Below are 56,723 nucleotides of genomic sequence, written 5' to 3' on the forward strand. Positions count from 1 at the left end.
CGTACCCCCGGCCGGGCACCCGTGGGGGTCGGCAATGAGTCTGTTCCGCGACGACGGCATTGTGCTGCGCACCCAGAAGCTGGGCGAAGCGGACCGCATCATGCTGCTGTCTTCCGGGGGGCGACCCCCGTACCCCCGGCCGGGCACCCGTGGGGGTCGGCAATGAGTCTGTTCCGCGACGACGGCATTGTGCTGCGCACCCAGAAGCTGGGCGAAGCGGACCGCATCATCACGCTGCTCACGCGCGGTCACGGGCGGGTACGCGCCGTGGCCCGCGGGGTGCGCCGCACCAAGTCCAAGTTCGGGGCGCGGCTCGAACCCTTCTCCCACGTCGACGTGCAGTTCTTCGCGCGGGGGAGCGAACTCGTCGGGCGCGGGCTTCCCCTGTGTACGCAGAGTGAGACGATCGCCCCGTACGGCAGCGGGATCGTCACGGACTACGCGCGCTACACGGCCGGGACGGCCATGCTGGAGACCGCCGAGCGGTTCACCGACCACGAGGGTGAGCCGGCCGTGCAGCAGTATCTGCTGCTCGTCGGCGCGCTGCGGGTCCTGGCCCGCGGCGAGCACGAGCCCCACCTCGTGCTCGACGCCTTCCTGCTCCGCTCCCTGGCCGTCAACGGCTACGCGCCGAGCTTCACCGACTGCGCGAAGTGCGGCATGCCGGGACCGAACCGCTTCTTCTCCGTCGCGGCGGGCGGATCGATTTGCGTCGACTGCCGGGTGCCCGGCAGCGTCGTGCCGTCGGCGGAGACGCTCACGCTGCTCGGCGCGCTGCTGACCGGCGACTGGGAGACGGCGGACGCGTGCGAGGCGCGGCACGCCAGGGAGGGCAGCGGGCTTGTTTCCGCCTATCTGCACTGGCACCTGGAGCGCGGACTGCGCTCCCTGCGGTACGTAGAGAAAAGTACGTGAGCACGTGAGTACGTCGCGTGCGGTGAACAGCTAGGTAGGAGAGAGCCCCCCATGGCACGACGCGGAATCCTCGGACGGTCCCGCCGTGAGTACACGCAGCCCGAGCCGCACCCCTCGGGCGCCCGGCCGCCGAAGATCCCCGGTGAGCTCGTCCCGCGGCACGTGGCGATCGTCATGGACGGCAACGGACGCTGGGCCAAGGACCGTGGCCTGCCGCGCACCGAGGGGCACAAGGTCGGCGCCGAGCGCGTCCTCGACGTGCTCCAGGGCAGCATCGAGATGGGCGTCGGGGCGATCTCGCTGTACGCCTTCTCCACGGAGAACTGGAAACGGTCCCCGGACGAGGTGAAGTTCCTGATGAACTTCAACCGCGACTTCATCCGCAAGACCCGCGACCAGCTGGACGACCTCGGCGTGCGGGTGCGCTGGGTGGGCCGGATGCCCAAGCTGTGGAAGTCGGTCGCCAGGGAGCTGGAGATCTCCCAGGAGCAGACCAAGGACAACGACAGGCTCACCCTGTACTTCTGCATGAACTACGGCGGCCGCGCCGAGATCGCGGACGCCGCCCAGGCGATGGCGGAGGACGTGAAGGCGGGGCGGCTCAACCCGTCCAAGGTCAACGAGAAGACCTTCGCCAAGTACCTGTACTACCCGGACATGCCGGACGTCGACCTCTTCCTGCGCCCGAGCGGCGAGCAGCGCACGTCCAACTACCTGCTCTGGCAGAGCGCCTACGCCGAGATGGTCTTCCAGGACGTCCTGTGGCCGGACTTCGACCGGCGCGACCTGTGGCGGGCCTGCCTCGAATACGCCGGGCGCGACCGCCGCTTCGGCGGCGCGATCCCCAACGAGGAGCAGATCGCGAACAGTTAGGGACCTAGGCGCAGGGACACGGACAGGGCCCGTACCGTCACACCGACGGTACAGGCCCTGTTCACGTCCGTACGGGACGGCTGCGCGCTACTTGTTCGCGCACTCCTGGCACGTGCCGAAGATCTCCACCGTGTGCGCCACGTTCACGAAACCGTGCTCGCCCGCGATCGACTCGGCCCACTTCTCGACCGCCGGGCCCTCGACCTCGACCGCCTTGCCGCAGACGCGGCAGACCAGGTGGTGATGGTGGTCGCCGGTCGAGCAGCGGCGGTAGACCGTCTCGCCCTCGTTGGTGCGCAGGGCGTCGACCTCGCCCGCGTCGGCGAGGGACTGGAGGGTGCGGTAGACCGTGGTCAGACCGACCGAGTCGCCCTTGTGCTTGAGCATGTCGTGCAGCTCCTGGGCGCTGCGGAATTCGTCCACGTCGTCGAGCGCCGCGGCCACCGCCGCACGCTGGCGGGTCGACCTGCCTCGAACCGGGGCTCCCACGGTTGCCTCCTCGCGTTGCGCTCTGGTCTGGGCCTGCCGGGCCATTGTGCCAGGTCGGCCCGGAGCCAGGTCAGGTCTTGGCCACCGGCTGGGCCGGGACCGAGCACTCCGCGGGTTCACCGGCCGCCTCCGCGGCGGCCACGGCCCGCGCCCTGCGCCTGGCCAGCGGCGTCGCGAGCACGGTGAGGACGATGAAGGCACCGATGGTGAGCAGCACGATCGTCGCGCCGGGCGGGACGTCCTGGTAGTACGACGTCACCGTGCCGCCGAGCGTCGTCGCGATGCCGAGCGCCACCGAGATCACGAAGGTCGCCGCGAAGCTCCGGGTCAGCTGCTGCGCCGCCGCCACCGGCACCACCATCAGCGCGGAGACCAGGAGCAGGCCGACGACGCGCATGGCGACGGTGACGGTGACCGCCGCGGTGACGGCGGTGAGCAGGTTCAGGGCGCGCACCGGGAGCCCGGTCACGCGCGCGAACTCCTCGTCCTGGCTGACCGCGAAGAGCTGGCGGCGCAGCCCGACCGTGACGAGGACCACAAAGGCGGCGAGCAGGCAGATCGCCGTGACGTCCTCCTCGGAGACGGTCGAGAGCGAGCCGAAGAGGTACGACTGGAGGTTGGCGTTCGAGCCGCCGGGGGCGAGGTTGATGAACATGACGCCGCCCGCCATGCCGCCGTAGAAGAGCATCGCCAGGGCGATGTCGCCGCGCGTCTTGCCGTACCAGCGGATCAGCTCCATGACGACGGCGCCGACGATGGCGACCGCCGTCGCCATCCACACCGGCGAGGCCGAGAGCAGGAAGCCGAGGCCGACGCCGGTCATCGCGACGTGGCCGATGCCGTCGCCCATCAGGGCCTGGCGGCGCTGGACGAGGTAGATGCCGACGGCGGGCGCGGTGATACCGACCAGGACGGCGGCGAGCAGCGCCCGCTGCATGAAGGCGTATTCGAGGATTTCCATGATTCTTCGCCCTCGGTCAGGTCAGCAGGCCGGTGCGGACCGGTTCCGCGTCGGCGGTGTGCGGGTGGACGTGGTCGTGGCCCGGCAGGGCGTGCTGCCCGACCGCGTGCGGCGGCGGGCCGTCGTGCATGACGCAGCCGTCGCGCAGGACCACGGCGCGGTCGATCAGCGGCTCGAGAGGGCCCAGTTCGTGCAGGACGAGCAGGACGGAGGCGCCCTCGGCGACCTGCTGGCGCAGGGTGGAGGCGAGCACCTCCTGGCTGGCCAGGTCGACGCCCGCCATCGGTTCGTCCATGATCAGCAGCTCCGGCCTGGAGGCCAGGGCGCGGGCGATGAGGACGCGCTGGTGCTGGCCGCCGGAGAGCGCGTTCACGGAGTCCTTGGCGCGGTCGGTGAGGCCGACGAGGTCGATGGCGCGGGCGACGGCCTCGCGGTCGGCCTTGCGGAGCACGCCGAAGCGGGCGCGGGAGAGCCGCCCGGAGGTGACGACCTCGTTGATCGTCGCGGGCACGCCGCCCGCCGCGGTGGTGCGCTGCGGTACGTACCCGACGCGGGCCCAGTCGCGGAAGCGGCGGCGCGGGGTGCCGAAGATCTCGACCTCGCCGCCGGTGACGGGGACCTGCCCTATGACGGTGCGTACGGCGGTGGACTTGCCCGAGCCGTTGGCGCCGAGCAGGGCGACGACCTCGCCGCGGCGCACGGTGAGGTCGATGCCGCGCAGGACGGGGCGCGAGCCGAGCTCGGCCGTCACCTTGCGCAGGGATATGACGGCTTCGCCGCCGTGCCTGCCGTCACCGGAACCGGCTGTCTCGCTCATGGGTCGTGCCTCCGTAGCCGCGGGAGAGGGGGTCACTTGGCGCCCAGGGCCTTCTGCAGGGCCTTGAGGTTGGACTCCATGACCTGGATGTAGTCGTCACCCTTGGACTTGCCGCGGACGATGCCCTCGATGGGGTCGAGCACGTCGGTCTTCAGGCCGGTGTCCTTGGCGAGCGTCCGCGCCGTCTTCTCGTTGACGAGCGTCTCGTAGAAGACCGTGGTGGCGCCGTCGGCCTTCGCCATCCTCTGGAGGTCCTTGACGCGCTTGGCGCTGGGCTCGGCCTCGGGGTCCAGGCCGCTGATGGCCTCCTCGGTGAGGCCGTAGCGCTCGGCGAGGTAGCCGAAGGCGGCGTGGGTGGTGATGAAGACCTTGGAGTCGGTGTCCTTCAGGCCGTTCTTGAAGGACGTGTCCAGGCCGCCGAGCTTCTTCACGAGCTTCGCGGTGTTCTTCTTGTACGTGGCCGCGTGGTCCGGGTCGGCCTTCTCCAGGGCCTTGCCGACGCCCTCGGCGACCTCGGCGTACTTCACCGGGTCGAGCCAGATGTGCGGGTCGGCGCCGTCGTGGGAGTGGCCGTGGTCCTCTTCGTCGCCGTGGTCGTGGTCGTGCTCATCGGCGTGGCCGCCGACCTCGTTGCCGTGCTTCTCCAGGCTGGTGAGCGAGGCGGCGTCGACCTTGGTCTCGATGCCCGACTGGTCGATCGCGTCGTCCACGGCGGGCTGCAGGCCCTTGAGGTAGAGGGCGACGTCGGACTCCTCCAACTGTCCGCGCTGCCTGGCGGACACGTCGAGATCGTGCGGCTCCTGGCCGGGCTCGGTGAGAGTGGTGACGGAGACGTGGTCGCCGCCGATCTGCTCCGCGAGGTACTGCATGGGATAGAACGACGCCGTCACGGCCAGCTTGCCGTCCTTGCCGGCCGCGGTGGAGGTGGTGCAGGCGGTCAGGGCCGTGAGGCCGAGGACCGTCGCGGAGGCGAGGGCGGTGGCGGGTATGAGGCGTCGTACGTTCATGACAGTCATTTTCAACAAAAGTGGAAACGATTGTCAACAAGGGGTCCTGGCCAAGGCTGTAGCGGAACCGATTTGATTAGGGGGGTGAGGCCGCCGGTAACCTGAAGCATTCGCTCCCGAAGCCGCTGCTTTGGCAGTTACCGCTTCGCCCGCCGTCGTCATGAAGAGAGCACCGTGGCCGCCGACAAGATCGACACCATCGTCAGCCTGAGCAAGCGCCGTGGCTTTGTTTTCCCCTGTAGTGAGATCTACGGCGGACAGCGTGCCGCCTGGGACTACGGTCCGCTCGGCGTCGAGCTGAAGGAGAACCTGAAGCGCCAGTGGTGGCGCTACATGGTCACCTCGCGTGAGGACGTCGTCGGCATCGACTCGTCCGTGATCCTGGCCAGCGAGGTCTGGCAGGCCTCCGGCCACATCGCCACCTTCACGGACCCCCTCACCGAGTGCACCTCCTGCCACAAGCGCTTCCGCGCGGACCACCTGGAAGAGGCGTACGAGGAGAAGAAGGGCCGCGCCCCGGAGTCCCTCGCCGACGTCAACTGCCCCAACTGCGGCAACAAGGGCCAGTTCACCGAGCCCAAGCAGTTCTCCGGCCTGCTCTCCACCCACCTCGGCCCGACCCAGGACAGCGGCTCCGTCGCCTACCTGCGCCCCGAGACCGCGCAGGGCATCTTCACCAACTTCGCCCAGGTCCAGCAGACCTCGCGCCGCAAGCCGCCGTTCGGCATCGCGCAGATGGGCAAGTCCTTCCGCAACGAGATCACGCCCGGCAACTTCATCTTCCGCACCCGCGAGTTCGAGCAGATGGAGATGGAGTTCTTCGTCAAGCCGGGCGAGGACGAGAAGTGGCAGGAGTACTGGATGGAGCAGCGCTGGAACTGGTACACCGGCCTGGGCCTGCGCGAGGAGAACATGCGGTGGTTCGAGCACCCGCAGGAGAAGCTCTCCCACTACTCCAAGCGCACCGCTGACATCGAGTACCGCTTCCAGTTCGGCGGCAGCGAGTGGGGCGAGCTGGAAGGCGTCGCCAACCGCACCGACTACGACCTGTCGGCGCACTCCAAGGCCTCCGGCCAGGACCTCTCCTACTTCGACCAGGAGGCCGGCGAGCGCTACACGCCGTACGTCATCGAGCCCGCGGCCGGTGTCGGCCGCACCATGCTCGCGTTCCTGCTCGACTCGTACTTCGAGGACGAGGCGCCCAACGCCAAGGGCAAGCTGGAGAAGCGCACGGTCATGCGCTTCGACCACCGCCTCGCTCCGGTGAAGGTCGCCGTCCTGCCGCTCTCCCGCAACCCTGAGCTGTCCCCGAAGGCCAAGGGCCTCGCGGCGGCCCTCCGGCAGAACTGGAACATCGATTTCGACGACGCGGGCGCCATCGGCCGCCGCTACCGCCGCCAGGACGAGATCGGCACGCCGTACTGCGTCACCGTCGACTTCGACACCCTCGACGACAACGCCGTGACGGTGCGCGAGCGCGACTCGATGAAGCAGGAGCGGGTCTCCCTCGACCAGATCGAGGGCTACCTCGCCACGCGCCTCGTGGGCTGCTGACGCGCGTACGCCCCCTGGGTGAGATCCACGCGAAGCCCCCGGTTCCGGGTCACGGAACCGGGGGCTTCGCGCGCACGGCGGGGCTGCGGGGAGTCTGGACGAGGACCGACGCGTCCTGCGGCTGAGGGGTGAGGAGCAGCGTCATGTGGTACGCCCGGGGCGCGCTGCCGTCCCGCGGTGTGAGCTCGATGGTCCGCGGGGCGAACTCGCCGACCGACCTGCAGGCCCACCAGTCGTCCAAGTCCGGCCGCACGGATCGCAGTTGCGCCGTGAGCCGTAGGAAGCTCGCGTCCCCGGGCCGGCGGTCGGCGTGCGTGCGCAGGTGCCGGTAGAGGTCCATGGCCACGGACTCCCAGCCGGGCAGCAGCCGCTGGTGCCGTTCGTCGCCGACGAGCAGGAGCAGCAGATTGCGCCGCTCGGCGGGGAGCTCCGCGGGGTCGGGCCACACGTCGGCGTACGCGCGGTTCCGGGCGAGGATGTCCAGGGCGGGGCCGAGGAGCAGCGCCGGGCTGTCGGGCCAGCTGTCGAGCACGGCGCGGAGTGCGGGGGCGACCGGAGCGGGCGGCTCCTCGGCGGGGGGAGCGGATCCGGCGGGAGCGAACCCGACGGGAGCGAATCCGGCGAGGGCGAGGGCGTGCCGGTGGGAGGCGTCGTCGAGGCGCAGGGCGCGGGCCACGGCGTCGAGCACCTGCCGCGAGGTGTCGACGCGGCCCTGTTCAAGCCAGGTGTACCAGGCGACGGAGACCCCCGAGAGCACGGCGACCTCCTCGCGGCGCAGCCCCGAGGTGCGTCGGCGGGCGGTAGTGGGCAGCCCCACGTCGCCGGGGGAGGTCCGCTCCCGGTGGGCCCGCAGAAACCCGCCGAGTCCGCGCCGGAGCGCGGCGGTCGCGGTCGCGGCGGCGGTCTCGTTGGTGGTTGCGGTGACGGTCTCCGTCGTGGTCGCCATGGCGCCAGCCTATGACCCGGACTCACCCCCACAGATGCCCCACTGGTTGCGGTGCCCGCCGGGCCGGAGGCTGGACCCATGACTCAAACCCCTGTGATGTGGCGCCGCCGCAACGACTCCACGGACCTGACCGAACCCCGACCCTTCATCCGCGTCTACACGGGCCCCGGCACGCTGGACGCCCTGGCCGCGTCGTACGAACGGCTGCTCGGCACCGAACGCGACATGTGGTTCACCTACCCCGAGAAGAACCTCGCCCTCGCGGCGGTCGGCGCCTTCCTCCTGATCGAGGGCACGGAGGAGACCCTGGCGCCGTTCCGCGCGACGCACGGCACACTCCTGGTCGACTCGGCGGCCACGTACCTGGACCGGCTCGCGGCGGAGGGCGCGGAGATCACCGAACCGCTGATCAAGGTCCCGACGGGCTCGGGCTTCACGGCGCGGCACCGGGACGGCACGGTGATCGAGTACGTGGAGCACCGGCCGAGGGACGACGGGCGCTAGGCGGGCCTAGTCCTCCACGTCCTCGTCCTCGTCCTCGCCCTGGGACCACGCGGCGACCGGAAGCGACAGGTAGATGCCGAAGTCGTCGCATCCGGTCGCGGCCCTGACGCCGTCGTGCAGCCGGTCCACCCGCTCCTGGCGGTTGCCGGCCCGGCTCTCGAACCACTTCGACCGGATCTCGATCACGAAGTCGAGGCCGCTGCGGTCCCACGGCCCGAGCTCACGGAAGCGCAGCTCCACGTCGCCAGGCCGCAGATCGCCGTCGTAGGGCTCCTCGGGGCACTCCACCGCCAGGGACACCAGGTGGGGGAGGACCGAACCGAGTTCGCGGAGCGTCGCTTCGGGGACGTGGGGCGCGTAAGTGATCTCGACGAGCGGCATCCGATCACTGTATCCGCGGCTCCCCGGCCCCTGTTGTGGCCCTCCCTAGGCCCGCAGGCCCCGCAGGGTCAGGTCGAGGACCGCCGTGAACGCGTCCTCGATGCCGGGGCGGGACCAGTGCGGCGCGTAGGACGGGTCGTGGAAGCGGGAGGTGGCGTCGAAGACGGCGCGGGCCGTCACCGCGGGGTCGGCGGACGCGAAGTCGCCGCTGTCCACGCCCTGTTGCACGATCGCGGTCAGCTGTCCCGTGAGTTCGGCGATGTGGTGGTCGACCACGTCGCTGTTCTCGTCGGTCAACACCAGGTACGTGGCGAAGAGTTCGGGATCGTCACCGGCCTTGTGCTGCTTGGCCTCGAAGAGCCCTGTCAGCCAGAGCCGCAGCTTCGTCGCGGGCGGCTCGGCGCCGGTGACGATCCCGGAGAGCGACTCGGACGTACGGTCCAGCCAGCGCCGTGTCACCGCGCCGCGCAGCTCCGCCTTCGTGCGGAAGTGGCGGTACACCGTGCCGTGGCTCACCCCGAGGGCGCGGGCCACGTCGACGACCGTGGCCTTGGCCGCACCGTGCCTGCGCAGCACCTCCTCGGTCGCTTCGAGGATGCGCTCGGGGGTCAGGGGAGCCGCGGTTGCCATGGCACAGACCGTACCCGTGGCCGGTTCAGCGCTCGCTGTCGAGGTGTGCCATCTGCGCCTGCGGGTAGCGCGCGCCGGCCGCCGCGTCCGCGGGCACGGCCGCCTCGATCGCCGCCAGGTCCGCGTCGTCGAGCGTCACGTCGAGGGCGCCGAGCGCCTCGTCGAGCCGGTCCCTGCGGCGCGCGCCGACCAGTGGCACGACGGCCGCGCCGTGCCGGGGGCCCTGCGCGAGGACCCAGGCGATGGCGGTCTGCGCGACGCTGACGCCCTTCTGGTCGGCGATCTTCCGCAGGGCGTCGACCAGGTCGAGGTTGCGGTCGAGGTTCTCGCCCTGGAAGCGGGGGCTCATCGAGCGGAAGTCGTTCGCGGCGAGCTGCCGGTCGCGGGTGAAGTGGCCGGAGATCAGGCCGCGCGAGAGCACGCCGTACGCCGTGACGCCGATACCCAGCCCGGCGACGGTCGGCAGGATCTCCGCCTCGATGCCGCGCGAGATGAGGGAGTACTCGATCTGCAGGTCGGAGATGGGGGCCGTGGCCGCCGCCCGGCGGATCGTGTCGGCGCCGACCTCGGAGAGGCCGATGTGCCGTACGTACCCCTTCTCGACCAGCTCCGCGATGGCGCCCACCGTCTCCTCGATCGGGACGTCGGGGTCGATGCGGGCGATGCGGTAGACGTCGATGTGGTCGACGCCGAGGCGCTGCAGCGAGTACGCGGCGAAGTTCCTGACCGCGGCCGGGCGGCCGTCGTACCCCGACCAGCCGCCGTCCGGATCGCGCAGGGCGCCGAACTTGACGCTGGTCAGCGCCTGCTCGCGGCGGGCGGCCGGGGCGGTGCGCAGGGCCTCGCCGATCAGCATTTCGTTGTGGCCCATGGCGTAGAAGTCGCCGGTGTCCAGGAGGGTGACGCCCGCTTCGAGGGCGGCGTGGATCGTCGCGATCGATTCGGTGCGGTCCGCGTCCCCGTAGAGCGCGGACATGCCCATGCAGCCGAGGCCGAGGGCGGCGGTGCGGGGGCCGGTGGTTCCGAGAGTGAGAGTGCGCATGCGTCCACGATGACATGACGGATGACAGATTTCAATATCTGTCATCTGTCAGTCGTTCCTCGCGAGCTGTCGGCTCCCGTCTGTCACCTCGCCACAGCCACCGCCTCCGGCCGCGCCTCCTTCTCCAGCCGCTCCGCCGTCCTGCGTGCCGAGTCGCGCGCCCACCGTCCGCTGGTCAGCGCCCCGAGCAGCAGTACGGCCAGACCGCAGCCCGCGATGATCCACCAGGCGGGGCGGCTCGCCTGTGTGAAGTCGTCCGCGTACGAGGAGGACGCCACGCCCGAGGCGAGGACCGCGCCGATCACCGCGACGCCCAGCGTCGTGCCGATCTGGCGGCTGGTGGACGCGACGGCCGCGGCGACGCCCGCCTGGGCACGCGGCATCCCGGAGACCGCCGTGTTGGTGATCGGCGCGTTCACGAAGCCGAAGCCGAGGCCGAAGAGGAGGTAGCCGAGGAGGCGCGTCCCGCTGGAGGCCGCCGCGTCGAACCCGGCGAAGAGGACGCCCGACGCCGTCATCGTCACCCCCGCGATCAGCAGCGGGATCCGTGGGCCGCGGCTGCCCACCAGACGGCCCGACAGCGGCCCGCAGACCAGCGCCATGGCCGCGATCGGCAGCATCCACAGCCCGGCGTGCAGGGCGTCGAGACGCAGCACGTCCTGGAGGTAGAGCGTGGAGAGGAAGAGGAAGCCGCTGAGCGACGCGAAGGCGCAGACCGCGATCACCGTCGCCCCGCTGAACGGCACCGACCGGAAGAAGCGCAGGTCGATGAGGGGCTGATCGCGGCGCGGCTCGTACCGCAGCAGCCCGGCAAGGCCGAGCACCGCCGTGCCCGCGGAGGCGAGGATCAGCGGTGAGGTCCAGCCGGCCCGCGGCGCCTCGATGATCGCGTACGTCAGCGCGCCGAGCAGCACGATCACGAGCAACTGCCCCACCGGGTCGGGGCGGCGCGGCTGCGGGGCGCGCGATTCGGGGACGTACCGCAGGGTGAGGAGGAGCGCGGCGAGGCCCACCGGCACGTTGATCAGGAAGATCGAGCGCCAGCCGACCGAGTCCACGAGGACGCCGCCGACCAGCGGGCCCGCCGCGAGCGAGATTCCGGACACGCCGCCCCAGACGCCGATGGCACGGGCCCGCTCGCGCGGCTCGGTGAACGTGTTCGTGATGATCGACATGGCGACCGGGTTGAGCATGGAGCCGCCGACCGCCTGCACCATGCGGAAGGCCACCAGGAATTCGAGGCTGGGGGCGACCGAGCAGAGCACCGAACCGAGTGTGAAGATCACGAGCCCCGCCAGGAAGATCTTGCGGCGGCCGATCCGGTCGGCGGTCGAGCCCGAGAGCATCAGGAGCGAGGCGAGGACGAGCGTGTACGCGTCCACCGTCCACTGCATCCCCGAGACGCTCGCGTCGAACTCCTTCTGCAGGGTGGGCAGCGCGACGTTCAGGACCGTGTTGTCGAGGGTGACGATGAGCAGGCTCGAACAGCAGATCGCCAGGACGAGCATCCGTCGGCGGTGAGTGAGTTCATCGGGCATCTTTCGACGGTAGTTCGGCGGAGGGCTCAGGGCGCGGGGTGGGGCCGGGCGAGAGCAACGGGTGGGGAGGGGGTGACGGGCGGGGGGAGGGGGTGACGGGGTTGAGCGCCGGGCTCAGCTCAGCGTTCGCGGCAACCGCAGGCTCAGCAGGGCCAGGCCGAGCAGGCCCGCGAGCTGCACGCCGAGCCCGCTCACGAACGCGTCCCGCATGCCGAGATCCGGCACCAGCGCCAGGAAGAGCGAGCCGATCGTCGCCACCCCCACGGCCAGGCACGACTGCTGCACGGTCGCGGCGAGCCCGCTGCCCGCGCCCGCCCGCGCGGCCGGAACGGCGGCGAGTGCGACGCGGTAGTAGAGCGCGAGCTGGACGCCCTGGCCGAGGCCGCAGAGGAGCAGCCCGGGGGCGAGGGCGAGCGGGTCGAGGGCGGACCACGGCGTCCACAGCACCGTAAGGCCGAGCACGGTGAGGCCCGCGACGTGCACGAGGGCGGCGCGGGTCATCGCACGGGTGCCCCAGCGGCGCACCAGACGCGGCACGAGCATCGACGCCGGAATCTGCGTCAGACCCATCGGGACCACCGCAAGGCCCGCCTTCAACGCCCCGTAACCCAGGCCCTGCTGAAGAATGATCGCGAACCCGAACATGAAGCCGCTGAACCCGATGAAGATCGGCACACCGAGAACCAGACTCCTGCGTACGCCCGGCTCGCGCAGCAGCGACGGAGGCAGCAGCGGACTCCCACCGGTGTGCTCGGCGCGCCGCTCCACGGCCCCGAACGCCCAGCCGAGCAGCGGCGCCGCGACCAGCAGCAGTACGGACCACAGCGGCCAGCCCGTCGCGCGGCCCTCCGTCAGGGGCAGCAGCAGCGCGGTCAGCGCGCAGGCGAACAGGACCGTGCCGAGGACATCGCTCCGCGCGGGCCGCTCGGCACGGCTGTCAGGCACCGCGCGCCCGCCGATGACCAGGGCCGCCACCGCGACCGGCACGTTGACGAGGAACACGGCGCGCCAGCCGGTACCGCCCAGGTCGGCGGCGACCAGGGCGCCGCCGAGCGCCTGCCCGAGCAGACCCGCGATACCGCTCACGGCGCCGTACAGGGCGACGGTCCGCGCCCGCCGCTCGCCGCGCGTCGTCGCGTGGATGGTCCCGAGAACCTGCGGCAGCATCAGCGCGGACGCGGCACCCTGGGCCACCCGCGCCCCCACCAGCCACCACGCGCCGGGCGCGACCCCGCAGGCCAACGAGGTCAGCCCGAAGGCGGCCACACCCCACAGGAACAGCTTCCTGCGCCCGTACGTATCGCCGAGCCGCCCCCCGAGCACGAGCAGCACGGCGTACGCCACCGCGTAGCCCGCGACGACCATCTCCAACGTGGCGGGGGAGGCGTTCAGGTCGCGCTCGATGCTGGGCAGGGCGACGTTGACGATGAAGAAGTCGATGCTGGAGAGGGAGGCGCCGAGGAGGAGGGTGAGGAGGGCGAGGGGGGTGAGGGAGGGGCTGAGGGGGGTGAGGGGCGGGGTCGGACTCGCGTGGGGCTTGTCTGAGGAGTACTTGTACGAGGAGTACTTGTCCGACGGGCTGCGGCTCAGCTTGTCGGAGGAGCTGCGGACCAGCTCGCCGGGTGAGCTGCAGTCCAGGTTGTCGGAGGAGCTGCAATCCAGGTTGTCGGAGGAGCTGCGGCCCAGCTTGTCGGAGGAGTACTTGTCGGAGCGGTTGCCGTCGGAAGCGTTGCCGGTTGTCGTCGCGGGATGAGTCACGGATCGACCCTGTTCCGGTCCTCAGAGGGGTACCAGAGTGTCTTTATCCTGGTACCAGGCGAACCTGGAAACAGGCTGCGGGATGGCGCAGCCTGGACACGTGACGACGACCACGACCACGACGACTACCAGGACCACACCCACCACACCCACCACACCCACCACACCCACCACACCCACCACATCCGCCCCCGCCTCGCCCTCCGCCCCGTCGGCAACCGGCGCCGAGATCCGCAGGCAGGAGCTCGCCGCCTTCCTCCGCAGCCGCCGTGAACGCGTCACGCCCGAGCAGGTGGGCCTGCCCCGCGGCACCCGGCGCCGTACGCCGGGCCTGCGCCGCGAGGAGGTCGCGCAGCTCGCCTGCGTGGGCGTCACCTGGTACACGTGGCTGGAGCAGGCGCGGTCCATCAAGGTGTCCGCGCAGGTCATCGACGCGATCGCCCGGGCGCTCCTGATGGACCCCAGCGAGCGCGCCCACCTCTTCGCGCTCGCCGGAGCCGTGGACCCGCACCCCGAGGCGGAGTGCACCGCGCTCTCCGCGGAGGTCCGGCGGCTGCTGCGCCGCCTCGCCCCGTATCCGGCCAACGTGCAGAACGGCCGCTACGACGTGCTCGCGTACAACCGTTCCTGGACGCACGTCTTCGGCGACTTCGACGCGATGCCGCAGCGCGACCGCAACTGCCTGTGGCTCCTGGCCACCAGTGAGCGATGGCGCGCGACCTTCATCGACCGCGACGAGATGCTGCGCGATCTGGTCGCCAAGTTCCGCGGTTCCATGGCCGAGCACGGGGCCGAACCGGCCTGGAAGGAGCTGCGCGACCGGCTGGCCGGGGTCTCCGCCGAGTTCCGCGAGCTGTGGGAGCGGCACGAGGTGGCGACCATGTCTCCGCACGTCAAGCGCTACCAGCACCCCCAGGTCGGCCTGCTCCGCCTGGAACACCGCATGCTGTGGATGGCCCCGCTGACGCAGGCGTACCGCCTCATCGCCTACGTCCCCGCCGACGACGCGACGGAGGAGCGTCTGGAGCGGCTGGCGGAGCTGTCCGAGGAGTGAGGGACAATGAAGGGTCCCGTCATACGTTCCGGAGATCATCGATGCCGTCCCAGCCGCAGCCCCTGTCGATCGGCCCGCACACCGTGCAGCCGTCGGTCGTGCTCGCCCCCATGGCGGGCATCACGAACGCGCCTTTCCGGACGCTGTGCCGGGAGTTCAGTGGAGGCAAGGGCCTCTTCGTCAGCGAGATGATCACCACACGCGCCCTGGTGGAGCGCAACGAGAAGACGATGCAGCTGATCCACTTCGACGCGACGGAGAAGCCGCGCTCGATCCAGCTGTACGGCGTCGACCCGGCGACCGTCGGCAAGGCCGTCCGCATGATCGCGGAAGAGGACCTGGCCGACCACATCGACCTGAACTTCGGCTGCCCCGTCCCCAAGGTCACCCGCAAGGGCGGCGGCTCCGCGCTCCCGTACAAGCGCCCCCTGCTCCGCGCGATCCTGCGCGAGGCGGTCAGCGGCGCGGGCGACCTGCCGGTCACCATGAAGATGCGCAAGGGCATCAACGACGAGCACATCACCTTCCTCGACGCGGGCCGCATCGCCGTCGAGGAAGGCGTGACGGCCATCGCCCTGCACGGCCGCACCGCCGCCCAGCACTACGGCGGCACCGCCGACTGGGACGCCATCGCGCGCCTCAAGGAGCACGTCCCCGAGATCCCGGTGCTCGGCAACGGCGACATCTGGTCGGCCGCCGACGCGGTCCGCATGATGAACGAGACCGGCTGTGACGGCGTCGTCGTGGGCCGTGGCTGCCTCGGCCGCCCCTGGCTCTTCGGCGACCTGGTCGCCGCCTTCGAGGGTACGGGCGCGCCCAAGGCCCCCGACCTGCGCGAGGTCGCCGCCGTCATGCTGCGGCACGCCACCCTCCTCGGCGAGTGGATCGGCGACGAGGCGCGCGGCGTCATCGACTTCCGTAAGCACGTCGCGTGGTACCTGAAGGGCTTCGCGGTCGGTTCGGAGATGCGCAAGCGCCTCGCGATCACCTCCTCGCTCGCCGAACTGGAGGACGGACTCGGCGAGTTGGACCTCGACCAGGCGTGGCCGGCGGGCGCGGACGGCCCACGCGGCCGCACCTCGGGCAACAACCGGGTCGTCCTGCCGGACGGCTGGCTGAAGGACCCCTACGACTGCGCGGGCGTGAGCGAGGACGCGGAACTGGACACGTCGGGCGGCTGAGGCCCGGCGCCGACGACCTGGCCCGCACGCAGCGATGTGCTCACTGGTCACCGGACGCCTGGAGCATCTGGACGACGGCCGCGTTCCCTGCGGCGCTCGGCCGGGCAAGGAGACGCGCCGGACCGGTCGTACGCGAGGATGTCGGGGCCTGCGCGTCGGGGCAGCATCCCCGCACAGGATGCTGCCCCTTCTTCGCGGACCGGAGCCGACGCCGTATCGGTACTGAGGGTCGGGGACACGGCGTCGGCCCCGGGGCTCTACCGGTGGTCGCTGCCCGTCGAGTGGGACGCGGCGCGGCCGGCCTCCAGGCGGGCCACCGGGATGCGGAACGGTGAGCAGGAGACGTAGTCCAGGCCCACCTCGTGGAAGAAGTGCACGGACTCCGGGTCGCCGCCGTGCTCGCCGCAGACGCCGAGCTTCAGGTCGGGACGGGTCTCGCGGCCCGCCTTGACCGCGTCGCGGACCAGCTTGCCGACGCCGTCCTTGTCGATGGTCTCGAAGGGCGAGACCCCGAAGATGCCCTTCTCCAGGTACGCGGTGAAGAACGAAGCCTCCACGTCGTCGCGCGAGAAGCCCCAGACCGTCTGCGTGAGGTCGTTCGTGCCGAAGGAGAAGAACTCGGCGGCCTCGGCGATCTGGTCGGCGGTGAGCGCGGCGCGCGGCAGCTCGATCATCGTGCCGAGCGCCAGCTTCAGGTCGACGCCGGTCGTCTCGATGACCTCCGCGATGACCTGCTCGGCCTCGTCACGGACGATCTCCAGCTCCTGGACCGTGCCGACGAGCGGAATCATGATCTCCGCGCGCGGGTCGCCCTTGGCGCTCTTGCGCTCGGCCGCCGCCTCCGCGATGGCCCGCACCTGCATGGTGAAGAGGCCAGGGATGACCAGGCCGAGGCGTACGCCGCGCAGGCCGAGCATCGGGTTCTGCTCGTGCAGCCGGTGCACGGCCTGGAGCAGGCGCAGGTCGTTCTCGTTGGCGTCCTTGCGGGACTCGGCGAGCGCGACGCGGACGGACAGCTCGGTGATGTCCGGCAGGAACTCGTGCAGCGGCGGGTCCAGGAGGCGCACGGTGACCGGCAGGCCGTCCATCGCCTCGAAGAGCTCCACGAAGTCCTGCTTCTGGAGCGGGAGGAGCTCCTTGAGCGCGTCCTCGCGCTCGTCGTCCGCGTCGGCGAGGATCAGCCGCTCGACCATCTCGCGGCGCTCGCCGAGGAACATGTGCTCGGTGCGGCACAGGCCGATGCCCTGCGCGCCGAAGCGGCGGGCGCGCAGCGCGTCCTCGGCGTTGTCCGCGTTGGCGCGCACCCGCAGGCGGCGCACCCGGTCCGCGTACGCCATGATCCGGTGCACGGCGGCGACCAACTCGTCGGCGTCGTCGGCGCCGGCGTGCATGCGGCCCTCGAAGTACTCGACGACGGGAGAGGGGACCACGGGCACCTCGCCCAGGTAGACCTTGCCCGTCGAACCGTCGATGGAGACGGTGTCGCCCTCCTCGACGACCACGCCGCCCGGCGCGGTGAGGCAGCGCCGCTTGGTGTCGACCTCCAGCTCCTCGGCGCCGCAGACACAGGTCTTGCCCATGCCGCGCGCCACGACGGCGGCGTGCGAGGTCTTGCCGCCGCGCGAGGTCAGGATGCCCTCGGCGGCGATCATGCCGTCGAGGTCGTCGGGGTTGGTCTCGCGGCGGATCAGGATGACCTTCTCGCCCGAACGCGACCACTTGATCGCGGTGTACGAGTCGAAGACCGCCTTGCCGACCGCGGCACCCGGTGACGCGGCGATGCCCCGGCCGAGCTGCTCGACCTTCGCGTTCTCGTCGAAGCGGGGGAACATCAGCTGCGCGAGCTGCGCGCCGTTGACGCGCTGGAGCGCCTCGGCCTCGTCGATCAGGCCCTGGTCCACGAGCTGCGTCGCGATGCGGAAGGCGGCACCCGCGGTGCGCTTGCCGACGCGGGTCTGGAGCATCCACAGCTGGCCGCGCTCGATGGTGAACTCGATGTCGCAGAGGTCCTTGTAGTGCGTCTCAAGGGTCTCCATGATCTGCATGAGCTGGTCGTACGACTTCTTGTCGATCTGCTCGAGATCGGCGAGCGGCACGGTGTTGCGGATGCCCGCGACGACGTCCTCGCCCTGCGCGTTCTGGAGGTAGTCGCCGTACACGCCCTGATGGCCGCTGGCCGGGTCGCGGGTGAACGCGACGCCCGTGCCGGAGTCGGGGCCGAGGTTGCCGAAGACCATCGAGCAGACGTTGACGGCCGTGCCGAGGTCGTGCGGGATGCGCTCCTGGCGGCGGTAGAGCTTGGCGCGGTCGGTGTTCCACGATTCGAAGACCGAACGGATCGCGAGGTCCATCTGCTCGCGCGGGTCCTGCGGGAAGTCCCGCCCGGCCTCCGTCTTGACGATCTTCTTGAACCTGGTGACCAGCTTCTTCAGGTCGGCGGCCTCGAGGTCGGTGTCGACCGTGACCTTCTTGGCCTCCTTGGCCTTCTCCAGCGCGTCCTCGAAGAGGTCGCCGTCGACGCCGAGTACGGTCTTGCCGAACATCTGGATGAGGCGGCGGTAGGAGTCCCACGCGAAGCGGTCGTCGCCGGACTGCTTGGCGAGGCCCGTCACGGACTTGTCGGAGAGCCCGATGTTCAGGACGGTGTCCATCATGCCGGGCATCGAGAACTTGGCGCCGGAGCGGACCGAGACGAGCAGCGGGTCGTCGGCCTGGCCGAGCTTCTTGCCCATCTTCTTCTCGAGGGCGTCGAGGTGCGCACTCACCTCGTCCCGCAGCTCGACGGGCTCCTCACCGCTGCCGAGGTAGGTCTTGCAGGCCTCGGTGGTGATGGTGAAGCCCGGCGGGACGGGCAGCCCGAGGTTGGTCATCTCGGCGAGGTTCGCGCCCTTCCCGCCGAGAAGGTCCTTGAGGTCCCTGTTGCCCTCGGTGAAGTCGTAAACGAACTTCACGTCCGCGGTCGTCTCACTCGTGTGAGCTACGTGGGAATCTTTGTTTTCCGACACGGGTCTCGACTCCTCGAGGACTCGGTGGCTGCCCTGACGGCGAGGAACATACCCAGATCGAAGGCTCATGGGTACGTCCACTTGTGCGTCATACGGCCGTAACCACCCGTCCGCCGCTAGATCGAAAGTGACTGAGCGGTAGCCAAGACCTCCTACATTTGTTCAAGTCTTGAACACACGCCGTCCTCTGTGCTCGCTAAACGCTCAGGTGAGCGGGGAAATCTCAGATGTGAGTTCATCTCGTGAATGATCGAGCAGTGGCACTGAGTGCCACTCTTTGGAGAAGTGCACCCGCTCATGAAGTGCTCATCTGAGCGCAAGGGCTATCAGGGGTGGCGAGAATCACGCCGTTTGGAGGGGCCGAATGTCAGCATCCGGACCCTCTGAAGAGGGTCCGGACTCCCTGAAGTGCGGTGGAGTACTTCGCGGACGCCGGTGAGGAAGGGAGTTCCGGACAGATCTCAGTCGTCGATCCCCGACCTCTCCACCCCCGCCACGATCCACCGTTGGAAGAACAGGAACACGACCAGGAGCGGCACGATCGACACCGCCGCCGCGACGAACAGTTCGTGCAGGCGGATGACCTGGGACGTGGTGAACGTGGCCAGGGCCACCTGGACCGTCCACGCGTCGCGGTCCTGGCCGATCACCAGGGGCCACAGGAAGGAGTTCCAGGCGCCGATGAACACGATCGTGCCGACCGCGGCGAAGACGGGACGGGAGTTGGGCACCACCACCCGCCAGTACGTGCGCCAGTAGCCGAGGCCGTCCACCCGTGCCGCGTCCTCCAGTTCCCTGGGGAAGCCCAGGAAGTACTGGCGGAAGATGAAGCAGGCGAAGGCCGAGAACAGGGTGGGGACGATCAGGCCGCGCAGGGTCGACACCCAGCCGAGCGACGAGACCAGGACGAAGCTTGGTACGAAGGTGACGGCGGCCGGGACCATCATCGTGCCGAGGATCGCGTAGAAGACCTGGTTCGCGAACCGGTAGGGGATGCGCGCCAGGCCGTACCCGGCGAGCGAGGCGAGGACGAGGGTGCCCAGCGTCGTCGCGACCGCGATCAGCGTCGAGTTGAGCAGGGCCCTCGCCATCGGCACCGTCGGGTCGTCGAACAGCTCGGAGAGGTTCGACCAGTGCAGGGTGGAGGGGAAGAACGTCCAGTCGGGGGACGTGATGTCGTCCTCGGACGCGAGGCCGTTGCGTACGAGGAGGTAGAAGGGGATCAGGAAGAGGAGCGCCAGGGCGATCAGCAGGACGAGGCGCAGGGCGCGGCCCGTGCGGACCAGGGCGTCGTCCATGGGGCGGTGCGGAGCCTTCGCCGGGTTCCCCGGCCTCTTCGGGTCGGCACGCTTCGCGGATGTGGTCATGGCGCTCAGTCCTCCTTTCCGCCGAGGCCGAACCAGCGCGCCTGGCCGATCGTCACCACCGCGATGATCAGGGCGAGGATCACCGCGCCCGCGCTGCCGAAGCCGAGGTTCTGCTCCTGGCCGAGCGCCGTGTAGTAGAGGTAGACGAGCGGCGGACGGGCGTAGGGCGGGTAGCCCTGGGAGTCCGAGAGCAGGTTGTAGAACTCGTCGAAGGCCTGGAAGGCGTTGATGACCAGGAGCAGCGTCACGGCGACCGAGGTGGTGCGCAGCTGTGGGAGCGTGATGTGGCGAAGCACCTGCCAGCCGGGCCGCGCCCCGTCCACCGCAGCCGCCTCGTAGAGGGTGGGGGAGATCCGTTGCAGGCCGGCCAGGAAGAGGATCATGTAGAAGCCGGCCTGGAGCCAGAGCCGTACGGTGACGATGACCAGCCAGTACCAGGGCGGGTCCGTCGTCGAGAGCCAGGCGGTCTGGTCGGCGCCGAACCAGCCGAGGACGGTGTTGGCGAGCCCGAACCGCACCCCGTTGAAGATCGACAGCTTCCAGATCAGCGCCGCCACGACGTAACTGCACGCGGCCGGCAGGAAGAAGACCGAACGGAAGAAGGCCTGGGCGCGGCGCATCCGGTTCACCATCAGCGCGAGCGCGAGGGACAGCACGAACGTCGTCGGCACGATGAAGGCGGAGAACACCGCGAAGGTGACGAGGCTGTCGGTGAAAGCGTCGTTCCGCAGCATCGACGTGTAGTTGTCGAATCCGATGAAGTCGGTCGGCGAGACCGTGTTGTGGGCGTCGAAGAAGCTCAGGTACACGCTCCAGGCGAGCGGTACGTACGTGAAGAGGATCAGGCCGAGCGCGAAGGGGCCGACGAAGACCCAGAACCAGAGGGTGCGGTTCTGGGTGCCGAGCAGGGCTTTCGCGGGGCGGCGGCGCGTCTTCGGCGTATCCGGCCCATCTGACGCCTTCGGCTCGGAGTTCGCGGAGTTCGCGGCGGGACCCGTGGCCAACGCCCGCCTCACGACTTCTTCTTGGCGCGGTCCAGCTCCGCCCGCACCTTGCGTACGACGGACTTCAGCTCGCTCTCCGGGTTCGCGCCGGACTTGATGATCCGGCTCAGCGCGTCCTGGTACGCGGTGCGGCTCGGCGGAGTCCACAGCAGCGGCTGGGCGTAGCCGTACTGTGTGGAGTAGCGCACGGCGTCCGCCGCAGGGCCCTCCTTCAGCTTGTCGGCCTTCTGCGCCAGGGAGAGCCTGGCCGGGATGTGGAAGCCGTACGACAGCGCGAAGTCCTCCTGGTACTCCGTCCTGTCGATCCACAGCCACTTCAGGAAGTCCTTCGCCTCTTTCTTGTGGTCGCTGCGGGCGCTCACCGCCGCGCCGTACGCCCCCACGGGCAGCGCCGGTTTCCCGCCCGGCCCGTCGGCGGGCAGCGCCAGCACGCCGAAGTCGTCGCCAAGCTCCTTGCGCACGGCGGGCAGCGCCCACAGCCCGCACCACTGCATGGCGGTCAGCTCCTGCACGAACGCCGACGGGTCCGACCAGTCGGCGGGCGCGCCGAGCAGCAGCGACTTGTCGGCGTACAGCTGGTGCAGCTTGCCCAGGATGCGGGCGGCCGCCGGGTCGTCGAAGCCGACCTCGCCGTCCTCGGTGACGGAGGAGAGACCGGCCGCGTACAGGGGTGTGATGCCCAGCGCACCGGCGCCGCCGTCATTGCCGAGGAAGAGGCCCTTCACCTTCTTCGTGGTGGTCGCCTTCGCCGCGTCGACCAGCTCGTCCATGCTCTTCGGCGGCCGCACGCCCGCGTCGTCGAGCAGGCTCTTGCGGTAGTAGAGCAGGTGCATGTCGGCGACCTGCGGAATGGCCCAGATCTTGCCGTCGTACGTTTTGGGAGCGAGCAGCACCGGGTTGAAGTCGTCCTTCACACCCTCGAACAGGTCGGTGAGGTCGACGACCTGGCCGCCCCTGATCTGGTCCAGGGACGGGCCGTTGACCTCGAAGACGTCGGGCCCCGAGTCGGTGAGCAGGGACGCGGCGGTCTGCTCGTCGTAGTTGCCCGGGCGCCACTGGACGCTGACGTCCGCCTTCTTGTACGCGGCGGCGTACCGCTTCACGGCCTGCTCGGTGCCCGCCTCGCCGTACTGGTGGTACCACTGCGCGAGCCGCGGGCCCTTGCCGCCCGAACCGCCGCCGTCGCGCCCGGTGTTGGACCCGCACGCGCTGAGCAGCCCGAGCGCCGCGCCGGCCGCGACCGTCGTGCCCGTCCCGAGCAGTGTCCTGCGGCTGATGGTCATGCTGGTCGTCCCCCTGCGTGGTGTGTCGGAACTCCGTGGCGTGGCCTTGTGTGCCCGGCTCAACGATCAACCATGCAGAGGGATTACGACAGGGGTGTTGCGGCCGAGTGTCACCCTCCGGACACCCGGGCCGCCCCGACGAGTGTCAACGGGCCGTCAAGGTGTGCCGACGGTGTGTATATGCCTCGTCAACGGGCGACGACGTGGGCACGCGGCTGTTCTACCGTGCCGCACATGGGACACGACATGGCAGGTTGGGGCGCTGTCCACGGCGGTGCCGCCCACGGCGGCAGAAGTCGTCGGGGCGGCGAAGGGGCGGCGGGGCAGACCGCGTCGGACCGCGGCTGGGCCGCCTCGGTGCGGGGCGCCGTCTTCTGCGCGTGCGCGCTCTTCGTGCTCGTCCTGCTCATCGACCGGGCGGACGACACGCTCACCCCCGCGCGGGCGTGCCTGTGGGCCGCGCTCGCCGTGCTGCTCTACCTGGTGCTGCACCCCGTACGGGTGACCGCGGGCCCCGGCTGGCTGGCCGTACAGGGGCTCGGCCGCCGCAGACACGTCTGCACCTGCCTGCTGACCGCCGTGCGGCGCAGCGAGGGCGTCGCCGCCCGCCTGGTCCTCTGCGACTCACTCGGCAACCGCGTCGAACTCGACCCGCAGATCCTCGTCGACAACCCCCTGCTCCTGCACCGCCTCGACACCGGCGCCCGCACCGCGCGGGAGAACGGGCTGCTCAGGACCGGCTGCACCGAACTGCGCCGGCTGGCCACGCGGGCCGACCGCGCGGCGGCCAAGGCCGTATTCGAGGCGTCGGACCTGCGCTGAGCGCGCGAGCGCACATGGACGCGTCGGACCTGCGCTGAGCACACCCGGAAATGCCCCGCACGCACGCCGTCCCTGATGCTGCCCCGCACACCGCCCCTGATGCCGACCCGCACACGCCCCCCCTTTCGTCCCGCGCGCCCCGGACATCCCCCGTTCACCCGACATCCCGCCGCCCGGTCGTGGCACAGTCGTATGTGTGGATATCGTCAGCCGTGCCGATCTGGACGTACTGCTCCGCCGCTTCTACGCGGCGGCCTTCGCCGACCCGCTGATCGGCCCCTTCTTCACGGAGATCGCCGGGACGGACCTCGACGCGCATCTGCCGCACATCACCGACTTCTGGGAGCGCGCGCTCTTCCGCACCGCCGAGTACCGCCGTGACGCCTTCGCCCCGCACGCCGCCCTGCACGCCGCGCGGTCGCTGACCGCCGAGCACTTCGGCCGCTGGGTGCAGCTGTGGCACGCCAGTGTCGACGGCCTGCACCGCGGACCGAACGCCGACCGCGCCAAGGCGCACGGGGAGCGGATAGCGCTCGCCCTGCTGCGGCGCCTCGGGGGCAAGGACGTGTCGACCGCCGGTGCGGGCCCCGGCTTCGTCCCGCTGGCCGCCCTGGAGCTGAGCAGAGCTGCGTGAGCCGTACGGCGCGGGGGCGTCAGGCCGCCGCGCCGCCGTCGATCACCAGGTCCGCGCCGACCACCGAGCCGGACTCGTCGGACGCCAGGTAGAGCACGGCCGCGGCGACCTCCTCGGTCGTGGAGACGCGGCCCAGTGGCGTCGACTCCTTCATCCGGGCCGCCCGGTCGGCCTCGGTCTCGCCGGGGCGGAACGACATGGTGGTGTCGGAGGAGCCGGGGCTGACGGTGTTGATGCGGACGCCGTCCCTGATGTGCTCGGCGGCCGCCGCGCGGCTCAGCGCGGAGACGGCGGCCTTGGTCGCCCCGTACGCCGCCGTGCCCGGCGTGCTGGTGTGTGCGCCGAGGGTGGAGCCGATGTTGACGATGGTGCCGCCCGCGGGCTGCGTGCGCATCCGCTTCACCTCGGCCTGGAGGGCGAGGAGTACGCCGGTGACGTTGATGTCGAGCATCAGGCGCCAGTCGGCCTCGGGCAGCTCGGCGACCGGCTGTCCGGCGCGCAGGATGCCCGCGTTGTTCACTGCCACGTCCAGGGAGCCGAAGCGGTCGACGGTGGCGGCGACGAGCGCGGCGAGGTCGGCGGAGCGGGAGACGTCGGCGGTGACGGCGAGGGCGGTGCCGCCGGCGGCCTCCACGAGGTCCGCGGTCTCCTTCAGCGGGCCCTCGGTGCGCCCGGCGACGACGACGTTCGCGCCCTCGGCCGCGAGGGCGAGCGCGATGGCCCGGCCGAGGCCGGAGCCGCCGCCGGTGACGAGGGCGGTGCGGCCGATGAAGCGGTGCCGGGCGACGGAAGCAGTCATGGCGGAGTCTCTCTTTTCTTGACCGATCGGTTCAATATCAAGGCGTGAAGAAGTCGGCCCTACGGATACGGATACGGATGCGGAAGCGGATGTGGATGCGGCTCAGTCGAGCAAGACCAGCGCCTGCTCCACCGCGTCCCGTACCCGCGCCGGGTCCGTGGAGGCCTTGCCGACCACCCGCAGGCCCTGCATCACGACGAGCAGCATGCGGGCGAGGGTCAGCGGATCGCGGTTCCCGGGCAGCTCGCCCTGGGCCTGCGCGCGGACGAGCGCGGAGTGCATCAGCGTCTCCAGGCGCTCCCAGCTCCGCTCGACGCAGCGGGCGGCGGACTCGTCGTGCGGGCCCAGCTCGGCCGCGGTGTTGGTGATGAAGCAGCCGTTGAGGCGCTCCTCGGCGGAGGTCGCCTCGGCCCCGAAGCGGCGTACGAGCGCGCGGACGGCGGGCAGTGCGGGGCCCGGCTGCGAGAGCTCGGTCAGCAGGCGCGGGTCCTGGAGCGTGGCGTACCGCTCCAGCGCCTTCAGGTACAGCTCGTGCTTGTTCCCGAAGGTCGCGTAGATGCTGGCGCGCCCGATGCCGAGCGCCTCGACGAGGTCCGCCATCGACGTCGCCTCGTAGCCGCGCCGCCAGAACAGCTCCAGGGCCGACTGCAGCGCGGTGTCCGGATCGAATTCCTTGGTCCTGGCCACGAGGGAACAGTACGCAATTCTGGAATGACCGGTCAAGAGGGATCAGGCGATGCGCACCGCGTGCACCGCCACCGCCACCTCCTCGTCGTCCAGGCACCGCCCGGTCTCCAGGTCGAACCGCTGCTTCAGCAGCGGCGAGGCGACGAACGGCCGTCCCCGCTCCGTTCCGAGCAGGCCCCGGGAGAGGACCGCGGCGCCCGTGAACGGGTCACGGTTGTCGATCGCGTACGTACGGCCCTCGCGGTCGAGGAAGAGCGCGGCCTGGCGGCCGTCGGGCAGCAGGGCGGCGAGGCCCCGGCCCGGCATCAGCTGCGTACGATCGCAGATCGCGAACCAGTCGTCGTCCAGGCGCAGTTGGACACGGGGGGCGGGCAAAGCGGTCGAGTCGCTCATCGTGCGGCTCCTTCCAGGGGGCGGGGGCTGATGGACAGCAGGGGCAGGTCGGGCTTGATCTGGTCGCGCTCGGGGACGAAGCCGACCGTGGGGTCGGGCACGCCGGGCGCGTTGACGAAGGAGACGAAGCGAGCGAGGCGCTCCGGGTCCTCGAGGGTCTCGGCCCACTCGTCGCGGTAGTGCGTGACGTGGGCGGCCATCAGCGACTCCAGCTCGTCGCAGATGCCAAGGGAGTCGTGGACGACGACGTCGCGGACGTGGTCGAGGCCGCCGTCGATCCGGTCGAGCCAGGCGGCGGTGCGCTCCAGGCGGTCGGCGGTGCGGATGTAGAACATGAGGAACCGGTCGATGAGACGGACCAGTTCGGCGTCGTCGAGGTCCTGGGCGAGCAGGTCGGCGTGGCGCGGGGTCGCGCCGCCGTTGCCGCCGACGTACAGGTTCCAGCCGCTCGCCGTGGCGATCACGCCGAAGTCCTTGGACTGCGCCTCGGCGCACTCGCGGGCGCAGCCGGAGACCGCCGACTTCAGTTTGTGCGGGGCGCGCAGGCCGCGGTAGCGCAGCTCCAGGTCGATGGCCATGCGGACGGAGTCCTGCACGCCGTAGCGGCACCAGGTCTGCCCGACGCAGGACTTCACCGTGCGCAGCGCCTTGCCGTACGCGTGGCCCGACTCGAAGCCCGCATCCACCAATCGCGCCCAGATGACCGGCAGTTGTTCGACGCGCGCGCCGAAAAGGTCGATGCGCTGACCGCCGGTGATCTTCGTGTAGAGCCCGAAGTCCCGCGCCACCTCACCGATCACGATGAGCTTCTCCGGCGTGATCTCGCCGCCGGGGATGCGCGGGACCACCGAGTAGGAGCCGTTCTTCTGGAGGTTGGCGAGGAAGTGGTCGTTGGTGTCCTGGAGCGCGGCCTGCTCGCCGTCCAGGACGTAGCCGCCGGCGCCGATGGCCGGGGCGAGGGACGCGATGATCGAGCCGACCGCCGGCTTGCACTCGTCACAGCCCTCACCGCCGCGCGCCTCCTCGCGGCCGTGCGCGTCGAGCAGTTCGCGGAAGGAGGTGACGCGCAGGGCGCGCACGATCTCGTACAGCTCCTGGCGGGTCTGCGCGAAGCAGCCGCACAGCCCGTCGTCACCGCTCTTCGGCAGCAACTGCCCGATCACCTTCAGGCAACTGCCGCATCCCGTACCGGCCTTGGTGCACTTCTTGACCTCGGGCAGCGAGGAGCAGGCGCAGATCTGGTCCTTGGTGACGTTGTGGCAGTTGCAGATCACCGCGGAGCCGGGCAGGGCCTCGGGGCCGAGCGCGACCGGGGCGCCCGCGCCCGCGGGCAGCACCAACTGCTCGGCGGGCACCGGAGGTACGGACCCGGTGAGCGGGCGCAGCACCCCGTACGCCTCGGCGTCGCCGACGAGGATCCCGCCGAGCAGTTCACCGCCCGGCGCCATCACCAGCTTCTTGTACGTGCCCGAGCGCGAGTCGGTGTAGACGACGTCGAGGCAGCCCTCGGCCGTGCCGTGCGCGTCGCCGAACGACGCCACGTCGACACCGAGGAGCTTCAGCTTGGTGGAGAGGTCGGCGCCGGTGAAGCTCGCCTCGCGGGAGGCGATGGCGGCGGCGGCCGTCTGCGCCATCTCGTAGCCGGGCGCGACCAGGCCGTACACCCGGCCGTCCGCCGCGAGGGCGCACTCGCCGATCGCGTACACGTGCGGGTCGCTGGTGCGGCACTGCTCGTCGACCGTGATGCCGCCGCGCTCGCCGACCGCCAGGCCGTGCGCGCGGGCGAGCTGGTCGCGCGGGCGGACGCCCGCCGAGAACACCACCAGGTCCGTGGCGACCTCGCTGCCGTCGGACAGCTTCATGCCGGTCACGGCGCCGTCCTCGCCGGTCACGATCTCCTGCGTGCCGGTGCCGGTGTGCACGGTCAGGCCCATGCCGGTGATGGTGCGCAGGAGCGCGGCGCCGCCGCCCTCGTCGACCTGCACCGGCATCAGGCGCGGCGCGAACTCCACGACGTGCGTGGCCAGTCCGAGCCCCTTCAGCGCGCCTGCTGCCTCCAGGCCGAGCAGCCCGCCGCCGACGACCGCGCCGGTCGTGGCGCGCCGCTTCGCGTACTCCTCGATGGCGAGCAGGTCCTCGATGGTGCGGTAGACGAAACAGCCCGTCGCGTCCTTGCCCGGCACGGGCGGCACGAACGGGTAGGAGCCGGTCGCGAGCACCAGCGTGTCGTACGCGAAGACGGCGCCCGAGCGCGCGGTGACCGTCCTGGCCTCGCGGTCGAGGCTCTCCGCCGCGTCGCCCACGTACAGCTCGATGCCGTGCTCGTCGAGGAACTCCCGGTCGGTGACGGAGAGTTCGTCCGGCGTGCGGCCCGAGAAGTACGAGGTGAGCTGCACGCGGTCGTAGGCGGGGCGCGGCTCCTCGCACAGCACCACGATCCGGTGGCTCGCCGTGAGGCCCTGCCCGGCGGCGGCTTCGAGGAAGCGCTGGCCGACCATGCCGTGTCCGACGAGCACGAGGGTGGGGCGGGGGTTCGGGGGCGGTACGGGCGTGGGCATGTCAGCGGCCTCCGTCGTGGGTGAGTCCGTCGTGGGTGAGCAGGTGGAGCAGGGGGCTGCCGTCGTCGGGCAGCGGATCGTCGGCCTCCCAGGCGCGCGCCAGCGCGCCGACCGCCGCGAGCTCGCCGAGCAGGACGCCGCCGACGAGGCGGCCCTCGCGGACGACGACCTTGCGGTACGTGCCGCGGGTGGCGTCGGCGAGCTGGACGACGTCGTCATCGAGGCGGGGCTCCGGGTCACCGAAGGCCGCGAGGTCCAGCGGGCCCGGGCCCGGCAGGGTGAGGCGGGTCAGGGTGCGGGAGCCGGTGTAGGGGCGCGCGCCGTCCCGGCCGGCCGCTTCGCGCGTCAGCGCGTCGGCGAGCGCGTCGGCCTGCTCGACGGCGGGCGTCGCGAGGCCGTACACGCGGCCCCCGTGCTCCGCGCAGTCGCCGACGGCCCGGATGTGCGGGTCGGAGGTCCGCAGCAGGTCGTCCACGACGATGCCCCGGCGCACGTCGAGCCCGGCGGCCCGCGCCAGACCGGTGCGGGGCCGCACGCCGCAGGCCAGGACGGTCAGATCGGTGTCCAGGAGGTAGCCGTCGGCGAGTTCTACGTGGCGTACGGCGCCGTCGGTGACGCCGACCCCGCGCACCCGGCACTCGGTGTGCACCTCGACGCCGAGGTCCGTGAGATGCCGGTGCACCAGCCGCGACGACATGGGGTCGAGCTGCCGTTCCATGAGCCGCTCGGCCTGCTGGGTCAGGACGACCTGGGCGCCACGCCGGGCGAGGGCGCGGGCCGCCGACACGCCGAGGAGGCCGCCGCCGATGACGACGACGCGGACGCCCGGCGCCACGGCGGCGGAGAGGGCGAGGCAGTCGTCCAGGGTCCGGAACGCGTGCACGCCACCGGGGAGTTCACCGGCGCCGGGCGCGAACAGGCCGCGCAGCGGAGGCAGTACGGGGTTCGAGCCCGTCGCGAGGACGAGCGTGCCGTACGCGACGACGCTGCCGTCGGCGCAGTGCACCCGGCGCTCGGCCCGGTCGACGCGGACCGCGCGGGTGCGCAGGACCGGGCCCGGCGGGCGCGGCAGGGCGATCACGTCGGGGCCGTACCGGCCCGCGAGGACCTCGGCGAGCAGGACGCGGTTGTACGGGGAGTGGTCCTCCTCGCCGATCAGCACGGTCCCTGCGCCGAGCCGCTGCGCCAACCGGGCACCGGCGAGACCCGCGCCGATCACGACGACACCGTCGGCCGGTGCGGGGCCGGGGCCGGTGGCGGTCGGCTGCGCTGATGAGGTCATGCACAGCAGCGTGCGGTGCCGGTGTTACCCGGCAGGATCGGACCTGTTTCCCGCGGGGAACGCTGCGCTCAGCGGGGGCGGGGGAGGGCTGTGAGGGGTGGCGGGGCCGACGGCGGGGAGCGGTGGGGCCGACGGCCGGGAGCGGTGGGGGCGGCCGTGGAGCCTCGGTGCCCCAGCCTCGCCGGGCCCCCTTGCTTAACCCCCGTTGAGCCGATCCTCAAGGGCGCCTTAAGGATCGCGGGAACGCCGTTGACCAGCGACTTCCGGCGAGTTCCGGCGCCTGGTGTGCCGCCGTGACCACCGAGGCAGCCGACCCCCGACTCGACGCGTACCCCGCCCTGGCCGCGTACCTGCGTCAGCTGGACGCCACGCCGGACCCCGGCATTCCGCCGATGCCGGAGGCGACTGCTCGCCGGGTACGGGATCCTCGTCATGCTGTTCCTGATGGCCCGCGTCCCCGCCGTCGAACACGGCGTCGACGCCGACCGCCTCGCGCGGCTGCACGCCCTCGGCGGCCGGTACGTCCTTGGCCTCTGTGCCGCCCACGCCCTCCTCGCCGTCTGCGCATACGCCGCCCACGCCGACACCGACCCACTGCGCACCGCCCTCGGCCTGCTCGGCTACCCCGGCATCGCGGCGGCCACCACGGGCACCGCCCTGCTCGCCGCGGTCGGCGCCACCTCCGCCCGCGCCCTGCGCCGCCGCGTCCCGCACGAGATCTGGCGCCACGTGACCCCGGGCGTGGCGACCTCAGAGCCGCGTGACCTCGGAGACTCCCGACCGCAGAGCTCGCGACCTCAGAAGACGCTCAACTCTCACCGATTACGTGGACGGCGTGATCATCCCTTGCCTAGGGTCGCGATCATGCCTGACATATCCCTGACCACGGTCGTCGTCCTCTGCCTGGCCGCACTCGCGGCCGGCTGGATCGACGCCGTGGTCGGCGGCGGCGGACTGCTGCTGCTCCCCGCCCTGCTGCTCGGCCTGCCGGGCGGCGCCCCCGCCGCGCACGCCCTCGGCACGAACAAGGCCGTCGCGATCGTCGGGACGACAGGCGCCGCCGTGACGTACGTCAGGAAGACCCGCGTCGACGTGCCGACCGCGGTACGGATCGGCCTCGCCGCGCTCGCCGGTTCGATGGGCGGCGCCTTCTTCGCGGCCGGGATGAGCACCGAGGTCCTCAAGCCCGTGATCATGGTGGTGCTGCTCGCCGTCGCCGCCTTCGTGATCCTCAGGCCCGCCTTCGGCACCGCGCCCGCCGCGGGACCCGCGTCCCGGCGGCGCGTCCTGGCCGCGATCGGCCTCGCGGGCCTCGGCATCGGCTTCTACGACGGCCTCATCGGCCCCGGCACCGGCACGTTCCTCGTGCTCGCCCTGACCGCCGTGCTCCACCTCGACCTCGTCTCCGCCTCCGCCACCGCGAAGATCGTCAACTGCTGCACCAACGCGGGCGCCCTCGCGATGTTCGCCTGGCAGGGCGCGGTCCTGTGGCAGCTGGCCGCTCTGATGGCCGTCTTCAACCTCGCGGGCGGCATGTTCGGCGCGCACACGGCGCTGAAGAAGGGCAGCGGCTTCGTCCGGGTCGTCCTGCTGACCACCGTCTTCGCGCTCGTGGTGAAGATGGCGTACGAGCAGTGGCTGGCCTGAGGCCTGGCGCACGCGCCGGAAAGCGGTCAGACACGCGCCGGAAGGCGGCCGGTTCTCAGCGCACGCCGGTGAGGTGCGCGAAGACCACCACGTTGCCCTGGTACCCGGTCTGCCTGGAGTACTTCCCGCCGCAGGTGATGACCCGCAGCTCCGGCCGGGACGCGGCGCCGTACACCTTCTCGTCGGGGAAGTCCTTGGCGTCGTACACCTCGTTCGCGTCGACGGTGAAGACGGCCACGCTGCCGTCCCTGCGCCGGACCTCGATCCTGCTGCCCTTCCGTACCGCACCCAGCTCGTAGAAGACGGCGGGGCCCTCCTTGTTGTCGACGTGACCGGCGACGATGGCGGTGCCGCGTTCGCCCGGCGTGGTGCCCGCCTCGTACCAGCCCGCCAGGTTCTTCCGGTTCAGGGGCGGCACGTCGAGGCTGCCCTGCCGGGTGAGGCCGAGCCCCATCAGCGGTGTGTCGACGCCGATCGCGGGGATGCGCACCCGATCGGGCGGGGACGGCGGGAGCGGCGGTGTGCCGTGGTCGTGAGGGGTGGCGGGCTCGGAGCGCCGGGTGCCTGGCCCGGCCGACGCGGCCTGGGCGGCGGAGGGCTGGGGCGGGCGCGACTCGGCGCCGCTGCTCAGCAGCCAGGCCCCGGCGCACAGCGCCACGGCCGTGACGGCTCCTATGGCGGCGTTGCCGACCTTCCTGCGGGCGCGGGGTCCCGTACCGGACTGCGTACGGGGCCGGGGTACGCGGCGGGTACGGCGCATACGGCATCCCCCTCGGGGTCGGAACGGTCCTGTCCCTCGTCCCCTCCCGCCCACGAGGGGACACGGGCGGGAGGGGGCAAGGGGTGGCGGTACCGGCGGACAGCGGAGGGTGTCCGTCAGATCCTGTCGCCTCTCGCCCGGCGGTGCAGGAGCCAGGTACCGCCCGCGGCGGCGACGGCCAGGGCCGCCACTCCCGCCGCGGTCTGCACGGGGTCGGGGCCGAGTGCGCCGCCGACCCCCGTCTTGACGTGTCCTCTCGGATGCTGCCGCGGCTCCACGCCCGCCGCCGCGGTGGAGGTGATCGTGACCACCAGGTCGCCCGCGACGCGCTTGCCCTTCACGCCTGAGCCGCCGGACCCGGAGCACTTCGCGACGATCTCGTACGTGCCGGGCTGCGCGGACGGCGGCACCTCGAAGCGGCCGGACGCGGCCTCGCCGCCCTCCTCCTGCGCGCCGGGCGCCAGCGAGAAGCTGCCCGCGCCCACCGCGCTCGCGTCACCCGCCGCGGTCCCGCCGGGGCCGCAGGCGGTGGTGTGCACGGTGACGGTGGTGCCGGGGGTGACGGTGGCGGGCTGGATGCGCAGTTCACCGGCGGGCGGTCCTGGAGCGGCCGATGCGGGGAGAGCCAGGGCGCCCGCCGCCACGGCGAGAGCGGTACCGGTCAGCAGGCGGGCGTTGCGCATTGCTCGTTCCTCCGAGGGCCTTCGCGCGAGCACGGCCCGCGGCACCCCCAAGTGCCGCTGCGTCGGTCGAACCCCGCTCTACCGAGGTAAGTGGCACTCGGCGCCGCACGCCTCCCGGTGAGCCGCCAAAAGGGCGAGGTACGGGGCACTTCTGGTGCGGCGCCGACCACGTTCCAGCAGGTCACCGGCGTATCGGAGGAAGGCGGACGAAGGGTGGGCGCGGCACCGGTGAATGGGTGACACCGGCGCGGCGACGCGTGGCGGGAGGGTTCGAGGACGGGCTCTCAGACCGTGTCCCACGGCACGGCCTCGTAGGCCCCGGCCACCGTCGCCATCAGCTTCTCGTCGATCCCGTACACGGTGTCGTCGATCCGCCGCACGGGGCGGACCCCCCACGCGTTGGTGACGAAGGCCGCAGCGTACGACGGGAGGCCGGCGAGGGTCACCGGGGCGTGCCGGGTCGGCAGACCGGCGGCGGGCAGGACGGCCTGGACCAGCTGCATCGTGATGCCGGACAGGTGCGGGGCGGTCGGCCACACGACTTCCCGGCCGTCGAAGAAGGCGATGTTCGTGACGGCGCCCTCGCTGACCTCGCCGCCCGGTCCCGTGAGCAGCGCCTCGTCGAAGCCCGCGCGCCGGACGAGGTCGGCGTGGCGGGCCTGCCCGAAGCCGCCCAGGTGCTTGATGTGGGCGAAGGGCCGCTGGTACGGCACGGAACGCAGCGACTGCGCGCGTTCCTCCATGGTGGCGGGCAGCTCCGTCGGCGGCCGGACGACGACCATGAGGGACGGCTCCCCGCCGGGGGCGTGGACGTAGACACGTACGGACGCCTCCGTGATGTCGTCGCGCAGGATGTGCCGGATCAGACCGCGCACCCGTTCCCCGTCCAGGGCGTGTCCGAAGAGCTCACGGGTGGCCGCGTCGAGCCGGGCCAGATGCCGTTCGATGCCGCGCACTTTGCCGCCCCTGACCTGCATCGCGGTGAAGTGTCCCGTCTGGACGAGGGCGGGCCACAGCAGGGCGTCGGCGGTGACGGCCCGGCCGTCGATCTCGATGCGTTCGACCAGCGCGGAATTTGTCATGCGGCCACGCTACGGCGCGCCCGACGGGTCGGGCCCTCGGCAGGTCAGGTCGACGGGTCGGGCCCTCAGCAGTCAGGTCGACGGGTCGGGCCCTTCGTAGGTCAGGCCCTCGGCAGCCGTACGACCGCCACCGCACCGCCGTCCGCCGCGTTGGCGAGGTCCACGCGGGCGCCGATCACCTGGGCCTGGCCGAACGCGATGGTCAGGCCGAGACCGGTGCCCTGGCCGCGTTCCCGCGCGCCGGTCTGGAACCGTCGCGGGCCGTCGGTGAGCAGGTGCCGCGGGAAGCCGGGACCGTGGTCGCGGACCGTGACCTCGACGCCGTCGACCCGCACCTCGACCGGCGCGCCGCCGTGCTTGCGCGCGTTGGCGACGAGGTTGGTGAGAATCCGCTCAAGACGCCGCGCGTCGGTCCGCACGAACGTCCCGTACGCGGCGTCCCCACCCCGCTCGCCACCCCGCTCGCCACCCCACCCGGCGCGCCCACTCAGCGCGTCGAAGCCCGCGGCCGAACCGCTCACCCGCTCCGCGATGGTCTCGACGAGCCGCCCCAGCTGGTGGACCTTCAGGTCGGGCCTCTCCACCTCCGCGTCCAGGCGGGCCACTTCGAGCAGGTCCTCCGTGAGGGTGCGCAGGGCGTGGACGCGGTCGCGCACGAGTTCCGTCGGACGGCTCGACGGCAGCAGCTCGGCCGCCGTGTGCAGCCCGGTCAGCGGGGTGCGCAACTCGTGCGCGACGTCCGCGGTGAAGCGCTGCTCGGCCTCCAGACGCTGTTGCAGGGACGCGGCCATCGTGTCGACCGCGGTGGCCAGTTCGGCCACCTCGTTCCTGCTGTGCCGCTCACCGGGCGGGCGCGGATGGCCGATACGGGCGTCGAGGTCGCCCCGGCTGATGCGGCGCGCGATGGCCGCCGCGGTGCGCAGCTCGCGGCTGACCCTGCTGGACAGGCCCGCACCGCCGAGCGCGGCGAGGGCGACGACGACGGCGCCCCAGATGATCACCTGACGGTCGAACTCGGCCATTTCGGCGGCCTGTTCGCGCAGCGGCTCACGGATGGACAGGACGTGACGGGGGTGATCGCCGATCGGCCGCGCCGCCCAGACGCACGGGTCGTCCGACGCCATGTCGAGATAGGTGGTGCGCTGCCCGGCCAGCGCGGCCTTCCGCAGGGGCTCGGGCAGCCTGGGGTCGTCGAGGGCGGCGTCCGTGTCGTCGTCCTGCTCGACCTGGCCCGACAGCTCGTACAACTGGCGTACGCGGACGAGTTGCGCCACGGACCCGGACCGCGCGCTCCCCGTGACCTGGTCGAGCCGGGCGTGGTGGACGAGCAGGCCGATGGCGACGGCGACCACCGCGCAGCCCGCGGCGAGCAGCGCGGCGATCTTCCAGCGCAGCCCGAGGCCGTTGAGCACGGCACGGACGCGGGCCATGGTGCGGGGCACGGCGCGGGGCGTGGTGCGCGGCGCGGGGCACGGCGCGGGGCATGGCGCGCGGCATCAAGGCCCGTTCCGCTCGGGCTGCTGTCCGGGCTTCTCGGACCGCTGTCCGGGCTTCTCGGACTCCTTGTAGTTCTTGATGTCACTGACGGCGGACATCCGCGCGCCGTCCCAGTGGAAGCGCACCGCCTGCTCGCCGCCCTCCGCGCACGGAGTACGAAGGAGCAGGTCGGGGCCGATCGTCTCCACGCGCAGGTTCCTGCCGGAGGTGAGCAGGATCGGGTAGACCTTGCCGTCGCGCTCGGAGTAGACGGCCAGAACGGACCGCCCGCTGTCCGTGTCGGCGGCCATCAGCATCTCGGGCTTCCCGTCGCCGGTGAGGTCGACGAATTCCGGCGGCCGCAGGCCGGCCCGCCCCGGCCGGTCGATCATGCCCCGGTCGGCCAGCGGCTTCGTGCGCTGGTCGGCGCGCAGGATCGCGCGCGCGTCCATCGAGGCCAGCCCGCCGGAACCGACCTTCGGCAGCCCCCGCAACGGCCGCGGCGACGGCTGGTGCGTGGCGGCCTCCGCGCCCGGCGCCCGCGAGAACTTGCCCGACCAGGCGGGCCAGACCGCCTCGGGGCGGGGCTGCACGGAGACGGACGGCGCGCTCTCGCCGTGACCGAGACCGTTCGTGCCGGCGCACCCCGTGCCCCCGGTGAGGGCGAGGACCGCGAGGGCGGCGGCGTGGAGGAGCGGGCGGCGGAGGTACGTGTTCATGGGATGGCTGACCGTCACGTGGGGGGAGTTGAGCTGGTGATGGCCGACCCGGAGCGCTGCTCCGGGGCTTCGGCGGAGTGCCGGCCACCGCTCTCGAAGGTAGGAACCGTCCATCACGGAGAACGGGAGGTTGTGTAACGAATACGCCTAAGAGCGGCGAAAGCCCGATGCTCAGGACCTTCGGCCTGTGCACTCGCCCCTGGGCGCCCCCTGGGCGCCCCTGGTGGCACCGCTGTGCACAATCGGCGTATGGACGACGAACCGAAGGTGCGGGTGCTGACCGTACTGACCACGACGGACACCGAGGTCAAGGCGCGGGACCTCGCGGGCGGCGCGGTCCGCGCGCGGGTCGCGGCCTGTGCGCAGATCGCCGGACCCGTCACGTCCGTGTACCGGTGGGAGGGCGAGCTGGAGTCCGCCCAGGAGTGGCAGGTGCTGTTCAAAACGGCGACCGCGCGCTACGCCGCCCTGGAGTCCTGGCTCACCGAGGCCCACGACTACGACACCCCGGAGATCATCGCGACACCGGTGGCCCGGGGGAGCGCCGCCTACCTGGAGTGGGTGGAGCGGGAGACCGCCGAGTGACGGTCCGGAACGAACGCGGCGCGCCCCGCCTCCCGTTCTTCGTCTACGGCACCCTCCGCCCCGGAGGGCCGAACCACGCCGCGTACCTGCGCGGCCGGACCGCCTCGGAGGAACCGGCCCACCTGCCGGACGCCGTCCTCTACGACGGCCCCGGCTACCCGTACGCCGTCGAGGCCCCCGGCGAGGGCCCGGTCCGCGGAGAGCTGGTGACGGCCCTGCCCGCCGCCTACGACCGGCTCCTCGCCGCCCTGGACATCCTTGAGGAGTACGTCCCGGGCGACCCCCGCAGCCTGTACGAACGGATCGCGCGCGACGTGACCCGAGCGGACGGGACGGCCGTACGCGCCTGGGTGTACGTCGCGGCCCCGCGGCCGGCAGCCGGGCTGCGGGCCTCGGGATCGGTGATCGGCGGAGGCGACTGGACCACGCACCGCCTCAAAACCCGGTGACCCCGACCTCTTACCTCTCACCTCCCCCTCCCGCCTCTCGCCTCCTCCCCTCCACCGCGCCAACACGCCCGCCCCACGGCCCAACTCCCGCCCCACAAGCGTGAATGCGCAGCTCAAACGGCTACGCACTCGATGTGATGATCTGAACCACTCGTGCGAGCGAGTTCACGCGACCACGGACAGTGCGTGCCGCGAAGCTCTCCGTGCGCACCTCCCGGTGTGCGAGGCGGTGCGTGAGCACCCATCCCAGAAGGAGTCGCCTCATGCGAGTTCGCCGTACCCTGCCGGCCCTCATCGGCGCCCTGACCATCGGTCTCGGCATCTCCCTGGCGTCCTCGGCCTCCGCCGAGCCGACGGCCGTCAAGGACCCCTGCGGGTTCTTCGAGACCGCAAGCGACGCCTACTACAACCACTGCACCAGCGACGGCTCGCACATCGTGATCGAGATCGACGACTGGGGTCCCAACAGCGAGCGATGCGTCGGCCCTGGCGTGACCTGGATCGGCTCGGCGTCGGGTGTGGACGGCGCCTGGTACACGGGCCGCCTCTGCTGATCCCCGGCACCTTCGCCTGACGGCGGGCCCGGGGCACTCGCACCCCGTCCCGGCCCCGCATCACCTCCCCTTCGACCTCCAGCCCTTCGACCTCCAGTCCTTCACCTACGGCCGTTCCACGCGCTCCAGCCGCACCGCGCACACCTTGAACTCCGGCATCCCCGACACGGGGTCGAGGGCCGGATGCGTCAGGGTGTTGGCCCGTCCCTCCCCCGGCCAGTGGAACGGCATGAAGACCGTGTCGGCGCGGATCGCCGACGTCACCCGCGCCGGAGCCACCGCGCGCCCGCGCCGCGAGACGACGGCGACCGGATCGTCCTGCCCGACCCCCAGGCGCGCGGCCAGCCGGGGATGCAACTCCACGAAGGGCCCCGGAGCAGCCGAGTTGAGCTCCTCCACGCGCCGCGTCTGAGCCCCCGACTGGTACTGCGCCAGCACCCGCCCCGTGGTCAGCAGTACGGGATACTCCGCGTCCGGCTCCTCAGCTGCGGCCCGGTGCACCACCGGCACGAACCGGGCACGCCCGTCCTCGGTGGCGAACCGGTCGAGGAACAACCGCGGCGTCCCGCAATGCGGCGCGCGGATCCCCTCGCCGACCACCCCGCCGTCGCGCACAACGCCAGCCCCTTCCCCGGTGGTCCCCGCGTCCGCCGGGCACGGCCAGAACACCCCCTTCCCGTCGTCCTCCCTCAGCCGCTCGTAACTGATCCCCGAGTAGTCCGCGGGCCCGCCCGCGCTCGCCCGGCGCAACTCCTCGAAGACCTCCTCCGGTTCGGCCGGGAACCCCTTTCCGTGTCCGAGCCGCGCCGCGAGCCCGTGCAGCACGTCCAGGTCACTGCGCACCCCGGCCGGCGCGGAGACGGCCCTGCGCCGCAGCAGCACTCGCCCCTCCAGATTCGTCACCGTCCCCGTCTCCTCCGCCCACTGCGTCACCGGCAGCACGACATCCGCCAGCTGAGCCGTCTCGGACAGCACCACGTCCGCCACCGCGAGGAAGCCGAGCGAGCGCAGCCGTCCCTCCACGTGCGCGGCGCGCGGCGCGGAGACGACCGGGTTGGAACCCATCAGAAGCAGGGCCTTGATATCCTCGCCCAACGCGTCGAGCAGCTCGTACGCCGACCTGCCCGGACCCGGCAACGAGTCCGGATCCACACCCCACACCCCCGCGACATGCGACCGCGCCGCCGGATCGGTCAGCTTGCGGTAACCGGGCAACTGGTCCGCCTTCTGGCCGTGTTCACGCCCACCCTGACCGTTGCCCTGGCCCGTCAGGCAGCCGTACCCGGAGAACGGCCGCCCGGCGCGCCCCGTCGCGAGACACAGGTTGATCCACGCCCCGACCGTGTCCGTACCCTTGGACTGTTGCTCGGGCCCACGTGCGGTGAGCACCATCGCGTTGTCAGCGTCGCAGAAGAGGCTTACGGCGTCGCGCAGTTGGGGAACGGCCACGCCGGTGATCCGCTCGACGTGCTCGGGCCAGTGCGCCATCGCCGCCGCCCGCGCCTCCTCCCATCCGTTCGTCCGCTCCTCGATGTACGTCTCGTCCGTGCGGCCCTCCGCGACGACCAGGTGCAGCAGGCCGAGTGCCAGGGCGAGGTCCGTGCCGGGCCGGGGCGCCAGGTGCAGGTCGGCCTGCTCGGCGGTCCGGGTACGGCGGGGGTCCACGACGATCAGCTTGCCGCCGTTCGCCCGTAGCTCCGTGAGGTACCGCAGGGCGGGCGGCATCGTCTCGGCGAGGTTCGACCCGACGAGGATCACGCACCCGGTACGCGGGATGTCCTCCAGCGGGAACGGCAGCCCCCGGTCGAGCCCGAACGCCCGCTGCCCGGCGGCCGCGGCCGACGACATGCAGAACCGTCCGTTGTAGTCGATCTGCGACGTGCCGAGCGCCACCCTCGCGAACTTGCCCAGCGCGTACGCCTTCTCGTTGGTCAGGCCGCCCCCGCCGAACACGCCGCACGCGTCCGCTCCGTACTCCGCGCGCGTACGGACCAGCTCGTCCGCGATCCGGTCCAAGGCCTCCTCCCAGGTGGCCGGAGTGAGCCTGCCCGTGGCGCGGGACCGGATGAGCGGCTCCGTGAGCCGCACCCGGGAGGAGAGCACGGCGGGGGCCGTGCGGCCCTTGCCGCACAGAGCTCCCTTGTTGACGGGGAACCCGGCACGCTCCACGACCTCGACGTCGCCGTCGGGCGTCGTCGTCAGGCCCATGCCGCACTGCAGGGCGCAGTACGGGCAGTGGGTTGCCGTTGCCGTGGCCGTTGCCTTCGCCTCTGCCTCTGTCGTGGCCGAGGGGGGCGCCGGTGTTGCGGATGTCGCCGGTGTCGCCGTGGAGTGCATGCCGTTCAGCGTCCGGCGTGCGTGTTACGTGGCGCGGTGCGGGCGCGTTACGCGCACGGTAAGCGGACCTCAGTGGCTCCCTTCTCGCGTTGTGAGGTGCCTCCGGCGTGGCCTGTGGGGAACCCCCGTTCGCTCAGCGGGGAGCGGCAAGTGCTCGTTGTACGCCCGGTTCCCGTGGGCCCAAGAAGTGGGGGTCGGGGTGGAATGTCGCGTCGAGGGCGGCCTTGGTCGCTGCGAGGACCTCGCGGGCGCCGCCGTAGTACCAGGTCGCGTCGTGCACGGCGTCCACTCCTACCCCGTACGACGAGACGCCCGCCGCGTCGCAGAGTGCGACCGCCCTGCGTATGTGGAAGCCCTGACTGATCAGTACCGCCCGGTCCACGCCGAATATCTTCTTGGCGCGGACGCAGGAGTCCCATGTGTCGAACCCGGCGTAGTCGCTCACGATCCGCCGCTCCGGCACACCGTGCTTCTTCAGGTACGTGCGCATCGCGTCCGGCTCGTCGTAGTCCTCGCGGCTGTTGTCCCCGGTGACGAGGACGACCTCTATCCGGCCCTTGCGGTACAACTCGGCGGCCGCGTCCAGCCGGTGCGCCAGATAGGGCGACGGCTCGCCCTTCCACAGGCCGGCGCCGAAGACCATGGCGACCCGGGTGCGCGGCGCGCCCGCGACCGTGCCCACCTTGTCGTCCGTCGTCACGAACAGCCACGTCGCGGGCAGCAGTGCCAGCACGCACAGCGCCATCGCCGCCTGCACGGTCCGTCGCTGTTCCTTCCGCGTGCGCGGCAACCGCAGCCAGGACGGTCTCCGCACCGCGGACAACCCCGCACGCGGAGTCGGCAGCCGCAGCCGCAACCGCCGCGCCCACCCCGAACGTTCCCCACGTCGTGCCACCTGTGAACCGCCCCCGAACCCCGTACCCGCCGGATCCCCCCGATCCGATCACTGCCACAACCGTAAGCGGAACCGCCGGCAACATCAGCGACCCGTGCCCCCGAAACACCCCGGAGAACAACCCCCGACCCCGACTCGGGGAGAGCCCTGACACCACCCCGCCCCCCGCCGTGAGCGCCGGGAAAACAGCCGTCACCGCCGCGCAACGCCACGGCAACACGGCCCGGTCATCCTCGGTCCATGACGCCGTCGCACCCTCTTCGCCAAGAGTCCGGCAGCACTCACCTCGACAGTACGGCGCAGCTCATGGACCGCATCACCAGCCAGCTCGGCACCCAGCTCACCCTCGTCTCACCCGACGGCCGACACCGCCCCGCCCCCACCTCTCGCCCCGACCCCCACCCCACCCTCGTCCTGGTCGCCCACGGCAGCCGCGACCCGCGCGCCCTCGCCACCGTCACGGCCCTCGCCGAGCGGGTCCGCGAGCAACGGCCCGGCCTCGCCGTCCGCCTCGGCCACATCGAGCTGAACGAGCCGCTGCTCACCGGCACCCTCGCCGAACTCGAACTCGAACTCGAACTCGACCGGCTAGCCGTGCCCGAGGACCGCACCGCCGTCCTCGTACCGCTGCTCCTCGGCCGCGGCCAGCACGTCAAGCGCGACATACCCGCGGCCGCCGCCGGCGTCCCCGGCCTCGACACCCGCGTCGCCGCCCCGCTCGGCCCGCACCCGTTGCTCGCCGAGGCGCTGCACGCCCGGCTCGTCGAGGCGGGCTGGCCCGCGCGGCACACACGCACGGGCGCGCGCCGACGGCACGCGGTCGTCCTCGCCGCCGCGGGCTCCCGCGACCCCGAGTCGGCCGCCGACACCGAGACCGCCGCCGCGCTGCTCGCCGAACGCCTGGGCGTCCCCGTCGTCCCCGCCTACGCCGCGCCCACCGCAGCCTGCCCCCGCACCGTGCCGCAGGCGCTCGAATCCCTGGCGGCGCAGGGGCGGACGCGCACCGCCGTCGCCGCCTACTTCACCGCGCCGGGCCGCTTCGCCGGCCAGAGCGCGGCCGCCACCCCCTGGCTCGCCGCGGCGCCCCTCGGCCCCCACCCGGCGCTCGCCCGGCTCGTCCTGCACCGCTACGACCAGGCACGCACCGCCCCGGCACCGGCCCGGCGGCGCCGCCTCAGCAGCGTCTGAAGCAGGCCGAATCCGCGGGGCCAGATCCCTGTTTGTCACTGCTTGCGTCTACTGTCGGTGCATGGAAGGCACAGCACCGAACGCGCGACCCGAGGACCGCACCGCCTACAGCGCCTACGACGAGGCGGCCGCCGAGCGGTGGGCCGCCGAGCCCGACAAGAGGCCGGGGCGCACGGCTTTCCAGCGCGACCGCGCGCGCGTCGTGCACTCCGCGGCGCTGCGCCGCCTCGCGGGCAAGACCCAGGTCGTCACTCCCGGCACCCGCAGCCAGGCCTGGGACGCCAGCGCCCGCACCCGTCTGACGCACTCCCTGGAGTGCGCCCAGGTCGGCCGCGAGCTGGGCGCCGCCCTGGGCTGCGACCCCGACCTGGTGGAGACGGCCTGCCTCTCCCACGACCTGGGCCACCCGCCGTTCGGGCACAACGGCGAACAGGCGCTGAACGAAGTGGCGGCCGACTGCGGCGGCTTCGAGGGCAACGCCCAGTCGCTCCGCCTCCTCACCCGCATCGAGCCGAAGCGCTTCACCCGCTCCGCCGCCACCGGCGACCTCGTCAGCGTCGGCCTCAACCTCACCCGTGCCGCCCTGGACGCCGCCACCAAGTACCCGTGGCCGCGCGGCGCCCACCCCGCCGACCCGCACTCCGCCAAGTTCGGTGTCTATGAGGACGACCGGCCGGTCTTCGACTGGGTCCGCGAGGAGGCGCCGGGGCAGCGCACCTGCTTCGAGGCGCAGATCATGGACTGGTCCGACGACGTCGCGTACTCGGTGCACGACTTCGAGGACGGCCTGCACGCGGGACACATCGATCCGAACGCGCTGCACGCCGAGCCTGAGCGGCAGGACATCCACGCCGTGGCGATCGGCCGCTACGTAGCCGATGACACCGACCCCGAAGAGCTCGACCAGGCGCTGGACCGCCTACTGGAGCAGGAGTGGTGGCCGCACGGGTACGACGGATCGGCCGTCGCCCAGGCCCGGTTGAAGGACGCCACGAGCCAGCTCATCGGCCGCTTCTGTCTGGCCGCGGAGAGCGCCACCCGCGCGCGGTACGGCCCGGGGCTCCTCACGCGGTACGCGGCCGAGCTCGTCGTCCCCCGCGCGGCGCGGCACGAATGCGCGGTGCTCAAGGCCGTCGCCGACCGCTATGTGATGCAGCGCCCCGCCCAGGAGCGGCTCCGCGCGGACCAGCGCATCGTCGTCGCCGAGCTCGCCGAGGCGCTCACCGTCCGCGCCCCCGACGGGCTCGACCCGCAGTTCCGCGCCCTGTACGACGCGGCGGCCGACGACCGCGCCGCCCGGCGCGTCGTGATCGACCAGATCGCGTCGCTCACCGACGCGGCGGCCCGCGCCCTGCACACGCGAATGACGGCGAGACCTCAGTGAAACGACAGTAAATGACCATGAAGTGACCACAGGGTGTGACGGAATGTGGCCAGTTGGAGCCACGCCCCCTTCCCCCATCACGCTCCGTGCGGGACGCTCCCTGTGGCGGCAAGGCCGATCGGCAATTCTGTGTTCTTCCGGGGGACATCCCCGGTACCCCGGCGAGGAGGCATCAAGTGGTCGACGCGGATCAGACGTTCGTCATTGTCGGAGGAGGTCTGGCCGGCGCCAAGGCGGCCGAGACACTCCGTTCCGAAGGGTTCACCGGCCGGGTGATCCTCATCGGTGACGAACGTGACCATCCCTACGAGCGCCCGCCGCTGTCCAAGGGCTACCTGCTGGGCAAGGAGGAGCGCGACAGCGTCTTCGTCCACGAACCCGCGTGGTACGCGCAGGCCGACGTCGAACTGCACCTGGGGCAGACCGTCGTCGCCATCGACCGCGCCGCCAAGGCCGTGCGCCTGGGCGACGGCGCCGTCATCCGCTACGACAAGCTCCTGCTGGTCACCGGCGCCGAGCCGCGCCGTCTCGATGTGCCGGGCACCGACCTCGCGGGCGTCCACCACCTGCGCCGCCTTGCGCACGCCGACCGGCTGCGCCACGTCCTCGCCTCCCTCGGCAGGGACAACGGGCACCTGGTGATCGCGGGCGCGGGCTGGATCGGCCTGGAGATCGCGGCGGCCGCCCGGGAGTACGGCGCGGAGGTCACCGTCGTCGAGCCGGAGCCGACGCCGCTGCACGCCGTCCTCGGCCCCGAGATCGGCCAGATGTTCGCCGACCTGCACGCCGAGCACGGCGTGCGCTTCCACTTCGGCGCGCGGCTCACCGAGATCACCGGCCAGGACGGCATGGTTCTCGCCGCCCGCACCGACGACGGCGAGGAGCACCCGGCGCACGACGTCCTCGCGGCGATCGGCGCGGCCCCCCGCACGGCGCTCGCCGAGTCGGCGGGCCTCGACCTGGTCGACCGCGCGGACGGCGGCGGCATCGCCGTCGACGCGTCCCTGCGCACCTCGGACCCCGACATCCACGCGGCGGGCGACGTGGCCGCCCTGCGCCACCCGCTGTTCGACACCAGCCTCCGCGTGGAGCACTGGGCCAACGCCCTCAACGGCGGACCCGCGGCGGCCCGCGCCATGCTGGGCCAGGACGTCCGTTACGACCGGGTGCCCTACTTCTTCTCGGACCAGTACGACGTGGGCCTGGAGTACTCGGGCTGGGCGCCCCCGGGGACGTACGACCAGGTGGTGGTCCGCGGTGACACGGCCAAGCGCGAGTTCATCGCCTTCTGGCTGTCCGACGGGCGGGTCCTCGCGGGGATGAACGTCAATGTGTGGGACGTCACTGAGCCGATCCAGCAGCTGATTCTGCGGGGTGTGCGTCCCGACCCGGACGCTCTCGCGGACCCGTCGGTCCCGCTGGCGTCGCTCCTCGCGTGACCGGCAGGGCGGGAGTGTCACAGGCGCCCCGTAGTATTCCTACGTGGCAGGCAGGATCAATGACGAAGACGTGAAGGCGGTTCGGGACGCGGTCCCGATCGACGCCGTGGTCTCCGACTACCTCCAGCTGCGCAACGCGGGGGGCGGAAACCTCAAGGGCCTGTGCCCCTTCCACGACGAGAAGTCCCCGTCCTTCCAGGTCAGCCCGAGCAAGGGTCTCTTCCACTGCTTCGGCTGCCAGGAAGGCGGCGACACGATCGCCTTCGTGATGAAGATCGACCACCTCACCTTCTCGGAGACGGTCGAGCGCCTCGCCGCCCAGGCGGGCATCACGCTGCGCTACGAAGAGGGCGGGTACAACCCCGCGCACCAGCGCGGTGAGCGCATCCGCCTCGTCGAGGCTCACAAGATCGCCGCGCAGTTCTACGTGGACCAGCTGGAGAGCCCCGAGGCCGAGATCGGCCGCAAGTTCCTCGCCGAGCGCGGCTTCGACCAGGCCGCGGCCGCGCACTTCGGCGTGGGCTACAGCCCCGCGGGCTGGGACCACCTCACCCGCTATCTGCGCGGCAAGGGCTTCACCGACAAGGAGCTGACCCTCTCCGGCATCTCCCAGGAGGGCCGCCGCGGTCCCATCGACCGCTTCCGCGGCCGCCTGATGTGGCCCATCCGCGACATCGGCGGCGACGTGGTCGGCTTCGGCGCCCGCAAGCTCCGCGACGACGACAACGGCCCGAAGTACCTGAACACGCCGGAGACGGCGATCTACAAGAAGTCCCAGGTCCTGTACGGCATCGACCTCGCCAAGAAGGAGATCGCCAAGGCCAGCCGCGCCGTCGTCGTCGAGGGGTACACGGACGTGATGGCCTGCCACCTCGCGGGCATCACCACCGCCATCGCGACCTGCGGCACGGCCTTCGGCAGCGACCACATCAAGATCCTCCGCCGCCTCCTGATGGACAACGGCTCGGCCCGGGTGATCTTCACCTTCGACGGTGACGCGGCGGGCCAGAAGGCCGCCCTGCGCGCCTTCGAGGACGACCAGAAGTTCGCCGCCGAGACCTACATCGCCATCGCCCCCGACGGCATGGACCCCTGCGACCTGCGCCTCGCCAAGGGCGACACGGCAGTCGCCGACCTGGTCGAACCCCGTACGCCGCTCTTCGAGTTCGCGCTCCGCCAGATCGTCTCGCGCTACGACCTGGAGACCCCCGCGGGCCGCGCCGCCGCCCTGGACGAGGCCGCCCCGGTGGTGGCCCGCATCAAGAACAGCGGTGCGCAGCACGAGGTCGCCGTCCAGCTCGCCGGCATGCTCGGCATCCTCGACACGCAGTTCGTCGTCAAGCGCGTCGCTCAGCTGGCCCGCTGGGCCCGCGACCGCGGCGGCCGGGGCCCGGCGCCGGCCGCCCAGCGCTCCTCGCAGACGTACGAGGCCGCCCCGCAGGGCTTCAGCGGCCCCGCACTCAACCTCCGCAGCCCCGCGCACCGCACCGAGCGCGAGCTGATCAAGCTCGCCCTGCAATACCCCCACCTGGTCTCCCCGGCCTTCGACGCGTACGGCCTCGACGAGTTCACCGCCCCGCCCTACGCGGCGGTGCGCCGCGCCATCGAGGAGGCGGGCGGCGCGGAGTACGGCGCGCAGGACCCCCAGGAGTACCTCGTCCGCGTCCGTGACGCCGCGCCCGACGACGCGGTCCGCTCGATGGTCACCGAGCTCGCCGTCGAGGCGATCCTGCGCAAGACCGTCGACGAGGTGTACGCGGGCATCCAGCTCGTGCAGGTCCGCCTGCGCGCCGTCGACCGCCGCATCCGCGACGTCCAGGGCAGCCTCGCCCGGCTCGGCGCGGGCGGCGATCCGCAGCATCTGAGCGCCGTGCAGAACGAGTTGTGGGTCCTTCAGCAGTACGGGCAGGCGCTGCGCGAACGGGGCGCGGACGCCCTCTGAGGGCAGTCCCGGAGGCAGTCCCCGACAGTCCCCGAAAACAGCCCCTGAGGTTCTCCGGGGTTCGACCCGGGCCCAGGGGTTACCCGGCGGGTAACCACGCGGTCACGGAACGGACTCAGAAAGTCACCGCACGCCCCTCGTGGCGGCCGTGTGTCGTGCCCCACACTGGGTTCCGGTGCCTGAGTCCTCGGAGCGCGGCCGACCCGCAGACAGTGGGTCCGACACCCCCGCGGTTCCACACATCGTGTCCGGGACGGACAGCGGCGAGGCCGTCGTCCCTCTCCCGTTGCCGCACGCCTCAGCTGCGATCACCCTGGAGGTCGCCCCCGTGCAGACCCAGACCCTCACCCAGACCGACACCGCCGCGCGCGCCGATGCGGAAGCGGAAGCGGACGCGGCCGTCCTGGAGTCGGTCCCGTCGCAGAGCCGGGCGAGCCATCACCCGGAGACACAGAGCGCACCGGAGACGCCGGACGTTCCCGAAGCGCACGTGGCGCAGGTGGCGCCGGACGAGCAGGACGCGCCCGAGGCCGCGGAGGCGCTGGAACCGGAGACCCTAGACCTTCCCGCCCCCCGCAGCCGCGCCGACGCCGGCGGCCCCTCGTCCGACCTGTTCCGCCAGTACCTCCGCGAGATCGGGCGGATCCCGCTGCTCACCGCGGCGGAGGAGGTGGAGCTGGCCCGCGCCGTCGAGGCAGGCCTCTTCGCCGAGGAGAAGCTGGGCAACGCCACCGACCTGGACTCCCAACTCGCCCTGGACCTCGACAAACTGGTCGTCATGGGCCGGATCGCCAAGCGCCGCCTCATCGAGGCCAACCTCCGCCTGGTCGTCTCCGTCGCCAAGCGCTACGTCGGCCGCGGCCTCACCATGCTCGACCTGGTCCAGGAGGGGAACCTCGGGCTGATCCGGGCCGTTGAGAAGTTCGACTACGCCCGCGGCTACAAGTTCTCGACGTACGCGACCTGGTGGATCCGCCAGGCCATGTCCCGCGCCCTCGCGGACCAGGCCCGCACGATCCGCGTGCCCGTGCACGTCGTGGAGCTCATCAACCGTGTCGTACGCGTCCAGCGCCGCATGCTCCAGGAGCGCGGGTACGAACCCACGCCCGAGGAGGTCGCCGCCCAGCTGGACCTCCTGCCCGAGCGCGTCAGCGAGGTGCTGCGCCTGGCGCAGGAGCCCGTCTCGCTGCACGCCCCCGTCGGCGAGGAGGACGACGTCGCGCTCGGCGACCTCATCGAGGACGGCGACGCGACGAGTCCCGTGGAATCGGCGGCGTTCCTGCTGCTCCGCGAGCACCTGGAGGCCGTGCTCTCCACGCTCGGCGAGCGCGAGCGCAAGGTCGTCCAGCTGCGCTACGGCCTCGCCGACGGCAGGCCGCGCACCCTGGAGGAGATCGGCCGGATCTTCGGCGTGACCCGCGAACGCATCCGCCAGATCGAGTCCAAGACCCTCAACAAACTCCGTGACCACGCGTTCGCGGACCAGCTGCGGGGCTACCTGGACTGACCTGGGGGACGGGCCCTAGTCGACCTCGGCCACTGCCTGGGCGAACTGGGCGGCGTACAAGCGCGCGTACGCCCCCTCGGCGGCCAGCAGCGTGTCATGGTCGCCCTGCTCCACGATGGAACCGTTCTCCATCACCAGAATCGTGTCCGCGTCCCGGATCGTGGAGAGCCGGTGCGCGATCACGAAGGACGTCCGCCCGTGCGCCAGGCGCGCCATCGCCTTCTGGATGAGCACCTCGGTCCGGGTGTCGACGGAGCTCGTCGCCTCGTCGAGCACCAGGATCACCGGGTCGGAGAGGAACGCCCGCGCGATGGTGATGAGCTGCTTCTCGCCCGCGCTCACGCCCGTGCCCTCGTCGTCGATCACGGTGTCGTACCCGTCGGGGAGCGTACGCACGAAGCGGTCCGCGTGGGCGGCGCGCGCCGCCTCCTCGACCTCCTCGCGCGTGACGTCCTTCGACGCGCCGTACGCGATGTTCTCCGCGATGGTGCCGCCGAACAGCCAGGTGTCCTGGAGCACCATGCCGATGGCGGCCCGCAACTCGTCCCGCGACATCCCGGCGACGTCGACCCCGTCCAGGGTGATGCGCCCGCCGGTGACCTCGTAGAACCGCATCAACAGGTTGACCAGCGTCGTCTTGCCCGCGCCTGTCGGCCCGACGATGGCGACCGTGTGGCCCGGCTCCACCACGAGGGACAGGTCCTCGATGAGCGGCTTGTCCGCCTCGTAGCGGAAGGACACGTGCTCCATCTCGACCCGCCCGCGCAGCCGGTCGGGGCGCACGCCCGGCACCGGGTCGGCCTCCTGCTCCTCGGCGTCGAGGATCTCGAAGACCCGCTCGGCCGACGCGACGCCCGACTGCACGAGGTTGGCCATCGAGGCGACCTGTGTCAGGGGCATCGAGAACTGCCGCGAGTACTGGATGAAGGCCTGCACGTCACCGATGGAGAGCGATCCGGAGGCCACGCGCAGGCCGCCCACCACGGCGACCAGCACATAGTTCAGGTTCGATATGAAGAACATCAGCGGCTGCATGACACCGCTGTTGAACTGCGCCTTGAACCCCGCCTCGTACAGCTGCTCGTTCTGCTCGGCGAACGCCTTCGCCGACTCCTCCTGCCGGCCGAACACCTTCACCAGGGTGTGCCCGGTGTACATCTCCTCGACATGGGCGTTCAGCTTGCCGGTGGTCTTCCACTGCTGCACGAACTGTGGCTGCGACCGCTTGCCGACCTTCGTCGCGACGAAGAACGACAGCGGCACCGTGACCAGCGCGACCAGGGCGAGCAGCGGGGACACCCAGAACATCATCACCAGGACGCCGATGATCGTCAGCAGTGAGTTGATGAGCTGGCCCATCGTCTGCTGCAGCGTCTGGTTGATGTTGTCCAGGTCGTTCGTGGCGCGGCTCAGCACCTCGCCGCGCTGCCGCTTGTCGAAGTACGACAGCGGGAGCCGCGACAGCTTCGTCTGCACGTCGCCGCGCATCCGGAAGACGGTCCGGTTGATGGCTCGGTTCGAGAGCCGCGTCGCCACCGCCATCAGCAGCCCTGCGATCACGAACGTGCCGAGCGCGAGCAGCAGGACCTCGCCCACCGCGCCGAAGTCGATGCCCTCGCCGGGCGTGAAGTCGACGCCGGAGAGCATGTCGGCCATGCCGCCCTCGCCCTTGGCGCGCAGGCCGTCGAGGACCTGCTCCTTCGTCGACCCCTGCGGCATGTCACGCCCGACGATGCCCGCGAAGAGCAGGTCGGTCGCGCGGCCCAGGATCTTCGGGCCGAGCACGGAGAGCGCGACGCTCAGGACGGCGGCGACGAGCATCGCCCACATCGTGGCGCGCTCGGGCCTGAACTGCCCGAGCAGCCGCTTCCCGGAGTTCTTGAAGTCCATGGAGCGGGATTCGGGACCCATCATCGGTCCACCCATGCCAGGGGGCATTACGCGGCCTCCGCTTCCGTCAGCTGGGAGAGCACGATCTCCCGGTAGGTCTCATTGCTCTCCATCAGCTCGTGATGGCGGCCCGTGCCCACGACCCGGCCCTCGTCGAGGACCACGATGCGGTCGGCGTCCCGGATGGTGGACACCCGCTGGGCGACGATGACGACGGTCGACTCGGCGGTCTCGCGGCCGAGCGCGGCCCGCAGCGCCGCGTCGGTGGCGTAGTCGAGCGCGGAGAACGAGTCGTCGAAGAGGTAGATCTCCGGGCGCTGCACGAGGGTGCGGGCGATGGAGAGGCGCTGGCGCTGGCCGCCGGAGACGTTCGTGCCGCCCTGCGAGATGGGCGCGTCCAGGCCCTCCTCCAGGCCCTCGACGAACTCCTTGGCCTGGGCGACCTCCAGCGCGTGCCAGAGCTCGTCGTCGGTGGCGTGAGGGTTGCCGTAGCGCAGGTTGGTCGCCACGGTGCCCGCGAACAGGTACGGCTTCTGCGGGACCAGGCTCACGGTCTTCGCGAGCAGGGCGGGATCGACGGTCCCGACGTCCACGCCGCCGACCAGGACCTCGCCCTCGGTGGCGTCGATCAGTCGCGGTACGAGGCTGAGCAGCGTCGACTTGCCGCTGCCGGTCGACCCGATCACGGCGGTCGTCTCGCCGGGCCGGGCGACCAGGTGGACGGCCTTGAGGACGGGCTCCTCGGCGCCGGGATAGCGGAAGCCGGCGTCCCGGATCTCCAGGTGGCCGTGGCTGCGCAGCTCGCGCACCGGGGACGCCGGGGGCACCACGCTGCTCGCGGTGTCCAGGACCTCCTCGATGCGCTCGGCACAGACCTCCGCGCGCGGCACCATCATGAACATGAAGGTGGCCATCATCACGGACATCACGATCTGCATCAGATAGGCGAGGAACGCGGTGAGCGCGCCGATCTGCATGCCGCCGCTGTCGATGCGGTGCGCGCCGAACCAGACCACCGCGATCGAGGAGATGTTCACGACGGTCATGACGATCGGGAACATCAGCGCGAGCAGCTTGCCGGTGCCGAGCGAGACGTCGGTCAGATCGGCGTTGGCCTTGCGGAAGCGCTCCTTCTCGTAGTCGTCACGGACGAAGGCGCGGATGACGCGGTTGCCGGTGATCTGCTCGCGCAGCACCCGGTTCACCGTGTCGAGCCGCTCCTGCATCGTGCGGTACAGGGGCCGCAGCCGCCGCACGATGAGGCTCACGCTGAGGCCGAGCACGGGCACGACGGCCACCAGCACGCCGGAGAGCGGCACGTCCAGGCCGAGCGCCATCACGATGCCCCCGACACACATGATGGGAGCCGTCACCATCAGCGTGAACGACATCAGGACCAGCATCTGCACCTGCTGGACGTCGTTGGTGGTCCGCGTGATCAGCGACGGGGCCCCGAACTGCCCCAACTCGCGCGCGGAGAACGACTGCACCCGGTCGAAGACGGCGGCCCGGACGTCACGGCCGACGGCGGCGGCGGTCCGCGCGCCGAAGAAGACGGCGCCGATGTTGCAGACCATCTGCACGACGGTGACGGCGATCATGATGCCGCCGAAGGAGAGGATGTAGCCCGTGTCGCCCTCGACGACACCGTTGTCGATGATGTCGGCGTTCAGGCTGGGCAGGTAGAGCGCGGCGCAGGTCTGCAGGAACTGCAGGAGCACCAGCAGGGCGATGGGTTTCTGGTACGGACGCAGGTATGTCCGCAGGAGTCTTATGAGCACGCTCGGTCTCTCGAGGAGTCGGGTGTCGGCACATTGGGGCGAGGTCGCCCCCAATCCTGCGACACCCGACCCAGGGGCGTGCAACTGATTAACCCATGACCGGGTCAAATTTCAGCCCGAGTAAAGAACTGGGCCGACTCAAGGACCCTGAGGTACCCGTAGGGGCCGGCCGGGTGGGGATACGCGACCGGGCCGGGGCCTACACGAACGCCCCCGGATGGGCCTGCTCCCGCACGGTCACGTACTGCTGCCGCACCGCCTGCCCCACCGCGAGCTCCTCGCCCGGCTCGAAGACCTGCGCCGTGGCCCCCTGCCAGAACGGCAACTGCCCGGTGAGCGCCCAGGCGGCCTGCCGTGCCGCGCCGATCGCCGCGTAATCCGCGGGCTGCGGGACCACGACCTGCGTACCGAGCAGCATCGGCGCAGCGGCCTGTACGGCGGGCAGCTCGGCGGCGGCGCCCAGCAGGAACACCCGCCGGACCTCCACGCCCCGCCCCCGCAGTACGTCGAGCGCGTCCCCGAGCCCGCACAGCATGCCCTCGAAGGCGGCCCGCGCCAGGTGCTCGGGCTTCATCGACTCGCGCCGCAGCCCGGTCAGCGTGCCCGCCGCGTGCGGCAGGTTCGGCGTCTTCTCGCCCTCCAGGTACGGCAGGAGTACGAGCCCGTGCGAGCCAGGCGTCGACTTCATGGCGAGCGCGGACAGCTCCTGGAGGTCCGCGACCCCGAGCATCTCGGCCGTGCCGCGCAGCACCCGCACGGCGTTCATCGTATGGACCACCGGCAGGTGCATTCCGGTGGCGTCCGCGAGCGAGGTGATGATCCCGCGGGCGTCGGTCAGCGCCTCGTGGTGCACGGCCATCACGGAACCGGAGGCTCCGAGCGACACGACCGCGTCGCCCTGCTGGACGCCGAGCCCGAAGGCCGCCGCCATCGTCTCGCCCGTACCGGCCGATATCAGCAGCCCCTCCGGTGTCGTGCCAGCGGCCTCCGCGGGGCCGATCACCTCGGGCAGCATCGCCTGGTGGCCCAGGGCGAGTTCGACGAGGTCCGGGCGGTACGCCCCGCCGGCCGCCGACCAGTAGCCGGTGCCCGAGGCGCCGCCGCGGTCGGTCGTACGCCGGGCGGGCCGCCCGAGCAACTGCCAGACCAGCCAGTCCGGGGCCTGCATGAGGGCGGCGACGCGCCTCGCGGCCTCCGGCTCCGTCTTCGCCAGCCAGCGCAGCTTCGTCACCGGCTGCCCGGCCTGCGGTACGCATCCCACGGCCTGGGCCCAGGCCTCCCGGCCGCCGAGGCCGTCGATCAGGTCGACGGCGGCCACCTGCGCCCGCCGGTCGTTGCCGACGAGCGCGGGCCGCACGGTGTTGCCGTGCTGGTCGAGCGGTACGAGTGCGTTCTGCTGGGCGGAGACACCGATGGCCTGCACGCCTTCGAGCAGTCCGCTGCCCGCCGCCTCGCCGAGGGAGAGCAGCCACGCCTGCGGATCGACGTCGGACGGCCGGGAGCCGCCCTCGCCGCTCTCCAGCGGATGCGGGGCGTAACCCTGCTTGAGTACGGCGCCCGTGTCCGCGTCACAGACCACGATGCGCGTGAATTCGGGCGAACTGTCCAACCCTGCGACTATCCCCATGCGGGAATTCTGCCGCACCGCGGGCGCTACCCGTACCTGTGTTCGCTCTACGTGATCCGGCACGACCCGGCGCCGCCCCGCGTGCCCCTGGGGCGGCGCCGGGGTATGCCCTAGGTGTTGCTGGTGCCCCAGTCGTCCTCGGCGCCGCCCGGTCCGCGCTGCTCGCGCAGGGAGCGGACCCGCTCGGCCACCGAGTCGGGCACCTTGTCGCCGACCTTCTCGGACACCGTGTGGAAGGCCTTGCCCGCCACGTCCCGCCCCTGCTGCGTCGCGGACTCGACAGTGTTGCGCACGGCCGGGTTCTGCGAGATCTCACGGGCGGACTTCTTCAACTGCTCGTAGCGCTCGCGTCCGGCCCGGGTCCCGAGTACGTACCCGAGGGCCAGTCCCGCCACGAATGTGAGCCGGTACCGCATGGCTGCCACCCTTCCCTAACGTCTTCCCTGGCGTCGGCTTCGCACGTCTGTCGCACGTCTGTCGCTCGTCCGTCACTCGCCTGCTGATCGGCCGAGGGGTACCGATTGGCGGAGCACCCCCCTGCTTGCGCTAATGTATGTGTCGCAGCGAGCGCCCGCCGCCCGGAGAGTTCCCAGGTAGCTGAGTTCGATGCAACGAGACGATCCCCTGTAGCTCAATTGGCAGAGCAGCCGGCTGTTAACCGGCAGGTTACTGGTTCGAGTCCAGTCGGGGGAGCTCGGTCTCCTGTAGCTCAATTGGCAGAGCAGCCGGCTGTTAACCGGCAGGTTACTGGTTCGAGTCCAGTCGGGAGAGCTGTACGGAAGGGCCCCTGAGATCTGTCTCAGGGGTCTTTTTCGCGCCTGGTGGAACCATGCGGGCGGCCCCGCGGTCCTCATGGTCGAGCTATGCCGACCATCCGAAGCAGGAGATCGTATGAGCGGCTATGCTGCGGCAGACGGCGCGCACAAATGTGCGCGACGCGCCGTTAGGGGCGGTAGCTCAGCCGGTTAGAGCAGCGGACTCATAATCCGTCGGCCGTGGGTTCGAGTCCCACCCGCCCCACCACAGCGCCATGGCGCAGGAACGATTCCACCTGCGTCAACGGCGCAAACCTCCGGGTGGTGTCCGTTCGGGTGGAGCTTGCGAGATCACTAGCTCGCCCGCTGCTCGCCCGAAGGGCCAACGATCAAGACGTGGAGCGGCCTCGGCCGGATCGGCGTCCGGCCGAGGCCGCATCTCCCGCCCACCCCCAGAGCTACGGGGCACGGGGCGGGCGGAAGCCTTCGGGTGCGCCGCTGCGCGCGGCCGCTCTCGCCGCCCGCAGGGCCTCGCTCTCGACTGCCGGTGTCTGGCAGGGGCAGGGGCAGTCCTGCTCGGGGCCCACGATGAGCCGCGCTTGGTCGACAGTCACGATGGTCGACAGGCTGCACTCGTGCGACTCGTCCACCTCGTCCCGGACCAGCTGCCGCAGGCACGGCGGGCACGGCACGACGGTGATCGCCGGGCATGCCGGGGCATGGACGATCCGGGGCTCGGGCCCATACGCCCGGGTCTCGTGGGTCTCGCCGTCCCGGATCGGGTAGTGGCACCGCCCGCACAGGGGCGGTCATGGAGCGGTCACGGCGTCTCCCGGGACGGGGAGGGCGACGGGTGTCGCTGCGGGTAGCCCGCGGGCCGTAGGCAGTTCTGGTGTCTGACGAAGGTCGCACCTCCGGCGGAGATCGACACCTTCACGCCGGTCACCACCGCTTGCCCGGTGAGGATCGGTTCGTCGCAGGTCCAGCAGAACCGCGTGCCCTCACCCATCGTGGGCCGCGGTCTGCTCGTCGGCGTGCCGGAGGACGAGGCGGGTAGCCCGTAGCGCTCGCCGGATCCGTGTCGCTTCCGTGCAGTCCTCCTCGGCCCGGCAGGAGGCGCACTCGACGGTGTGCATGAGGAGGACCTCGTACAGCTCCTGCTCGTGCCGCACCAGCTCGGGTTTCTCCATGAGGGTCACCGGTTCCCCCTGGCGCGCGCTCCGAGGGCGATGTGGACGAGCGCGGCGACGGAGGGGACCGGGCACAGGGCGCCGACGATGCGGGGCCGCACCACCCAGTGCAGGCCGGTCGGGCCGCGCAGGTCGGAGGCGGGCACGCTGAGGAAGTGCCCGGTGCCCAGCATCGGGGCTTCGTCGGGGTACCGCCACGAGACCACAGGGCCTTTGTCGACCAGTGCGTAGTACGTGTTCTGCGGGGCGTTGTGGATGACCGGGCCGCAGAGCAGCTCGGCCAGCGTCCGGGCCACCACGTCGAGGTCGTCGGTGCCCGCGCCCGCGTGCACGATCTGCGCGGGCAGACACACGGAGTTGAACCTTCCGCCGAGCGGCAGCAGGGCGATGCCCCGCTCCTGCCACTCCCGGTGGGCTTGCTGCGGTTCTTGCTGGGCGCGCGCGAGCCAGTCGAAAGCGGCGCTCACCGACTGCGGGAATACGCCTCCCACTCTCAGAGATCGGCCCGTACTGTCGGCCATGTCGACTCCTTCGCAGTCGGCCAGCCCCGGGGCCGTTCACGCGGTTGCCGGGGCGCTATCGATCTCTCCAGCGTCCAGTGACGGACGGTGCCGAAGCGATCCCCTGGCGGTAATCTCACGGTGGGATGGCTTCCCATCCCGTTCTGGATACCGGGGGCCGCGATGTCGACTGCGATGGGGCCGTTCGACCTACCTGACTGGGCGTGGGAGCGGGCAGACGTCCGCGAGGCCCTTCGTGCCAGAGATATGGGCGCCGTCTTCCGGCACGTACAGCAGTACTCCGGGGCCAGCCAAGCCCGTATCGCCGCAGCCACCGGCATGACACAAGCTCGTGTCAACGAAATCATCAACGGCCGTCGGGAAGTTACCCGCCTGAGCGTGTACGAGCGCATCGCCGAAGGACTTCTCATGCCCGACGATGCGCGCCACCTGCTCGGGCTCGCAGCCAGCCGGGAACGGACCCGAGGCGGTGCCGCGTTCGACCTGGCCGCGTTCCCCGAAGTGGTGCGCGTGTATGAGGCGCAGGCTTCGGCTGCCGAGGAGATCCAGGAGAACGCTCGCCGCGCCGAGGAACTGGACATCCTCGCCGTGCGAGGCCTCGGCTTGATCGGCCTGAACGACAGCCTTCTGCGCACGGCTTGCCTGCCACGGGAGCTGGGCGGCAAGGGGCTACGCGTCCGGGTGGCGCTTCTCGACCCTGACGGTGAATCCCTCGAGCAGCGTGCGGCCGAGATCGGTGAATCCGCTGACTCTCTGGGCAGCGGCGTGCGGCTGACGGAGGCCCGGCTGCGGGAGCTCCAGGCCGAGGGGTGCGATGTGGCCGTGTTC

At 71.5% G+C, this 56,723-nt stretch carries 50 protein-coding genes, 3 tRNA genes and 1 pseudogene (1 of these 54 cut by a window edge); 22 read left to right on the forward strand and 32 right to left on the reverse strand.

Going from position 1 to position 56,723, the window contains the following annotated elements; all coding sequences use genetic code 11:
• Window positions 1–162 precede the first annotated feature (162 nt).
• Both recO and AC07DI_RS19745 read left to right on the forward strand, forming a co-directional pair.
• Entirely contained in the window at window positions 163–915 is a 753-nt protein-coding gene (gene recO, locus AC07DI_RS19740; protein ID WP_384255211.1) for a DNA repair protein RecO, read from the forward strand.
• A gap of 51 nt (window positions 916–966) precedes the next feature.
• On the forward strand, window positions 967–1,788 hold the full coding sequence (locus tag AC07DI_RS19745; RefSeq protein ID WP_384255213.1) for an isoprenyl transferase: 822 nt from the start codon (window positions 967–969) through the stop codon (window positions 1,786–1,788).
• Between the two features lie 87 nt (window positions 1,789–1,875).
• On the opposite strand, the gene AC07DI_RS19750 is transcribed toward AC07DI_RS19745, so the two are convergent.
• Genes AC07DI_RS19750 through AC07DI_RS19765 form a run of 4 tightly spaced genes read right to left on the reverse strand, consistent with a single transcriptional unit; the run spans window position 1,876 to window position 5,062 of the window.
• On the reverse strand, window positions 1,876–2,322 hold the full coding sequence (locus AC07DI_RS19750) for a Fur family transcriptional regulator (protein ID WP_384255216.1): 447 nt from the start codon (window positions 2,320–2,322) through the stop codon (window positions 1,876–1,878).
• 25 nt (window positions 2,323–2,347) lie between these two features.
• Window positions 2,348–3,238, reverse strand: coding sequence for a metal ABC transporter permease (locus tag AC07DI_RS19755; protein ID WP_384255218.1), 891 nt, complete (start codon window positions 3,236–3,238; stop codon window positions 2,348–2,350).
• A gap of 16 nt (window positions 3,239–3,254) precedes the next feature.
• Window positions 3,255–4,055: a metal ABC transporter ATP-binding protein gene (locus AC07DI_RS19760; protein ID WP_384255220.1), complete on the reverse strand. Its 801-nt coding sequence runs from the start codon at window positions 4,053–4,055 to the stop codon at window positions 3,255–3,257.
• A 32-nt stretch (window positions 4,056–4,087) separates the two neighbouring features.
• A complete protein-coding gene (locus AC07DI_RS19765; protein ID WP_384255223.1) occupies window positions 4,088–5,062 on the reverse strand; it encodes a metal ABC transporter solute-binding protein, Zn/Mn family in 975 nt (324 codons plus the stop codon).
• Between the two features lie 174 nt (window positions 5,063–5,236).
• Between AC07DI_RS19765 and AC07DI_RS19770 the strand changes: the two genes are divergently transcribed.
• A complete protein-coding gene (locus AC07DI_RS19770; RefSeq protein WP_384255225.1) occupies window positions 5,237–6,616 on the forward strand; it encodes a glycine--tRNA ligase in 1,380 nt (459 codons plus the stop codon).
• 49 nt (window positions 6,617–6,665) lie between these two features.
• Here the strand turns inward: AC07DI_RS19770 and AC07DI_RS19775 are convergent, their stop codons facing one another.
• Window positions 6,666–7,562, reverse strand: a complete 897-nt coding sequence (locus tag AC07DI_RS19775) for a helix-turn-helix transcriptional regulator (RefSeq protein ID WP_478905396.1) — start codon at window positions 7,560–7,562, stop codon at window positions 6,666–6,668.
• Window positions 7,563–7,640: 78 nt separating this feature from the next.
• Here AC07DI_RS19775 and AC07DI_RS19780 point away from each other — a divergent pair, with 78 nt between their 5' ends.
• Entirely contained in the window at window positions 7,641–8,066 is a 426-nt protein-coding gene (locus tag AC07DI_RS19780) for a VOC family protein (protein ID WP_384255230.1), read from the forward strand.
• Between the two features lie 6 nt (window positions 8,067–8,072).
• Here the strand turns inward: AC07DI_RS19780 and AC07DI_RS19785 are convergent, their stop codons facing one another.
• The 5 genes from AC07DI_RS19785 to AC07DI_RS19805 form a co-directional block, all read right to left on the reverse strand.
• Window positions 8,073–8,447, reverse strand: a complete 375-nt coding sequence (locus AC07DI_RS19785) for a hypothetical protein (RefSeq protein ID WP_384255233.1) — start codon at window positions 8,445–8,447, stop codon at window positions 8,073–8,075.
• A 45-nt stretch (window positions 8,448–8,492) separates the two neighbouring features.
• Entirely contained in the window at window positions 8,493–9,077 is a 585-nt protein-coding gene (locus AC07DI_RS19790) for a TetR/AcrR family transcriptional regulator (protein ID WP_478905397.1), read from the reverse strand.
• A 25-nt stretch (window positions 9,078–9,102) separates the two neighbouring features.
• Complete coding sequence (locus tag AC07DI_RS19795; RefSeq protein ID WP_384255237.1) at window positions 9,103–10,119, reverse strand: aldo/keto reductase; 1,017 nt, start codon at window positions 10,117–10,119, stop codon at window positions 9,103–9,105.
• 83 nt (window positions 10,120–10,202) lie between these two features.
• A complete protein-coding gene (locus tag AC07DI_RS19800; protein WP_478905398.1) occupies window positions 10,203–11,657 on the reverse strand; it encodes an MFS transporter in 1,455 nt (484 codons plus the stop codon).
• Window positions 11,658–11,771: 114 nt separating this feature from the next.
• The gene (locus AC07DI_RS19805; RefSeq protein ID WP_478905399.1) at window positions 11,772–13,415 is read right to left on the reverse strand and encodes an MFS transporter; all 1,644 of its coding nucleotides are present in this window, start codon (window positions 13,413–13,415) and stop codon (window positions 11,772–11,774) included.
• A gap of 100 nt (window positions 13,416–13,515) precedes the next feature.
• Between AC07DI_RS19805 and AC07DI_RS19810 the strand changes: the two genes are divergently transcribed.
• Both AC07DI_RS19810 and dusB read left to right on the forward strand, forming a co-directional pair.
• Entirely contained in the window at window positions 13,516–14,469 is a 954-nt protein-coding gene (locus AC07DI_RS19810) for a helix-turn-helix transcriptional regulator (protein WP_478905400.1), read from the forward strand.
• A gap of 41 nt (window positions 14,470–14,510) precedes the next feature.
• Window positions 14,511–15,650: a tRNA dihydrouridine synthase DusB gene (dusB, locus tag AC07DI_RS19815; protein ID WP_478905401.1), complete on the forward strand. Its 1,140-nt coding sequence runs from the start codon at window positions 14,511–14,513 to the stop codon at window positions 15,648–15,650.
• Between the two features lie 257 nt (window positions 15,651–15,907).
• Here the strand turns inward: dusB and ppdK are convergent, their stop codons facing one another.
• From ppdK to AC07DI_RS19835, 4 genes are all read right to left on the reverse strand, one after another.
• Complete coding sequence (ppdK, locus tag AC07DI_RS19820; protein WP_384255247.1) at window positions 15,908–18,601, reverse strand: pyruvate, phosphate dikinase; 2,694 nt, start codon at window positions 18,599–18,601, stop codon at window positions 15,908–15,910.
• Between the two features lie 515 nt (window positions 18,602–19,116).
• Entirely contained in the window at window positions 19,117–19,953 is an 837-nt protein-coding gene (locus tag AC07DI_RS19825) for a carbohydrate ABC transporter permease (RefSeq protein WP_384255389.1), read from the reverse strand.
• 74 nt (window positions 19,954–20,027) lie between these two features.
• A complete protein-coding gene (locus AC07DI_RS19830) occupies window positions 20,028–20,930 on the reverse strand; it encodes a carbohydrate ABC transporter permease (protein WP_384255392.1) in 903 nt (300 codons plus the stop codon).
• 104 nt (window positions 20,931–21,034) lie between these two features.
• Window positions 21,035–22,309, reverse strand: coding sequence for an ABC transporter substrate-binding protein (locus AC07DI_RS19835; RefSeq protein WP_478905403.1), 1,275 nt, complete (start codon window positions 22,307–22,309; stop codon window positions 21,035–21,037).
• A gap of 234 nt (window positions 22,310–22,543) precedes the next feature.
• Here AC07DI_RS19835 and AC07DI_RS19840 point away from each other — a divergent pair, with 234 nt between their 5' ends.
• On the forward strand, window positions 22,544–23,131 hold the full coding sequence (locus AC07DI_RS19840; RefSeq protein WP_478905404.1) for a hypothetical protein: 588 nt from the start codon (window positions 22,544–22,546) through the stop codon (window positions 23,129–23,131).
• A gap of 196 nt (window positions 23,132–23,327) precedes the next feature.
• Window positions 23,328–23,765, forward strand: a complete 438-nt coding sequence (locus AC07DI_RS19845) for a group III truncated hemoglobin (RefSeq protein ID WP_478905405.1) — start codon at window positions 23,328–23,330, stop codon at window positions 23,763–23,765.
• A gap of 19 nt (window positions 23,766–23,784) precedes the next feature.
• Here AC07DI_RS19845 and AC07DI_RS19850 read toward each other — a convergent pair whose 3' ends face one another.
• From AC07DI_RS19850 to AC07DI_RS19870, 5 genes are all read right to left on the reverse strand, one after another.
• Window positions 23,785–24,564, reverse strand: a complete 780-nt coding sequence (locus AC07DI_RS19850; RefSeq protein ID WP_478905406.1) for an SDR family NAD(P)-dependent oxidoreductase — start codon at window positions 24,562–24,564, stop codon at window positions 23,785–23,787.
• A 102-nt stretch (window positions 24,565–24,666) separates the two neighbouring features.
• Window positions 24,667–25,251: a TetR/AcrR family transcriptional regulator gene (locus tag AC07DI_RS19855; protein ID WP_478905407.1), complete on the reverse strand. Its 585-nt coding sequence runs from the start codon at window positions 25,249–25,251 to the stop codon at window positions 24,667–24,669.
• 42 nt (window positions 25,252–25,293) lie between these two features.
• Window positions 25,294–25,644, reverse strand: coding sequence for a nitrite reductase small subunit NirD (gene nirD, locus AC07DI_RS19860; protein WP_478905408.1), 351 nt, complete (start codon window positions 25,642–25,644; stop codon window positions 25,294–25,296).
• Window positions 25,641–28,202, reverse strand: a complete 2,562-nt coding sequence (gene nirB, locus AC07DI_RS19865; RefSeq protein WP_478905409.1) for a nitrite reductase large subunit NirB — start codon at window positions 28,200–28,202, stop codon at window positions 25,641–25,643. Before nirB ends, nirD begins: the two co-directional genes overlap by 4 nt.
• Window position 28,203: 1 nt before the next feature.
• Window positions 28,204–29,484: an NAD(P)/FAD-dependent oxidoreductase gene (locus AC07DI_RS19870; protein WP_478905410.1), complete on the reverse strand. Its 1,281-nt coding sequence runs from the start codon at window positions 29,482–29,484 to the stop codon at window positions 28,204–28,206.
• A gap of 423 nt (window positions 29,485–29,907) precedes the next feature.
• Here AC07DI_RS19870 and AC07DI_RS19875 point away from each other — a divergent pair.
• Window positions 29,908–30,201: pseudogene (locus AC07DI_RS19875) on the forward strand (ferric reductase-like transmembrane domain-containing protein); the annotation flags it as partial.
• Window positions 30,202–30,348: 147 nt separating this feature from the next.
• Window positions 30,349–31,131 (forward strand): sulfite exporter TauE/SafE family protein, encoded by a 783-nt coding sequence (locus tag AC07DI_RS19880; RefSeq protein ID WP_478905553.1) that lies wholly within the window; start codon window positions 30,349–30,351, stop codon window positions 31,129–31,131.
• A gap of 55 nt (window positions 31,132–31,186) precedes the next feature.
• Here AC07DI_RS19880 and AC07DI_RS19885 read toward each other — a convergent pair whose 3' ends face one another.
• The 5 genes from AC07DI_RS19885 to AC07DI_RS19905 all read right to left on the reverse strand — a co-directional run bounded on the left by AC07DI_RS19885 (window position 31,187) and on the right by AC07DI_RS19905 (window position 35,851).
• Window positions 31,187–31,891, reverse strand: coding sequence for a class F sortase (locus AC07DI_RS19885; RefSeq protein ID WP_478905411.1), 705 nt, complete (start codon window positions 31,889–31,891; stop codon window positions 31,187–31,189).
• A 116-nt stretch (window positions 31,892–32,007) separates the two neighbouring features.
• On the reverse strand, window positions 32,008–32,574 hold the full coding sequence (locus tag AC07DI_RS19890; protein WP_384255277.1) for a hypothetical protein: 567 nt from the start codon (window positions 32,572–32,574) through the stop codon (window positions 32,008–32,010).
• A gap of 284 nt (window positions 32,575–32,858) precedes the next feature.
• Window positions 32,859–33,656, reverse strand: coding sequence for an aminotransferase class IV (locus AC07DI_RS19895; RefSeq protein ID WP_478905412.1), 798 nt, complete (start codon window positions 33,654–33,656; stop codon window positions 32,859–32,861).
• Between the two features lie 101 nt (window positions 33,657–33,757).
• Window positions 33,758–35,098, reverse strand: coding sequence for a sensor histidine kinase (locus AC07DI_RS19900; RefSeq protein WP_478905413.1), 1,341 nt, complete (start codon window positions 35,096–35,098; stop codon window positions 33,758–33,760).
• Window positions 35,099–35,152: 54 nt separating this feature from the next.
• Window positions 35,153–35,851: a hypothetical protein gene (locus AC07DI_RS19905; protein ID WP_478905414.1), complete on the reverse strand. Its 699-nt coding sequence runs from the start codon at window positions 35,849–35,851 to the stop codon at window positions 35,153–35,155.
• A gap of 249 nt (window positions 35,852–36,100) precedes the next feature.
• Here AC07DI_RS19905 and cutA point away from each other — a divergent pair, with 249 nt between their 5' ends.
• The 3 genes from cutA (at window position 36,101) to AC07DI_RS19920 (ending at window position 37,439) form a co-directional block, all read left to right on the forward strand.
• Window positions 36,101–36,436: a divalent-cation tolerance protein CutA gene (cutA, locus tag AC07DI_RS19910; RefSeq protein WP_478905415.1), complete on the forward strand. Its 336-nt coding sequence runs from the start codon at window positions 36,101–36,103 to the stop codon at window positions 36,434–36,436.
• On the forward strand, window positions 36,433–36,885 hold the full coding sequence (locus AC07DI_RS19915; RefSeq protein ID WP_478905416.1) for a gamma-glutamylcyclotransferase family protein: 453 nt from the start codon (window positions 36,433–36,435) through the stop codon (window positions 36,883–36,885). Before cutA ends, AC07DI_RS19915 begins: the two co-directional genes overlap by 4 nt.
• A 263-nt stretch (window positions 36,886–37,148) precedes the next feature.
• Window positions 37,149–37,439, forward strand: a complete 291-nt coding sequence (locus tag AC07DI_RS19920; RefSeq protein WP_384255290.1) for a DUF6355 family natural product biosynthesis protein — start codon at window positions 37,149–37,151, stop codon at window positions 37,437–37,439.
• 105 nt (window positions 37,440–37,544) lie between these two features.
• Here AC07DI_RS19920 and AC07DI_RS19925 read toward each other — a convergent pair whose 3' ends face one another.
• Complete coding sequence (locus tag AC07DI_RS19925; RefSeq protein WP_478905417.1) at window positions 37,545–39,647, reverse strand: molybdopterin oxidoreductase family protein; 2,103 nt, start codon at window positions 39,645–39,647, stop codon at window positions 37,545–37,547.
• 262 nt (window positions 39,648–39,909) lie between these two features.
• Window positions 39,910–40,533 (reverse strand): SanA/YdcF family protein, encoded by a 624-nt coding sequence (locus tag AC07DI_RS19930; protein WP_478905418.1) that lies wholly within the window; start codon window positions 40,531–40,533, stop codon window positions 39,910–39,912.
• Window positions 40,534–40,911: 378 nt separating this feature from the next.
• On the opposite strand from AC07DI_RS19930, the gene AC07DI_RS19935 reads away from it, so the two are divergent.
• The 5 genes from AC07DI_RS19935 (at window position 40,912) to AC07DI_RS19955 (ending at window position 48,131) form a co-directional block, all read left to right on the forward strand.
• Window positions 40,912–41,859: a sirohydrochlorin chelatase gene (locus AC07DI_RS19935; protein ID WP_478905419.1), complete on the forward strand. Its 948-nt coding sequence runs from the start codon at window positions 40,912–40,914 to the stop codon at window positions 41,857–41,859.
• Window positions 41,860–41,920: 61 nt separating this feature from the next.
• A complete protein-coding gene (locus AC07DI_RS19940) occupies window positions 41,921–43,243 on the forward strand; it encodes a deoxyguanosinetriphosphate triphosphohydrolase (RefSeq protein WP_478905420.1) in 1,323 nt (440 codons plus the stop codon).
• Between the two features lie 176 nt (window positions 43,244–43,419).
• A complete protein-coding gene (locus AC07DI_RS19945) occupies window positions 43,420–44,682 on the forward strand; it encodes an NAD(P)/FAD-dependent oxidoreductase (protein ID WP_478905421.1) in 1,263 nt (420 codons plus the stop codon).
• Window positions 44,683–44,725: 43 nt separating this feature from the next.
• Window positions 44,726–46,624 carry a DNA primase gene (dnaG, locus tag AC07DI_RS19950; RefSeq protein WP_478905423.1) on the forward strand — a complete coding sequence of 633 codons (1,899 nt, stop codon included), beginning with the start codon at window positions 44,726–44,728 and terminating at the stop codon, window positions 46,622–46,624.
• A gap of 175 nt (window positions 46,625–46,799) precedes the next feature.
• On the forward strand, window positions 46,800–48,131 hold the full coding sequence (locus AC07DI_RS19955) for an RNA polymerase sigma factor (RefSeq protein ID WP_478905424.1): 1,332 nt from the start codon (window positions 46,800–46,802) through the stop codon (window positions 48,129–48,131).
• Between the two features lie 15 nt (window positions 48,132–48,146).
• On the opposite strand, the gene AC07DI_RS19960 is transcribed toward AC07DI_RS19955, so the two are convergent.
• The 4 genes from AC07DI_RS19960 to AC07DI_RS19975 form a co-directional block, all read right to left on the reverse strand.
• Window positions 48,147–50,045: an ABC transporter ATP-binding protein gene (locus AC07DI_RS19960; RefSeq protein WP_478905425.1), complete on the reverse strand. Its 1,899-nt coding sequence runs from the start codon at window positions 50,043–50,045 to the stop codon at window positions 48,147–48,149.
• 23 nt (window positions 50,046–50,068) lie between these two features.
• A complete protein-coding gene (locus tag AC07DI_RS19965; RefSeq protein ID WP_478905426.1) occupies window positions 50,069–51,802 on the reverse strand; it encodes an ABC transporter ATP-binding protein in 1,734 nt (577 codons plus the stop codon).
• Window positions 51,803–52,001: 199 nt separating this feature from the next.
• A complete protein-coding gene (locus AC07DI_RS19970) occupies window positions 52,002–53,429 on the reverse strand; it encodes an FGGY family carbohydrate kinase (RefSeq protein WP_478905427.1) in 1,428 nt (475 codons plus the stop codon).
• Window positions 53,430–53,539: 110 nt separating this feature from the next.
• The gene (locus tag AC07DI_RS19975) at window positions 53,540–53,845 is read right to left on the reverse strand and encodes a YtxH domain-containing protein (RefSeq protein WP_384255316.1); all 306 of its coding nucleotides are present in this window, start codon (window positions 53,843–53,845) and stop codon (window positions 53,540–53,542) included.
• 204 nt (window positions 53,846–54,049) lie between these two features.
• Here AC07DI_RS19975 and AC07DI_RS19980 point away from each other — a divergent pair.
• The 3 genes from AC07DI_RS19980 (at window position 54,050) to AC07DI_RS19990 (ending at window position 54,452) form a co-directional block, all read left to right on the forward strand.
• Window positions 54,050–54,122: transfer RNA gene (locus AC07DI_RS19980), tRNA-Asn, on the forward strand.
• 5 nt (window positions 54,123–54,127) lie between these two features.
• Window positions 54,128–54,200, forward strand: a tRNA-Asn gene (locus tag AC07DI_RS19985).
• 175 nt (window positions 54,201–54,375) lie between these two features.
• Window positions 54,376–54,452, forward strand: a tRNA-Ile gene (locus tag AC07DI_RS19990).
• 733 nt (window positions 54,453–55,185) lie between these two features.
• Here AC07DI_RS19990 and AC07DI_RS19995 read toward each other — a convergent pair.
• Together AC07DI_RS19995 and AC07DI_RS20000 are read right to left on the reverse strand one after the other, a co-directional pair.
• On the reverse strand, window positions 55,186–55,383 hold the full coding sequence (locus AC07DI_RS19995) for a hypothetical protein (protein ID WP_478905428.1): 198 nt from the start codon (window positions 55,381–55,383) through the stop codon (window positions 55,186–55,188).
• Window positions 55,380–55,841 (reverse strand): hypothetical protein, encoded by a 462-nt coding sequence (locus AC07DI_RS20000; RefSeq protein ID WP_478905429.1) that lies wholly within the window; start codon window positions 55,839–55,841, stop codon window positions 55,380–55,382. The genes AC07DI_RS19995 and AC07DI_RS20000 overlap by 4 nt, the downstream gene beginning before the upstream one ends.
• Before the next feature lie 216 nt (window positions 55,842–56,057).
• Here AC07DI_RS20000 and AC07DI_RS20005 point away from each other — a divergent pair, with 216 nt between their 5' ends.
• Window positions 56,058–56,723, forward strand: partial view of a helix-turn-helix domain-containing protein gene (locus tag AC07DI_RS20005; RefSeq protein ID WP_478905430.1) — the 5' portion only. The gene runs 192 nt beyond the window's last position; 666 of the gene's 858 nt are visible here — the first part of the coding sequence; it begins with the start codon at window positions 56,058–56,060; its stop codon lies off the right edge, out of view.

It is taken from the genome of Streptomyces sp. NPDC044106 (assembly GCF_056433985.1).

What these genes read in the sequence shown, in the direction of transcription:
- recO (WP_384255211.1), top strand. Translation starts at nt 163, where the DNA reads ATGAGTCTGTTCCGCGACGACGGCATTGTGCTGCGCACCCAGAAGCTG.
- AC07DI_RS19745 (WP_384255213.1), top strand. Translation starts at nt 967, where the DNA reads ATGGCACGACGCGGAATCCTCGGACGGTCCCGCCGTGAGTACACGCAG.
- AC07DI_RS19750 (WP_384255216.1), bottom strand. Translation starts at nt 2,322, where the DNA reads ATGGCCCGGCAGGCCCAGACCAGAGCGCAACGCGAGGAGGCAACCGTG.
- AC07DI_RS19755 (WP_384255218.1), bottom strand. Translation starts at nt 3,238, where the DNA reads ATGGAAATCCTCGAATACGCCTTCATGCAGCGGGCGCTGCTCGCCGCC.
- AC07DI_RS19760 (WP_384255220.1), bottom strand. Translation starts at nt 4,055, where the DNA reads ATGAGCGAGACAGCCGGTTCCGGTGACGGCAGGCACGGCGGCGAAGCC.
- AC07DI_RS19765 (WP_384255223.1), bottom strand. Translation starts at nt 5,062, where the DNA reads ATGAACGTACGACGCCTCATACCCGCCACCGCCCTCGCCTCCGCGACG.
- AC07DI_RS19775 (WP_478905396.1), bottom strand. Translation starts at nt 7,562, where the DNA reads ATGGCGACCACGACGGAGACCGTCACCGCAACCACCAACGAGACCGCC.
- AC07DI_RS19780 (WP_384255230.1), top strand. Translation starts at nt 7,641, where the DNA reads ATGACTCAAACCCCTGTGATGTGGCGCCGCCGCAACGACTCCACGGAC.
- AC07DI_RS19785 (WP_384255233.1), bottom strand. Translation starts at nt 8,447, where the DNA reads ATGCCGCTCGTCGAGATCACTTACGCGCCCCACGTCCCCGAAGCGACG.
- AC07DI_RS19790 (WP_478905397.1), bottom strand. Translation starts at nt 9,077, where the DNA reads ATGGCAACCGCGGCTCCCCTGACCCCCGAGCGCATCCTCGAAGCGACC.
- AC07DI_RS19795 (WP_384255237.1), bottom strand. Translation starts at nt 10,119, where the DNA reads ATGCGCACTCTCACTCTCGGAACCACCGGCCCCCGCACCGCCGCCCTC.
- AC07DI_RS19800 (WP_478905398.1), bottom strand. Translation starts at nt 11,657, where the DNA reads ATGCCCGATGAACTCACTCACCGCCGACGGATGCTCGTCCTGGCGATC.
- dusB (WP_478905401.1), top strand. Translation starts at nt 14,511, where the DNA reads ATGCCGTCCCAGCCGCAGCCCCTGTCGATCGGCCCGCACACCGTGCAG.
- AC07DI_RS19825 (WP_384255389.1), bottom strand. Translation starts at nt 19,953, where the DNA reads ATGGACGACGCCCTGGTCCGCACGGGCCGCGCCCTGCGCCTCGTCCTG.
- AC07DI_RS19835 (WP_478905403.1), bottom strand. Translation starts at nt 22,309, where the DNA reads ATGACCATCAGCCGCAGGACACTGCTCGGGACGGGCACGACGGTCGCG.
- AC07DI_RS19840 (WP_478905404.1), top strand. Translation starts at nt 22,544, where the DNA reads ATGGGACACGACATGGCAGGTTGGGGCGCTGTCCACGGCGGTGCCGCC.
- AC07DI_RS19850 (WP_478905406.1), bottom strand. Translation starts at nt 24,564, where the DNA reads ATGACTGCTTCCGTCGCCCGGCACCGCTTCATCGGCCGCACCGCCCTC.
- nirD (WP_478905408.1), bottom strand. Translation starts at nt 25,644, where the DNA reads ATGAGCGACTCGACCGCTTTGCCCGCCCCCCGTGTCCAACTGCGCCTG.
- nirB (WP_478905409.1), bottom strand. Translation starts at nt 28,202, where the DNA reads ATGCCCACGCCCGTACCGCCCCCGAACCCCCGCCCCACCCTCGTGCTC.
- AC07DI_RS19870 (WP_478905410.1), bottom strand. Translation starts at nt 29,484, where the DNA reads ATGACCTCATCAGCGCAGCCGACCGCCACCGGCCCCGGCCCCGCACCG.
- AC07DI_RS19880 (WP_478905553.1), top strand. Translation starts at nt 30,349, where the DNA reads ATGCCTGACATATCCCTGACCACGGTCGTCGTCCTCTGCCTGGCCGCA.
- AC07DI_RS19885 (WP_478905411.1), bottom strand. Translation starts at nt 31,891, where the DNA reads ATGCGCCGTACCCGCCGCGTACCCCGGCCCCGTACGCAGTCCGGTACG.
- AC07DI_RS19890 (WP_384255277.1), bottom strand. Translation starts at nt 32,574, where the DNA reads ATGCGCAACGCCCGCCTGCTGACCGGTACCGCTCTCGCCGTGGCGGCG.
- AC07DI_RS19895 (WP_478905412.1), bottom strand. Translation starts at nt 33,656, where the DNA reads ATGACAAATTCCGCGCTGGTCGAACGCATCGAGATCGACGGCCGGGCC.
- AC07DI_RS19905 (WP_478905414.1), bottom strand. Translation starts at nt 35,851, where the DNA reads ATGAACACGTACCTCCGCCGCCCGCTCCTCCACGCCGCCGCCCTCGCG.
- cutA (WP_478905415.1), top strand. Translation starts at nt 36,101, where the DNA reads ATGGACGACGAACCGAAGGTGCGGGTGCTGACCGTACTGACCACGACG.
- AC07DI_RS19920 (WP_384255290.1), top strand. Translation starts at nt 37,149, where the DNA reads ATGCGAGTTCGCCGTACCCTGCCGGCCCTCATCGGCGCCCTGACCATC.
- AC07DI_RS19925 (WP_478905417.1), bottom strand. Translation starts at nt 39,647, where the DNA reads ATGGGCCTGACGACGACGCCCGACGGCGACGTCGAGGTCGTGGAGCGT.
- AC07DI_RS19935 (WP_478905419.1), top strand. Translation starts at nt 40,912, where the DNA reads ATGACGCCGTCGCACCCTCTTCGCCAAGAGTCCGGCAGCACTCACCTC.
- AC07DI_RS19940 (WP_478905420.1), top strand. Translation starts at nt 41,921, where the DNA reads ATGGAAGGCACAGCACCGAACGCGCGACCCGAGGACCGCACCGCCTAC.
- AC07DI_RS19960 (WP_478905425.1), bottom strand. Translation starts at nt 50,045, where the DNA reads ATGATGGGTCCCGAATCCCGCTCCATGGACTTCAAGAACTCCGGGAAG.
- AC07DI_RS19970 (WP_478905427.1), bottom strand. Translation starts at nt 53,429, where the DNA reads ATGGGGATAGTCGCAGGGTTGGACAGTTCGCCCGAATTCACGCGCATC.
- AC07DI_RS19975 (WP_384255316.1), bottom strand. Translation starts at nt 53,845, where the DNA reads ATGCGGTACCGGCTCACATTCGTGGCGGGACTGGCCCTCGGGTACGTA.